The organism is Cyclobacterium sediminis (genome assembly GCF_054781075.1).
On record NZ_BAAGVC010000010.1, the window covers coordinates 346,028 to 396,314 of the forward strand.

At 36.2% G+C, this 50,287-nt stretch carries 42 protein-coding genes (1 of these 42 only partly in view); 14 read left to right on the top strand and 28 right to left on the bottom strand.

Features of this window, described 5'->3' with window-relative positions:
• Positions 1 to 827: the 5' portion of a glycosyltransferase family protein gene (locus tag ACYVHJ_RS12780; protein WP_460515351.1), read on the bottom strand. The gene continues 382 nt to the left of window position 1, outside the view; 827 of the gene's 1,209 nt are visible here — the first part of the coding sequence; the start codon lies at positions 825 to 827; its stop codon lies beyond the left edge, outside the window.
• A 192-nt stretch (positions 828 to 1,019) separates the two neighbouring features.
• On the opposite strand from ACYVHJ_RS12780, the gene ACYVHJ_RS12785 reads away from it, so the two are divergent.
• Together ACYVHJ_RS12785 and ACYVHJ_RS12790 are read left to right on the top strand one after the other, a co-directional pair.
• On the top strand, positions 1,020 to 1,553 hold the full coding sequence (locus tag ACYVHJ_RS12785) for a hypothetical protein (RefSeq protein WP_460515354.1): 534 nt from the start codon (positions 1,020 to 1,022) through the stop codon (positions 1,551 to 1,553).
• Positions 1,528 to 2,511 carry a hypothetical protein gene (locus ACYVHJ_RS12790; RefSeq protein ID WP_460515356.1) on the top strand — a complete coding sequence of 328 codons (984 nt, stop codon included), beginning with the start codon at positions 1,528 to 1,530 and terminating at the stop codon, positions 2,509 to 2,511. Before ACYVHJ_RS12785 ends, ACYVHJ_RS12790 begins: the two co-directional genes overlap by 26 nt.
• Positions 2,512 to 2,636: 125 nt before the next feature.
• On the opposite strand, the gene ACYVHJ_RS12795 is transcribed toward ACYVHJ_RS12790, so the two are convergent.
• The 21 genes from ACYVHJ_RS12795 to ACYVHJ_RS12895 form a co-directional block, all read right to left on the bottom strand.
• Positions 2,637 to 3,710 (bottom strand): glycosyltransferase family 4 protein, encoded by a 1,074-nt coding sequence (locus ACYVHJ_RS12795; protein ID WP_460515358.1) that lies wholly within the window; start codon positions 3,708 to 3,710, stop codon positions 2,637 to 2,639.
• Positions 3,711 to 3,729: 19 nt separating this feature from the next.
• The gene (locus tag ACYVHJ_RS12800) at positions 3,730 to 4,764 is read right to left on the bottom strand and encodes a hypothetical protein (protein WP_460515360.1); all 1,035 of its coding nucleotides are present in this window, start codon (positions 4,762 to 4,764) and stop codon (positions 3,730 to 3,732) included.
• Positions 4,765 to 4,958: 194 nt separating this feature from the next.
• A complete protein-coding gene (locus ACYVHJ_RS12805; RefSeq protein ID WP_460515362.1) occupies positions 4,959 to 6,098 on the bottom strand; it encodes a glycosyltransferase family protein in 1,140 nt (379 codons plus the stop codon).
• Between the two features lie 12 nt (positions 6,099 to 6,110).
• The gene (locus ACYVHJ_RS12810) at positions 6,111 to 7,229 is read right to left on the bottom strand and encodes a glycosyltransferase (protein WP_460515365.1); all 1,119 of its coding nucleotides are present in this window, start codon (positions 7,227 to 7,229) and stop codon (positions 6,111 to 6,113) included.
• Positions 7,226 to 8,338, bottom strand: coding sequence for a TDP-N-acetylfucosamine:lipid II N-acetylfucosaminyltransferase family protein (locus ACYVHJ_RS12815; RefSeq protein ID WP_460515367.1), 1,113 nt, complete (start codon positions 8,336 to 8,338; stop codon positions 7,226 to 7,228). The genes ACYVHJ_RS12810 and ACYVHJ_RS12815 overlap by 4 nt, the downstream gene beginning before the upstream one ends.
• Before the next feature lie 61 nt (positions 8,339 to 8,399).
• The gene (locus tag ACYVHJ_RS12820; RefSeq protein WP_460515369.1) at positions 8,400 to 9,284 is read right to left on the bottom strand and encodes a glycosyltransferase family A protein; all 885 of its coding nucleotides are present in this window, start codon (positions 9,282 to 9,284) and stop codon (positions 8,400 to 8,402) included.
• 66 nt (positions 9,285 to 9,350) lie between these two features.
• Complete coding sequence (locus ACYVHJ_RS12825; protein WP_460515371.1) at positions 9,351 to 10,223, bottom strand: glycosyltransferase; 873 nt, start codon at positions 10,221 to 10,223, stop codon at positions 9,351 to 9,353.
• Positions 10,224 to 11,315: a TDP-N-acetylfucosamine:lipid II N-acetylfucosaminyltransferase family protein gene (locus tag ACYVHJ_RS12830; protein WP_460515373.1), complete on the bottom strand. Its 1,092-nt coding sequence runs from the start codon at positions 11,313 to 11,315 to the stop codon at positions 10,224 to 10,226.
• 39 nt (positions 11,316 to 11,354) lie between these two features.
• Positions 11,355 to 12,242, bottom strand: a complete 888-nt coding sequence (locus ACYVHJ_RS12835) for a glycosyltransferase family 2 protein (RefSeq protein ID WP_460515375.1) — start codon at positions 12,240 to 12,242, stop codon at positions 11,355 to 11,357.
• Positions 12,239 to 12,859, bottom strand: a complete 621-nt coding sequence (locus tag ACYVHJ_RS12840) for an LbetaH domain-containing protein (RefSeq protein WP_460515378.1) — start codon at positions 12,857 to 12,859, stop codon at positions 12,239 to 12,241. The genes ACYVHJ_RS12835 and ACYVHJ_RS12840 overlap by 4 nt, the downstream gene beginning before the upstream one ends.
• A gap of 7 nt (positions 12,860 to 12,866) precedes the next feature.
• Positions 12,867 to 13,541, bottom strand: a complete 675-nt coding sequence (locus ACYVHJ_RS12845) for a sulfotransferase family protein (protein WP_460515380.1) — start codon at positions 13,539 to 13,541, stop codon at positions 12,867 to 12,869.
• 72 nt (positions 13,542 to 13,613) lie between these two features.
• Positions 13,614 to 15,410: an ABC transporter ATP-binding protein gene (locus ACYVHJ_RS12850; protein WP_460515382.1), complete on the bottom strand. Its 1,797-nt coding sequence runs from the start codon at positions 15,408 to 15,410 to the stop codon at positions 13,614 to 13,616.
• A gap of 278 nt (positions 15,411 to 15,688) precedes the next feature.
• Positions 15,689 to 16,333, bottom strand: coding sequence for a class I SAM-dependent methyltransferase (locus tag ACYVHJ_RS12855; protein WP_460515385.1), 645 nt, complete (start codon positions 16,331 to 16,333; stop codon positions 15,689 to 15,691).
• Between the two features lie 172 nt (positions 16,334 to 16,505).
• The gene (locus ACYVHJ_RS12860) at positions 16,506 to 17,429 is read right to left on the bottom strand and encodes a hypothetical protein (protein ID WP_460515387.1); all 924 of its coding nucleotides are present in this window, start codon (positions 17,427 to 17,429) and stop codon (positions 16,506 to 16,508) included.
• A 2-nt stretch (positions 17,430 to 17,431) separates the two neighbouring features.
• Positions 17,432 to 18,469: an MBOAT family O-acyltransferase gene (locus ACYVHJ_RS12865; RefSeq protein ID WP_460515389.1), complete on the bottom strand. Its 1,038-nt coding sequence runs from the start codon at positions 18,467 to 18,469 to the stop codon at positions 17,432 to 17,434.
• 528 nt (positions 18,470 to 18,997) lie between these two features.
• A complete protein-coding gene (locus ACYVHJ_RS12870; protein WP_460515391.1) occupies positions 18,998 to 20,230 on the bottom strand; it encodes a hypothetical protein in 1,233 nt (410 codons plus the stop codon).
• 3 nt (positions 20,231 to 20,233) lie between these two features.
• On the bottom strand, positions 20,234 to 21,154 hold the full coding sequence (locus ACYVHJ_RS12875) for an O-fucosyltransferase family protein (protein WP_460515393.1): 921 nt from the start codon (positions 21,152 to 21,154) through the stop codon (positions 20,234 to 20,236).
• A gap of 4 nt (positions 21,155 to 21,158) precedes the next feature.
• Entirely contained in the window at positions 21,159 to 22,124 is a 966-nt protein-coding gene (locus ACYVHJ_RS12880; RefSeq protein ID WP_460515395.1) for a hypothetical protein, read from the bottom strand.
• 27 nt (positions 22,125 to 22,151) lie between these two features.
• Complete coding sequence (locus tag ACYVHJ_RS12885; RefSeq protein ID WP_460515397.1) at positions 22,152 to 22,883, bottom strand: GNAT family N-acetyltransferase; 732 nt, start codon at positions 22,881 to 22,883, stop codon at positions 22,152 to 22,154.
• A gap of 1 nt (position 22,884) precedes the next feature.
• Entirely contained in the window at positions 22,885 to 23,820 is a 936-nt protein-coding gene (locus tag ACYVHJ_RS12890) for a glycosyltransferase family 2 protein (protein ID WP_460515399.1), read from the bottom strand.
• Positions 23,807 to 24,334 carry an ArsR family transcriptional regulator gene (locus ACYVHJ_RS12895; protein WP_339903540.1) on the bottom strand — a complete coding sequence of 176 codons (528 nt, stop codon included), beginning with the start codon at positions 24,332 to 24,334 and terminating at the stop codon, positions 23,807 to 23,809. The genes ACYVHJ_RS12890 and ACYVHJ_RS12895 overlap by 14 nt, the downstream gene beginning before the upstream one ends.
• A gap of 342 nt (positions 24,335 to 24,676) precedes the next feature.
• Here ACYVHJ_RS12895 and ACYVHJ_RS12900 point away from each other — a divergent pair, with 342 nt between their 5' ends.
• From ACYVHJ_RS12900 to ACYVHJ_RS12915, 4 genes are all read left to right on the top strand, one after another.
• The gene (locus ACYVHJ_RS12900) at positions 24,677 to 25,822 is read left to right on the top strand and encodes a Gfo/Idh/MocA family protein (RefSeq protein ID WP_339903541.1); all 1,146 of its coding nucleotides are present in this window, start codon (positions 24,677 to 24,679) and stop codon (positions 25,820 to 25,822) included.
• A gap of 210 nt (positions 25,823 to 26,032) precedes the next feature.
• Positions 26,033 to 26,542, top strand: a complete 510-nt coding sequence (locus tag ACYVHJ_RS12905; RefSeq protein WP_460515402.1) for a DUF2911 domain-containing protein — start codon at positions 26,033 to 26,035, stop codon at positions 26,540 to 26,542.
• Between the two features lie 157 nt (positions 26,543 to 26,699).
• Entirely contained in the window at positions 26,700 to 29,168 is a 2,469-nt protein-coding gene (gene hrpB / locus ACYVHJ_RS12910; protein WP_460515404.1) for an ATP-dependent RNA helicase, read from the top strand.
• A 230-nt stretch (positions 29,169 to 29,398) separates the two neighbouring features.
• Positions 29,399 to 30,961 (top strand): purple acid phosphatase family protein, encoded by a 1,563-nt coding sequence (locus tag ACYVHJ_RS12915; RefSeq protein ID WP_460515406.1) that lies wholly within the window; start codon positions 29,399 to 29,401, stop codon positions 30,959 to 30,961.
• Positions 30,962 to 31,042: 81 nt separating this feature from the next.
• Here the strand turns inward: ACYVHJ_RS12915 and ACYVHJ_RS12920 are convergent, their stop codons facing one another.
• From ACYVHJ_RS12920 to ACYVHJ_RS12930, 3 genes are read right to left on the bottom strand one after another with little or no spacing between them, the layout of a single operon-like run.
• Complete coding sequence (locus ACYVHJ_RS12920) at positions 31,043 to 33,187, bottom strand: c-type cytochrome (protein ID WP_460515408.1); 2,145 nt, start codon at positions 33,185 to 33,187, stop codon at positions 31,043 to 31,045.
• On the bottom strand, positions 33,171 to 34,685 hold the full coding sequence (locus tag ACYVHJ_RS12925; RefSeq protein WP_339905624.1) for an arylsulfatase: 1,515 nt from the start codon (positions 34,683 to 34,685) through the stop codon (positions 33,171 to 33,173). The genes ACYVHJ_RS12920 and ACYVHJ_RS12925 overlap by 17 nt, the downstream gene beginning before the upstream one ends.
• Before the next feature lie 13 nt (positions 34,686 to 34,698).
• The gene (locus ACYVHJ_RS12930; RefSeq protein WP_460515411.1) at positions 34,699 to 36,195 is read right to left on the bottom strand and encodes a sulfatase; all 1,497 of its coding nucleotides are present in this window, start codon (positions 36,193 to 36,195) and stop codon (positions 34,699 to 34,701) included.
• A gap of 266 nt (positions 36,196 to 36,461) precedes the next feature.
• Here ACYVHJ_RS12930 and ACYVHJ_RS12935 point away from each other — a divergent pair, with 266 nt between their 5' ends.
• Positions 36,462 to 38,729, top strand: coding sequence for an FdhF/YdeP family oxidoreductase (locus ACYVHJ_RS12935; RefSeq protein WP_460515413.1), 2,268 nt, complete (start codon positions 36,462 to 36,464; stop codon positions 38,727 to 38,729).
• Position 38,730: 1 nt separating this feature from the next.
• Entirely contained in the window at positions 38,731 to 39,600 is an 870-nt protein-coding gene (gene fdhD, locus ACYVHJ_RS12940) for a formate dehydrogenase accessory sulfurtransferase FdhD (RefSeq protein ID WP_460515415.1), read from the top strand.
• Between the two features lie 452 nt (positions 39,601 to 40,052).
• Here the strand turns inward: fdhD and ACYVHJ_RS12945 are convergent, their stop codons facing one another.
• On the bottom strand, positions 40,053 to 40,238 hold the full coding sequence (locus ACYVHJ_RS12945) for a hypothetical protein (RefSeq protein WP_339904989.1): 186 nt from the start codon (positions 40,236 to 40,238) through the stop codon (positions 40,053 to 40,055).
• 375 nt (positions 40,239 to 40,613) lie between these two features.
• Here ACYVHJ_RS12945 and ACYVHJ_RS12950 point away from each other — a divergent pair, with 375 nt between their 5' ends.
• Positions 40,614 to 43,016, top strand: coding sequence for a hybrid sensor histidine kinase/response regulator (locus ACYVHJ_RS12950; protein WP_460515418.1), 2,403 nt, complete (start codon positions 40,614 to 40,616; stop codon positions 43,014 to 43,016).
• A 95-nt stretch (positions 43,017 to 43,111) separates the two neighbouring features.
• Here the strand turns inward: ACYVHJ_RS12950 and ACYVHJ_RS12955 are convergent, their stop codons facing one another.
• A complete protein-coding gene (locus ACYVHJ_RS12955; protein ID WP_460515420.1) occupies positions 43,112 to 43,927 on the bottom strand; it encodes an ROK family protein in 816 nt (271 codons plus the stop codon).
• A gap of 107 nt (positions 43,928 to 44,034) precedes the next feature.
• On the bottom strand, positions 44,035 to 44,943 hold the full coding sequence (locus ACYVHJ_RS12960) for an NAD(P)/FAD-dependent oxidoreductase (RefSeq protein WP_460515422.1): 909 nt from the start codon (positions 44,941 to 44,943) through the stop codon (positions 44,035 to 44,037).
• Positions 44,944 to 45,544: 601 nt separating this feature from the next.
• Here ACYVHJ_RS12960 and ACYVHJ_RS12965 point away from each other — a divergent pair.
• The 5 genes from ACYVHJ_RS12965 to ACYVHJ_RS12985 all read left to right on the top strand — a co-directional run bounded on the left by ACYVHJ_RS12965 (position 45,545) and on the right by ACYVHJ_RS12985 (position 50,090).
• Complete coding sequence (locus ACYVHJ_RS12965) at positions 45,545 to 46,075, top strand: hypothetical protein (RefSeq protein ID WP_339902544.1); 531 nt, start codon at positions 45,545 to 45,547, stop codon at positions 46,073 to 46,075.
• A 50-nt stretch (positions 46,076 to 46,125) separates the two neighbouring features.
• The gene (locus ACYVHJ_RS12970; RefSeq protein WP_460515424.1) at positions 46,126 to 46,563 is read left to right on the top strand and encodes a phosphoribosyltransferase; all 438 of its coding nucleotides are present in this window, start codon (positions 46,126 to 46,128) and stop codon (positions 46,561 to 46,563) included.
• The gene (locus tag ACYVHJ_RS12975) at positions 46,553 to 48,400 is read left to right on the top strand and encodes a TonB-dependent receptor plug domain-containing protein (RefSeq protein ID WP_460515426.1); all 1,848 of its coding nucleotides are present in this window, start codon (positions 46,553 to 46,555) and stop codon (positions 48,398 to 48,400) included. Before ACYVHJ_RS12970 ends, ACYVHJ_RS12975 begins: the two co-directional genes overlap by 11 nt.
• Positions 48,401 to 48,411: 11 nt before the next feature.
• Positions 48,412 to 49,434: an aldo/keto reductase gene (locus tag ACYVHJ_RS12980; RefSeq protein ID WP_460515429.1), complete on the top strand. Its 1,023-nt coding sequence runs from the start codon at positions 48,412 to 48,414 to the stop codon at positions 49,432 to 49,434.
• 443 nt (positions 49,435 to 49,877) lie between these two features.
• Entirely contained in the window at positions 49,878 to 50,090 is a 213-nt protein-coding gene (locus tag ACYVHJ_RS12985) for a hypothetical protein (RefSeq protein ID WP_460515431.1), read from the top strand.
• Positions 50,091 to 50,287: the final 197 nt, after the last annotated feature.

Genomic DNA, 50,287 nt, shown 5'->3' on the forward strand with positions numbered 1-50,287 from the left:
GGGATAGCTTCAGCTAGAGAAGTAGCGTTTCTAATTAGAAAAAGAAACTTACTTTCAGGATGATGAATATGGTAAGTCTCAAACAATTGCAACATCTCTCCTACAAGATACTGTGGACCGATACTTCCCGAATACAACCACAATATTGATTCAGGCATAATATTAAGGTCTTCTCTAATTTTTTCCCTAATCACCGGATTGGGCTTAAACCGGTTTATAATTCTTCCATTGCTTACTTTAAAAAACTTGGGTTTATGGGTTTGCCCAATATTTTTTAAGTGTTCATGTATGGCCAAAGTTGAGCGTACCAATACAATATCAGATAGTTTAAGCAACTTCGTTTCAGTTTTTTTTAGCCATTGGTATTGTAAACTACTTTCTTTTAACCCGGCATAATCAACCCTTTCTTGAATAGGTAACCCGTCAGCATCAAAAACAATTTTAATCCCCCTGTTTTTCGCCCATTTAAAAATTGAATTAACCATCATGGCCGGCATGGTAGACCGAGGCATAAGATGGGTAATGCCGTATTTAATAACCATACGTTTAATTGCAATTTGGCCAAGTTGCGTAGTGAGCAGGGTACCTAAAATTGGATGTGGCTTTCGCCTTACCTGCTGCTGTTGATAATTGATCTTTAGTCCCTCGGCAATATTTGCAATTCTATTCACCTCTGCCGCATCAGCCCAAGAAAATTGAAGCACAAAAAATTGGCAGTCCATTTCTTTTTGCAGCCCATCAAATATTGGAAAAAACAGATTTTCCATGTAATTCGTTTGATCAGAATCCCAAGAAATGAAAAGCACTTTGATGGTTGGGGTATTCATTATAAAAGGTTATTTGACCTATTAGAAGAAGTTATTTATCCAATTCACCTCGATATACCAATTGGAAAATGATTTTTTAGGCTTAAAAAAATATATCAGAATTATAAATCCTACTAAAGTTTAATTTTCTTTGAAATAGATAGTTTCAAGTGTCTAAAATCATTATAATACAGTCTATTTAAACTTAAAGAAATGAATTCTATTCAACCAAAATCAAAATTTCAAAATACAAAACAAGCAATAATAATTTTTCTGATCCTATTTATTCCATTTACAATCAAATCTTTAGAACCAGGGTTAGAAATATATCCGGCTATTATTTTTCCAACTGGGGCTTCAACTTTAAATGTTCAAAACGAATTTAGAACTTTTGAAAAGTACGAGCTATTTGCATTGAAAGATTCTTTAGTTGCACTAAATTCTCAAATCTTACTTAAAAACATTCCATCCCAATATTTTCATTCGATTATTAAAGGTAATTTTGGTTTGGAGCCATATCAAAATTTCTTCCAATTTCCTTTCTCATCTTGGAAAATAATTGAGGGAAACGATTTAAATCAGGAAAAAAAGAAAGCTACGAAATCTTGGTTACGTACAAATTTAAATGAAGCAGGGTACTCTGATTCAATATTTGTATTAAGAAAAATTCAAATAAAATACAACCTATATCAAAAGCAAATAGCATCTGATACCATTATTTATGAAAAAACTTATTATCTTAATTGAAGCATTTTTCAGAGGATTTTTCCTTAGAATAACTAAAATTACCGCTATTAATGAAAAGCATTTAAGTTTTTATAGAGTGTTTTTTGGTATTGTTACCCTCGTTTATTTTAGACCAAAATTCTCATGGATATCTTCCGTTCCTGACAGCTTGTTTTTACCGAAGCCTTTTAATATTGCTAATTTATTTGGAGGTTTTCCTCCACCTATTTATTTTGAAATCACAGATTACCTCATTATTATCTTTTTAGTAGCTACAATAATAGGTTTTTGCTCTAGAGTTGCACTGCTAGGTTTATTTTTATTGACAATTATAAATAATGGATTTGGTTATAGTCTTGGAAAAATTGATCATTACATATTTGAATCAATAATATTTCTAGTTTTTGCTTTTACCAATTCATCTGCATATTATTCAATTAGACCTGATAAGAAAATAAAAGTTCATTCTAAAACGCTAATGTTATTTGGTATTTCTGTAATATTCGGATATTTCACAGCAGGTTTGCAAAAAGCTTACCATTGGATTGATTTTGACCTAACTACTAGTGGATTTTTAAGATGGGTATATGATCTATATTTCCCTGCCACGCAAAAACCTTTACTAGCGGAGTTCTTTTTAAGTGCCAATCCTTTTTTAACAGAAATAATTGATTATTCAGGAGTATTATTTGAGTTATCAGGAATCCTATTCTTGCTTTATTCAAAACTATCATGGAGAATTTATCTCATTTTTGCGTCATTTTTTCATCTAGCTAATGCTCTAATCCTCAATATTCCTTTCACCATTCATTTCCTGATTTTTGGAATTTGGTTATTAAGTTCATTTTTATTTAAATACAAAAAGGCAACATTCCTATTTGGATTAGCATACTTTTTTAAAGGAATATATATTGATGTGTATCTATGGATTTTATCTATTTCAATGACTCTAGTAGGAATATTTGATAGAAATAGGTAATAGATTATTGCAACAGAGTGCTAAAAAATTAATTTAACTCGATCGTTTTGTTTAAAATATCATTATATATACAATTTTTAGTGAGATGGTGTTCATATACACTAACACCATCACTTTTAAAAAAATTACTTGCTCAATTCTTGTTCAACCAATTCCTTATACCTCATAAAATTTCCCCGCAAGGTATATTCCCTCAACACTTTTTCTCTACCTTTTTTTCCAAACTCCATTCTCAATTGAGGGGCAAGTATTAGTTTTTCCAAGGCGTTTATCCACTCTTCTGAAGTACAGGCTAAAAACCCATTCTCCCCATGATTGACCACCTCTTTGTTCATTCCTATAGGAGAAGCCACCACAGGTAAGCCACAGCCCATATATTGAATTAATTTATAGGCACACTTCCCATTTTCCCAAGGGCTATCCGGCAAAGGCATGATGCCAATGTCCATTTTATGGATGGCATCCACCTCCCCTTCTTCTGTCCAAATAATTGACTCCAATTCCCCTTCAAACTTGATATTGCTCAAACCATTAACCAATATAAATTTTATGGAGTAATGTTGATGAAGCCAATTAAGAACCGGCACCATGGGTTTCAGGTATTTTATGGTGCTTGGGGAGCCAATCCAGCCAATGGATATGGTTTTACTTATTGGATCACAAACTTTTTCTTTATACCTATTTGCATTTATCACCGTAGGAAATATCGAAACATTAGATGCGCCGGCCCTAGTAGCTCTATTCTTTAAGTACTCATTTCCTACCACCACTCTACATGCCAACTTCATCACCTGGTCAATTTTTTTAGGCATAAGTAGACCAACCATTCGGTTATTACTTAGGTCATAATTATGAAAAACAGCATCGTCATAATCCACCCAATACCCTTTAATTTTGGAAAGAAGCCATTCAGCAATTGCCGGCAAATAAGGAAATATCTCTTTTTCAATAATGATCAAATCGTACTTATGAACTGTGAACAACAAGAAAAATCTACGAAAATAACATTTCAAAACATGCCAAATCCCAGGTGAATGATGGCTATAAATATTATCAAGGTATTGCTCAGTAAAAAAAGAATGTACCGCAACCGAATAGCCCATTTTTCTCCATAAAGGCAAAAACTGGTAAGTCCTTAATCTGCTACTCGCTCCTTTTCTGGGGTATTTGGGCAGAAATAATAATTTTCTTTTTTTCAACTAGAATTAAAAATAAAGTTCAAATAGCATTTCTCTTTTTAGCATCAATAATGGCCTGCCTGCGTTGAAAGAATTTTTTACGGTCCAAGCTCCTCAGGTAAAGGGTATATTTTCTATGCGTGATCAAGTAAAAACAAAAAAGCAAAAAATAAATCATCAGCATATTTTTCATGCGCATGGCAATACCAAGATTACTTAATGCATTCATAAAGGCAAAAGTTACAGGAATAAAAGTTACCATACCTGTTTTCAAAAAAAGTGGCATGTCTCGAAGGGCTTCCGGGGACCAGTTTTTGTAAATAAAAAAGCTTAGCCACAAGTAAAGCAGGTTTTCAAAGGAACTAATAAAACTTACAATATTATGGGAATCAAAAAAAAGTGGTCTAAATAAATAGGTGAATAACTTCATGGGCCAGGAATAAGAAGAAATATTTACTCCTGAGCCTACATTTCTAGTATTTAAATTACCAGACTTGCTTGCAGAAAAAGCTTCTAAAGTTTCTAAATCAAAACTTTCTAATTTCAACACATCCAAAGTATAAGTGCTCATATAAATGGAACCAATTAATGCCAATGCAGCCAAACCGAACTTATAAGTGTTTTTTATATCTGTCCCCAAAAGTATGGCAACCGTTGCGCCTCCAATTATCGCTTGCCCCATATGAGGTCTACACATATAAATAAAAAAAAAGGCTATAGTAGCCTGCCACCATTTTTCTTTGTATTGTTGAATAGAAAATAAAAACCAAGCAATGGCCCAAAATGAAAGGGAATCTTTCCCAACCCCAGCTGTCCAAAAGTGTAAATTGGTTATATAGAAAACTGTTGGAAATAAAGGGACTCCTAAAATTTTATGATTGGTCGGAAAATATTTATAAACCAGCAAAAAAATATATCGAAGGCCAATAAAGCCCAAAAAACCAAATAAAAGATTTCCTGTATGATAGGATAAGCCCAAAACTTTACTTGGAATAAAAGTTAACCAAAGTATAAATGTGGTTCCTTCTCCAAAATATTTCATCCAAGTAGGGTCAGATATTTTAACTTGCTCCATAGTAAACAACCAATACCCACGTGAATCTCCACCAAAATTAATTATATACCAGCCATAAAAAAGACTAAAAAAGGCATGATATATTAGAAGATAGTGTAAATGATATAAATACTTTTTAGGTAGTTTATAATTCAAACTAAAAGTGATATTAGACTTATATATCAGAGTGAGCAAAAACAATATGATAAAAACGTCTAACAATTTTTGAAGTTAGTTAGTTGATTATCCTTGGCCATGAGAGAAAGGTAAAGCTTTTCCAACGCGTTGGTATAAGCTTCAATACCATACAGATTAGAGGCTCTCAAAAATCCTTCTTTGCCCATTTTAAGACTGATCTCAGGGTTATTAATTAGATGATTTATACACTTCGCTAAGCTTTGAGGATCTGAATGGGGTACCAAGAGTCCAGTTACCTCATTCTGTACGACATCTTTTAAACCGCCAACAGCTGTAGCTACAACTGGAAGATGATGAAACATAGCTTCAACTGCTACTAGTCCAAAACCTTCTTGAAGGCTAGGAACACAAAAGCAATCCATCAATTGATAGTAATTAGAGGTATTTTCCTTAAATCCCAAAGGGAAAAATTGATTTTCAACACCTAGCTCTTTGGCAAGAACCTTTAATTTATCCAAATCTGGCCCATCACCAATAAGCAAAAATTTAATCTTAGGGTCATTTAGGATTTTTAATGCCTTTAAAATATCAGAATATCTTTTAACATTGTCATGAACCCGGCCAACTGATCCCAAAACGTAATCGAAAGATTTTAGAAAGATATCCTTTCTCTGTAAGTCATTATTGCTAGAAAGAAGATGTAAATTATCCACTCCATTATTAAGAAGAAGTACCTTTTTTGAAGGGATTTTTGCTTTTTCTGTGAGGTATTGAGCAACAGAAGGTGAAATACCTATCACCACATCCGCTACTTTTGCTAATAGCCTTTGAAGCCATATAGCCTTAATTGACCTTTTTTGAGGATCTGAAGTTTCTTCTAAAATAATAATAGGGACTCTTCCAATAACCCCACAAATACTAGCCATACACATCCCTTCGAACACAGCTCCATGTATTATATGTGGTGAAAATTTCTTAATAACTGCTAATACTTGTCTATATTTTGAAAATTCAAATGGTGACTTAAAAGACCCAACTTGAATTATTTGTATTCCTTCTTTCTCCAAAGCTTCTTTGATTGGCCCCTTAGCATTGGTACAAACAATCCGCATGTCAAAACGTTCTTTGTCATAATTTCTGCCAAAACCAAGCCTCAAGACCTCCACTCCACCTGAAGAGATGGTTTCTATACAATGTAAAACTTTAATTTTTTTCAATTACTTTACAAATTAACGTTCTCCAAAATTAGTGTAATAAAGGGTAAGCAAATTCTTACCATAATTCTCAACTGAAAATTCTGAACCTTTTTCAATTGCATTTAATTTAATAATACCTAGTTCACTTTCAGTAAGGTTATTTACCTTGCACATTAATTCCAACAATTGAGACCTATCCTGTGGGTCAAATAAATAACCATTATCCTCATGAGAAATAATTTCAGAAGGCCCACCAACATTGGTAGATAGAACAGGTAAACCACACAACATGGCTTCAACTAATGAAATAGAAAAACCTTCTGAAATAGAAGGCAAAATAAAAAAGTTAGATTTTTTTAATAGAGGAATAACATTTGGAACAAATCCAAAAAACAAAACTTTTTCCGAAATTTGATATTCACATGTTAATAGTATCAATTTCTCCTTTTCAGGACCTTCTCCAATAATCCAGAGAATAGAATTTTCATTACCACGTATTTGGAGATATTCATGGAAAACACCAATTAAAAATTTAAGATTTTTAATTGGTACTAACCTACAGGTAGTTACAAATATTTTAGATTTATTTGATTTGAAAACTAAATCTTGGATTGACACTCCGCATTCACAATCTTCTTCACTTTTTAGAACTGCTACTGGATTATAAATTACTGAAATCTTATCTTTATTAATTTCTTTTAAATCAATGAGACATTTTTCTACAGCTTTCGAAATGGCTATTACATGATGAGATAAAAAGTATACAAATTTAAAGAGAGTTCTAAAAATAAATCCATGATTGGGAAACCCAATTTCCTCGCCTATTCTAACTGGTACCCGAGCTAAAAACCCAGCAATTAATCCATGAAAATTGGCCTCTGCACCGGAAGTATGAATCACATCTGGTTTATGAAATCGTAAAAATTTATAGGTGTTAAATATTAACAAAGGATTTGGAATTCTAACCTTTTTGTTAAATACCACCACAAAGAATCCAAAATCCATTATTTCACTGCAAACTTTTCCACCACTCCCTAAAACAAGAATTATTAATTCATTTTCAGAATGATCTTTAAAAAATTTTGAAGTAAGTTTTAATCTTTTTTCAACCCCTCCAAAATCTAATTGGCTAACAATTCTACATATTTTCAAAGTATAATGATTTTTGCCACCCTATCTAACGATTTTTCTTTTGAATAATAATTATTAATGATTCTTCGGTTATTCTCTACCTCAACCGATCCTAAAGGTATAGCTATAAGTTGAGGATTAGTAATTAACTCTTCTATCGAGTAAAAACACACACCTAATTTATTTAAAAATTCATATACAGGATTTTCTTTAAAAAGAAACAATTTAGTCCCAGAATACAACAAGGAATAAATATTTCCCATCCCCTGTTGACGTAATTGAGGCATAATAGCAAAAGCACACTTAGCTAGAACTTGATTGTACCTTTTCAATGGTAAAAAATCATTTAACAATTCTATATTTAAATTAGAAAAATCTTTACAAATATTTTCATTTAAAAATTCTTTATATTTAAGGTTTCCATAACTTAAAGGTATAATAATAGAATTAGATATTTTTAACTTATCAAGTATATCCAAAACATCAATATGATTACAAGTAAAGGTAGCACTATTTCCTAATAGAATACTAGTTCCACAAATTTCTTTTTGTGTGGAACCAAGAAAACTAATATCACCAAAGGTGAATTCTAGATATTTAAAATTTAAAAAAGGAAACTTATTTCTAATTATCGAAAACTCATTGGGAAGAATAGGTGCAAAATGGGTCAAAGTTTTAAGAGCTGGCAAAACTTTTATATAGAGAAAAAGTTGTTGGTATAAAGCCAGAACCATACGCTTAAAAAAATGGTGTCTATTTATAAAATTAAAGTATTTTTGAGTCTTTTTAAGATAAAAGGAATGAAAGGATCTGGGATTAAGTAAATAATAATAATAATCAGCTCCATAACCAATCCAAATTTTTTTACATTTAATGTGCTTTATTTTAAGTAGGAAAGAGATAGTATGTAAATGTAAAAAATAAAATATCAACAAATCATTATTATTAGGCTTAAAATCATTTATATAATATTCTTTTGAAATTATTTTAACGGATTTGTCACAAAAGTAATTTGAATATTTTTTACTAGAAACAAGTATAAACTTTTGTTTATCAGAAACTTCAAACTTATTAAAGGATTCTATAACCCAATCGGTGAATTTTTCATCATTTAATATATGATAAATCATTTATTAAATTTTTATTTTATAATAATTTAAAAAGACAATATTAAAACCCAACCTAGGTTTTTCACCTTTTAGTTGGATTTCCTTTAATGATACTCATATATTCTAAAATAACTCCTATGTTTATAAAATGACATACTTTAATAATTTTGATTGAATCATTAATATTTACAGTAAAAAGTTTTTTAATGGCAAATCGATATCTTTTAAAAATAAATTTTACAAGATACCCAAAAAAAGGAATGTTTCTACCTTGATAATTTCTGGTATAAGTACCACCTAATAGTCTTTTAAATTTGCAGGTTAACTCTTTGATTAAATATCTTGATGGATGATACACAATAACATCTTCTTGAAAACTGATTGAGTATTTAGAAGAAATTTGTCCAGATAGTTTAGAATCACCATTGGATTTAAGAGTAGGGTCGAACCCACCAAATTCATCAATGACTGATGCATACGAAAACCAATTTGCTGTAATTGCCTTTCCGTCTAAGGCATAAACCTTAGTAGTAAAACCAGTATATTTTTCGTAAGTCTCTGCTGCAGACAAATTCGATCGGTCTCTAAAAAATAAAGGAACTGGGCCAGTTAGAACACCAATATTATTTTCATTATCCTTATTAAAGTGAGTAAAGGCATTCTTTAACCAGTATTTATCTGGTAAACAATCAGAGTCGGTAAATGCTAATAAATCACCTTTGGCCTCTTTAATACCTTTATTTCTAGCTGAATAAGAACCAGGTATCGATTCCTCTATAATCTTTAGTCTATAAGAAACTGAAAACCAATCAGGAAGCTCCAAAGGAAATTTAAAATCATTATTAACAACAATTACCTCCCACATGGCATTCGAAAGAACTTGATAATCAAGTTCTTTAAGTAAATTTAAAAGTCGGATTTTATCATTAAAATGAGGAATGATAATAGAAATAAACTTAATTGACATTAATTAAGAAATTAAGGAAATAATTCAAAATGAACACTAATAATAAAATGAATACCTAGATATATCCTATTTTCCACTTTTAGAATATTTAAATAGATTAAAAATATATGATTTTACAATTAATTCGAATTTATAAACTTTAAAAAACAAAATATTCATATAATGGGGATAAGAAAAATTATTCTCTTCACAAAATACACCAACTGCTCCAGATAAATAATACTTCGAAGGTAAAGTATAACTATTTGTACTTTTAAGGTAAAATAAAATTTCTTCTCTTAAATGAAGCCAATTTTGAATCCTATCATATTTACTTTCAAATTTTGTACTAATGGAATTCTTTTCTTTATGAATTAATGTAAGATATCTTTTATCAAAAGATACATTTGGATTCAAGACAAGAATTCTAAACATTAAATCATATTCTTGACTACTACTTAAGTTTTCGTTCCAACCATTAACCAAGTTAAGAAACTTTTTATTCCAAAGTATAGAACTAGTTCTTCCTAATTTACTTCTGATTAAACCTATCCAAATATCAGTATTGGAATTAATTAAATGTTTTTTTCCATTTCCTAAAATATGAATACAGTTACCTACAATAAATGCAACATCAGGTTTTATCAATTTAAACTGACCAGAAAGTTTTCCTTTTAATAGTTCATCATCCGCATCCAAAAACTGAATCCAATCAGATTTCGCATTTGCCAATCCAAGATTTCTTGAGGCACAGGCACCTTTTTTCTCTCCATTAGGATGGTTAAGTACTCTAATTAGAGGGTAATTTTTAGAAAGCTTGTGTGAAATTTCTAAAGAATTATCAGTAGACCCATCGTCTATAATTAGAATATCTGAAACAATTGGATCATTAAGAACGGATAAAACAGCTCGTTCAAGTGTATTTTGACAATTAAAAACGGGGATTACAATACTTATCAATTATTTATGGATTAAATTATCAATAATTTTTACGGTTCTTTTTTTAAGAACTTCCTCATTGAAAAGCAATTCTAAATTCTTTCTATTTTCAGAGGCATCAAATTTAAAGCCCAGATTTAATTGTGCTTCTTGAATAGAAAACACCTTAATTCCATTGGATAAGAAATAATGATAAAGGGGATTTTTATTATTTAAAATAACAACAGAACCTAAATAAATAGAAAATAGTAGGTTCCCCAAACCTATTTGCCGTTTGGAGTTAAAAAACACGAATGGACAAGACAGCAAGATTTGCAGGTAATCATTATAATTCAAAAATTTGGTTATAGGTTGGAATTTTCCTTTAAATATTTTGTTAAAACTTTTTACAACATAATTCACATATTCCTTTGATCCAGAATAACTTAAAGGACAAATAATATCTTCAAAATCAAATTTAAAAGATTTTATTAACTCAATACTATCTAAATGATTATTCCACAGGGAAGCATTGTTACCTAAAAGTAAATTTTTCCCTGTAAAACACAATTGTTTGTTTTTAATACCATTTAACACGTCATTTTCCAGATCAAAATAACTAAACCATGTGAATTTATATCTAGATTTGGGGAAAATATTTTCCAGAATTTCATTTTCAGTAGGAACAACCGTAGAAACAAAATCAATTCTATAATTAATGAAATCTATAAATCTCCTCTGTCCAAATAATTTAGAAAAACCATTATTTTTATCCATCATTTTTCTAGTTTCAGCCATAAGAAATTTTTCCTTTGATTCATTAATAGAATAAAGATCAAAACCCCAAAATATCCCTAAAATATTAATATTTTCGTGTAATTTTTCAAAATTAATATTAAAAAACGATTTACTAAAACCATGTATAACTAATCCATGAATAAAAACATGAATAAATGGAATTAAATAATTTATTATAGAAGTAGGCAAGCTCACCATAATTGCAGAACCTACTTTAGTATATTTGAATTTCCCTATTAAAATATAAATATTAATGACATAAGGATTCAAGGAAAACTTATTAATAGTTGCCTTCAAAAACTTTTTATCCTCAATTATATGAAGAATGAATTTCATATATAATCATTAAATATAACTTTCAATAATAATATTAAATTAAATATTTTTTAACCAATATTTAAAACGCTTAATTACTAATCCAAACTTAACCCTCCTTCGAAGCTTATTAAAATAACTATTATTAGAATTTACACTGTTTAATTCTATAATTACTTTTATAAACTTCTCATCGTATTTAAATTCATGAAATTGGTTAAGCTTTTCTAAAATTGAAGTCTTCAAAATCTTATTCTTTCTATTATAATCTCTTGAATTAGTAACCCCTTGTTCATGAACTCTATAAACACTCATTACTTCGTTAATTCTCTTAAAGGCACCTTTCTTAGAAAGTATAGACGTCAATGCAAAATCTCCACTTAACATAGTCGAATACCAATCAGGGAAAATCAAAGCAGCTCTTTTAAAAAACAATGAAGAGGTATGGATTAAGGAACTAGGTGAAATTAAATCTTCTGTACCAATAACTTCGGGTACTTTAGGTTGAAATATATTGGATAAGTAAGGTTTACCTTCATATTCAACCTTAACAAAATGGAAACTACCAACAAAGGTATTATCATTTTCTAAGAGTTCAGTTTGTTTTGCCAATTTTTTATTGTCCAACCAATAATCATCTCCTTCACAAATTGCAATATATTTACCAGTACATTGATTTAGCGCAAAAACAAAATTTTCAATTATCCCTAAATTACTTTCCTGAGGGAAGTATTTTACGGTAATACTATTATTTTGACTAATTTTTCTTTCTATAATTTCCCTGGTATCGTCTGAAGAGCAATCATCAGATATAATAACTTCAAGATCGAATGGACCGATTTGCATAAATATTCCATCCAATGCCCGTTCTATATAAGCTGCATGATTGTAGCTTATCAGGCACACACTGACGGGGGGCATTCTTTTTTCAGTTACTTCAGTTTTCACTTTTTTACTGATTTAATTTTAGCAGGAACACCAATGCAGGTTGCTTCATCTGGTACATCAACTGTCACTACGGCTCCAGCAGCAACTTTTACATTATTACCGACTTTTACCCCCGGTAATAATATGGCGCCGGCTCCAATAAAACTTAAATCTCCTACACAGGCTTTTCCCAAAACCTGAACGCCCGGACTTATGGTAGAAAATCTTCCTACGGCAGCGCCATGATGAATAAAACTTCCGGTATTGATCAGAGTACCTAGGCCTAACTCCACATTTGCTCCAATAAAAGAATGGTGAAAAATATCAGAAGTATCAGAAGGTGAATAGGTGCTAATTATGGCCGAATCAGTGCGAATACCTACAAGTTCCCCCCCTAAAGAAACAAATAATTTATACATGAACTCCCTTACCTCACACTCCCCTACACCAAGCATAAACCTGGGATCCATTTTAAAAGCATCAGTCAATTCATCCTTAGACTTTAAAACGGGATATGAAGATTGAAAAACATTTTCTGATGATACATTGTCAAAAAATTTGACTCCTACATTCATCTTTTTAGAAATCAACACATCCAATACTTCCATTGCATGACTACCTGCACCTGCTATTACCATATTATTGCTATTTAGATTTATTTTCCCAAGGAAAACTTTCAATTTTGTGTTCAAACTGAAAAAATCGATTAAAATCACTTACGCCTGTTTCTTTTTGTAAATTGAGAACGAGCAATTTATTGTGCCTGTCTTTAAAATGGCGTTTTACTGACGCATTGTGATTTATATAAAGGTTGATGAGTTTTTCCTTATCATATAATATTCCATCCTCTTCGAAGTCATACACCTTGCATAGAAACTGCCAAATCCATCCATTGTATATATACTTACTTTCTTTTAATGATTTTATTGTAGGGAATTTCCCTTCATTAAATTGCTGAGAATGAAACCTGAGCAGTGAGTGGTACCATTCTTCAGGGGAATTCCTTTCGGTTAAGATAAACCTTGCATCAGGATAAAGCTGGTCAAGTACTTTAAACACACCGGGAGCACTAAATGGATAATCTTGGAAAAATTGAGCATTTTTTGTATAGTTTACCAGTCCCTTATACTCCCCATTTGGTAATTCATTTAATAGTAATTCGCCTATTCTTTGTTCACCTATAACAAAACCCAAGTCTGTAAAAAGTGATTTTAAAGAGGTTGTACCGGTTTTGTTAAAGCCAATACAGAATATTTTTGGTTTACCATAGACCTTGATTCTGTTGATAGCGGATGCTATTTTAATTTTATAATTTGCCATTCAGTTCTCCTTCCCTTCAATTGAAATATAATATTCTTATTGCAGACACCTTCTTTCTGGAAAAATAAACTTTCAAAATGCCTGCAAACCTACCATTTTACTAAAATCGATGGATTTTGACTCAAGTTCATTAAACGTTCCAGCTGAAGCTATTTGCCCTTGTTTCAATAGGAAAATCTGGTCCGCATTTTTGATGGTACTCAACCGGTGAGCGATAATTATAATAGTAACTTTCCCCCTTAACCTTTCAATATTTCCCTTTATATCCATTTCTGTTTCAGAATCAAGCGACGAGGTAGCTTCGTCCATAAACAGTATATTAATACCTTTATATAACTCCCTAGCAATCGAAATTCGTTGCTTTTGCCCTCCACTTATCATAATCCCATTGTTACCTAATCTACTATTTTCCTTTTTATCCAGAGTCTCTACAAACTCTAAAACAGCTGCCTTTTTTAATGCCTCCCTGCATTTTTTTCTGTTTTCTTCTGTGTCTTTGTCCCAAAAACTAACATTATTAAAAATAGTATCGTCAAAAACAACTGGCTCTTGAGTAATGTATCCAATTTTCCTTTGGTATGCATTTCTGTCAATCTCTCTAAAATTAACCTCATCAATTGTAATAGACCCACTATCGGGTAAGAAAAGACCTGCCAAAATATTCATTAAAGTAGATTTGCCGGAACCACTTTCTCCAACAATAGCTACTACTTGATTTTTCATTACTGAAAAAGAAATTTCTTTAAGTATTACTTTTTCACCATAACTAAAACTAACCTTTTTAAGCCTTATTTCCTTTTGAAAATTATCGATAACAATTTTACCCATTGAATCACGTCCTGTTTTCAAATCATTGGAAAATTCTTGTATATTTTTTAGAGATCCATAGGTAGCCATAACTGAATTCCAGTAACCCTGCAAAGCCATAAGGTAGGTTAATGAGCGATAAAAAAACAACAAGCTTAATATAATTCCAGAAATATTACCTCCAGAAAAATTGACTTCAAATAGTATAACCGAAACCATAACTAAAATAATAATTGGCTCTCTTATCGCTGTAATAGTTGAAGACAATAGCCCTAACTTTTTATGGTGAAATTCGATAGCGTCAATTTGATTTCTAAGTTTATTGCTATAGGATTTTAAAAGACCACTTGCTTTTAAATATTTAAAGTTGGCCACCTTTTGTATTAAAAGACTTTGAAAAAAATGATTGCCTTTTGACACATCAATTGAATGACTTTTTGTTCTTTTATAGATTGATGAATAAAGAAAGTTTGAAAGTAAGCCTCCAATCATCACAAATAGTGAAAATCGAACATTTACAGTAAAAGCCATTGATATATAAATAAAGATCATGGAGAAAGCCTGTAAAACGTGCATATAGCTATTGAATGCCGTTACAGTTCTGTCAATCTCACCGGTTACAGTATTTTGTATTCTTCCGGAATCCTGTTGATTAAAATATTTAAAGGAATAATTCTCAAATAAATCTATGAAAGACATTCTTATTTTCTTTATAAAAAATCGTCTCAATAAAACATTATAGTACTGTTCAAGAAATTTTAAAACACCTTTTATGATAAAAAAGAAAGTCATCATTAGCAAAACAACTGAGACGGTAATAGGAATTCCAAAACTTTTCAGACTATCTAGTAAAAAATCAAATTTCCCCATCCCTTCACCGTCAGGGTTACCCCCATCAGTCATTTCTAACAAAGGTAAAAACATTGTTAGTCCTAATCCATCCATCAAAGCCACCAACATACTTAGGCTAAATGCTATGAACAACCTACCTTTAACGATATTATAAAAATAGGAGAAATAATAAAAATACCTTTTTATATAAGATTTAATAATTGTTATCAAATTAACTATTCTTATTTATAAAACTATAAAATATATTATTTGAATTTAACAAAGCAATATATTACTAACTCAATATAGATACAAATTAAATAAATAGAGAAACAATTCAATGGTATAAAACTTAAAAAATAACAAAAATAAAACCAATAAATATTATCATCTCCGTTTTAAAAGTTAAGTTTACTATTATAAATAAAATTGTATTACATATATACCGAACTTATATTACAACGATAAGTTACTGAAGATAAAAATAATGATAAAATACTTCTTAAATTTCATGAATGAATTTTCTTTATTGCAAAACTAGGGTTATTACTCATTTCTATCGTCAAGTAAATCAACTCCCAACCTTCTTCGATGCAAAATTCATGTACTGCTTCCATTACCCCATAACGAAGAATTTTACTCCAATTTCCTTGAGAATAATCATGTCCTGCAATAAATCCTTCCGGTTTTATTTTATCTTTATAAGCCTGTAATTCATTTTTTGTATTTTGGTATGAATGATCTGTATCAATATATATCCAATCAAAATACTTATCATGAAAACTTGATTCCAAAACAGTCGAATATCCTTGATGAATTTTAATTTTCCCTTCCATAATTTGACTTTCAAAGGTCAATTCAACTTGGCTTTTCAATCCACCATGATACCTCTCTGAATCCCATGTATCCACGAGGTGAAGTATTTGTGGTTTGGAAATACTTAGAATTTCTTGGCTAAATTTCCCTTCATTCACCCCAAGCTCTGCAACAATTCCATTTTTTGGAAGCCGTTCCAACAATACCTCCCTATTGGTAAGCACTTTGAGGTTTGCAATATGTTTTTCTTGAAGATCATACTTTGGCAATAAAGCATCTATTTTTGTTTGAACACTAGATACTTTGTGATGAATAAATTTGTATACTTGGTTTTTCAATTTATTTACATTTATAGAATAGGAGAGATTAAAACAGATAAAATAAAAAATAATTATCTAAATTTAACAACTAATCAATTGACTTACAAACAATTATTATTCAACTAAAATAAATAGTTTAAAACACACAAAAATCAACAACAAATATAATTATCAAAATATAAAAATACTTTTAATTCTCATATGTTAATATATTTTTAGAAAGTAAATTTGAAAAATCTTTTGCTGATTTTATGGTCAAATGTAAGCCATCTTTGAATTTCAAATTTATTGAGCATTTATTGTAGTCAAAATAGGGTACTTCATATTTTTTCTCTAAAAACCTCATTTTCGAATTAAATTCTGGATCTAATTTATTTTCAATTTCAAAGATATCTTGATGTAAAGGCATCCTGACTAAGAACACAGAACCTTTTGATTTTAAATAAGATATCGTTTCTTGAAGATATTCATATCTTTTGCTTGAATAACTATATTTTGTTAAATAGTCTTTATAAAAAGTCACCATATAATTTCTATTCTTATTAACAGTACTTTCCCTAATTACCCCTTTAGTTTCAAACCACCCATCCCTGTGCAATTTCCATAATTTATTTTTGAATCTCATCACAATTATTTCATAGTTAGATTTTGAAAACCAATCTTTAAGATATTGATAATTAGGTGATACATTAACATTTTTTACATCGGAAATAAACCTTTCATTTTCCGCAAACTTATCTGGATTATTTGGATCTTTAATGTCACTTGAAATACTCCAAGGGTCAACAGTTATAATAAAGCATCTATTCCCTTCAAAATCTGCCAATTTATTTTTGATACTTTCCAGATAGGCAGGACCATAGGGAGAATTATAAACAGTAAACGAGTAATTGTAAAGTTTAGCTGGATAAATTTCACCTAATTCATCATTTAAAATTGAAGGTATTATGCCTTGTGCAGCTTTAGAATTGCCCAATATTAATGCATTTTGTTTGGGAGTAGTAAACCTTTGATAAAATGGATCAGCAGTACCATTCTCTAATAAAAACACAGCATAAAGTGTTCCTATAGGGAATATGGAAAAAATGAAAAGTTTAATAATAAATCGATTCATACCTAAAACTGAAAATAAATAAATTGTTGTTCCTTTCTAGCAAAGAGAAATACTGCCATTACCAAACCATAATACAAACCATATCGCAACAATGAAGGTTGAGCGAAAAACATTCGTTGTATGGCAAATTCTTGCTTTCTTCCAAACCACTCCATAAGTAGGAAAACCATAGATATAGCAATAAAAAAATAGACTCTAATATTCACTTGGGGCTTGGTGATTATAGAACCGGTAAATAAATGGCTTAGAAAAACCCAAGCCTCTGATATGCTAGATGCCCGAAATATAATCCACGCAAGGGTAACCAATGTAAAAGTCACTATCATTTGACTCAACTCTCGAAAACTAGGACAATTATTACTTTCTGCAACAACAGTTATATTTTTTCGGTTTTTACCCAATAAAAAAAGTGGAATAAATAAAATGGCATGTACTCCCCCCCAAGCGATAAAAGTCCAATTGGCACCATGCCAAAATCCAGATACTAGGAAAATGATAAATATGTTTCTGAGACTTAGATATTTTGATCCTTTTGACCCTCCCAATGGAATATAAACATAATCTCTAAACCATGTCGATAAGGAAATATGCCAACGCCTCCAAAATTCTGCAATATCTCTGGAAAAATAAGGGAAAGCAAAGTTTTGCATTAAATTGAACCCTAGCAATTTACCAACACCAATCGCAATATTAGAATATCCACCAAAATCACCATAAATTTGAAAACTAAAAAATACCGCTCCTATCAATAAATTCGATGAAGGTTGGTTTTCTGGAGTTTTAAAGGCCTGATCCACAAACACAGCACAGTTGTCTGCAATGACCACTTTCATAAACAAACCCCAAAGGATTTGTCGCATACCATCCATGGCCAATCCATAATCAAAATCTCTGCGCTTTAAAAACTGAGGCAATAAATTGATGGCCCTTTCTATTGGACCAGCCATAAGTTGAGGAAAGAAACTCACAAAGGCAAAAAATGCTACGGGATCATTACTGGCCTTAATTTTTCCTCTATAAACATCAATGGTATAACTCATGGTCTGAAAAGTATAAAAGCTTATACCAACAGGAAGAATCAATTGTAAAGAGTAGGGGTTGGCCTGAAAACCAATTATGTTAATTAATTGTACCGTCGATTCTAGAAAGAAATCAAAATACTTAAAAAGGCCTAATAAACCCAAGTTGACAGCCAAACTAATACCAAGGAGAGTCTTTCTATTAAATGAATCTTGAGCCTTATTGATTTTTAAACCACAAATATAATCTACGAAAGAACTAAAAAATATTAAAGCCAAAAATCTCCAATCCCACCAACCATAAAAAAAATAGCTAGAAACTAAGAGAAAGATATTTTGTGCTTCCAGGTTCTTTTGAAAAACCAACCAGTAAAGCAGAAATACTCCCGAAAAAAAGAAAAGAAATTCGTAAGAATTAAATAACACTTAAGCGTAATATTAATATAAACAAAATCATTTCTTTTTTATACTCCTATATTTTAACAAAAGTATTTTTAATTCGAATGCCTGAATAATGTTCAATAAATTCAATCCTAGAGGCTTTTAAGCTTAAACTGATTCCAAATTACTTTTGACAAACTTAAATCGCTGAATCATGCTTGTAATATGTAATGCCACCAATTTCGGACCGGCACTTTCGTCTACCATCCTTCCCAAAAAATGACCCAACCTTCCGGGCTCTGTCCGGCAAATATCTTCTGTGATATGGTCTATTTTATGCTTTGGTAAGATTTCTACAAAGCCTGCAGCCAATGCGGAGGGTATTAGCATATGGGAGCCATGCACAGCGATGACCACCTGACTTTTACTGAAAATCTTATTCCATCTTTTCTCTACTTCCCAATTGATCGAAGTAACTCTCTCATCCTTTATTTGACCCTGAAAAGTAGTAGTTTTACCTAACCCGGTTACAGTAAAATTTACTTCAGAAAACCTTTTATTAACAACCTTGACCAGACGGTTAATTAATGTCTTTTGTCTCCATAAAAACAATGGCTTAAAAATTTTCTCCTGCTTGAATTTTTTTGAAAACATATATAGCCAGTTCAGGAGTCGATTGGCCAACCAGAACCTGTCTTCTCTCCAAATAAATGTTATTTGTGGCACAGCTTGATCAAATTCCTCCAAATCAAAAGGTTTCACTCCCAGGATTTTCTCAAAATCCATCTGCTGATGGTCTAAATGTATAAATGCAGGGTGAAGCAAAACCTTTTTATATCTCCGAAATTGATTTCTCACCCAAGTATCCAAACCCCCAACCCTATCCGAAAATTGTTTCAAGGGTAAGTCAATCGACCATATCTCCACCTCATTTTTTGGCAATAACCATCTGCATTGCTCAGGAATCATTACTGCAATGGTTCTACTTGGGTTCCTTTCTATCTCCTTATAAACATTCCAAACTTTGGTGAATACATGTCCAAAACAACTGTCCAGGCAATTAATCAATAGCAATTCTTCTCCTGATTTTTTATTAAAAACATTCAAAGCTACTTCTTCACCCGGCTTTTCTTTCATGGAATCAATCAAAGGTTCGGCCAACCATGCGGCTTTTTTTTGATCAAATAATTGATGTCGACCATTGCTAGAAAATGAAACCGGAAAATGGGCCAGATGTCCTGAAGGCAAACCAGCGTAGTAGTCTAAATGACAGCCCTCACAAGCGTATTTTCCCAAAACATGCATACCCTGAAAATATAGGACAGACTCGGACTTGTTTCCATTCTTGCAACGGGGACATAAGCCATTAGCATCCTCGAGCTTAGGGTAAATTTCAATCATCCCCTACCATTTTCTTAGGCCTAATTTATCTAAATGATAGCTTATAAGGGTCTTTATTCGGCTTCTTTTGGCTGCTCCACTCTCTACAATACTGTATTTAAGCTCAGGGTTGAACACCAAAGCGGCATAGGACAGGTTAGAAGGTGATAAGATAAGCTCATTACAGCAAGATAGGCTTATGCAGTCCAGCAAAGCCTCTTTAGCTAGCCTAGGACCATCCTTTAATGTCTCATTGTTATGAATGGAAATTGCTCCTTGAGACCTGACAAAATCATGGGCCATTATTTTAGGTGAAAATTCTTTTTTCAATTTTTCCAAAAGCTGCTGATCATCCGTAGCTACAAAGATCTTGTCATAGGTCGAAAATTTCTTTTTAATTTTTCTAAAAAACTTAGCATTGCCAGCTGGAGGGAACTCTCGAAAATGATCCGTTTTTCTAATGTGAACACCTAGAGTTTTAACCTCGGACATTCTATTTTTTATTTCATTAATTTCCTTTGTCAAAACCTCGTTAAAATCTAAGCCCTTTTTCATTATCTCATTTAAAAAGCGATAGTGATTTCTATCCCAAATTCGCAGGGGGAATACTTCTATTTGCTGATTTAAAATAAGTTTATCAGAACTTTTTAACAAAGGTTGATTAAATAAGCTTTCCCAAAAATTATTTCTCTTTCTTGAATCTTGAGGGCTTGAATATGCGTACACGTAGTTGCTTAAGTCAACATAGTATGGCGTTTCATACTTTTGAGCAAAACCTATCCCATAAAGAACCTGAAGAAATAAAGAAAAAAATCCACGCCTACATTTTTGATTGGGATGGTCTTTACAGCCAAAATCGTTTTGATTGCAGGAGATTATATACCTGGCATTTTTTTGGGTCAATTGGCTTAACCTCTCCGCTGTGACCGAAGATCTTTTAGGCATATAGCTAACTAGATTGTTTATAGACCTTATTCAATTTTTTCCATCCATCCACCGGAACCATATAATGTCTATGAACAAAGGAGTTGGCTCCAAAGCTTTCTTTCCACCTAAAAAGCCCCTTATTGATATTTAAGCCTAGATTTTCATTGGAATGACCAAAATCCAAGAATTTGTATTTTTCAGCAAAAGTATTCCCTAGGTAATTTACTAAGGCATCCAGTGCATTTAGTTTTCTGCCTTGGCTATTGCTTGCCAGGTATTGGGTATGGATGCAATTTTTGGAAAAATACACCGTGGCACCTGCTACCATCAAGCCATCCTTAAAAACATTGAATTGTCGAATTTTTCCCGGAAACTTTTCCATCAAAAATGACATTTCTTCATGACTGTGGGTAGGTGCTGTTTGGTATCTGTTTTGAAGGTTGGGAAGAAGCAAGGCTTCCCAAAAACTTTTCACCTCATTGGATTCAATTATTATTAGATCCTGCCGACCAGCCTGTTTGATATTGGCTTTCCTTCCTTTATTCTTTACCGCTAATGGCAGGTTTATCGTCAAGGACAATTCCATTTGAATAATTTCGGCATTCGACAGATGCATGATATAAACCATGGCTTCTTCCTGAGTAGAATTGTAGAATGCCGGTGTTGCTTTAATTTGCAGATGACTTAACCCCAAGGACTCAAAATATTTCATTAAGGCTTTGAACTGTTCAATTTTCTGATCAAAAGAGCAGGGTACCTGTATTAGGCCGGCGTAACTCAGGCCTTGATGGGAATAGACTGTTTTACCCTCCCTATGTGCTGCAAATACAGCTACCGGCTTACCATTCCCATACAGAATTACCGAGCAATCCTGAAATTTACCTGATGGATGATACGCTAAAAAATCTCTCTCATGCATTAGGGTGGCATTGGTAGCCTTTTGAAGTACCCTCCCCCAGTCCTTTTTAAGATCAGGAGAATAATGCATTACTTCATAATTTTTGACAGGCAAAAGCTAGTGTATATTTTGGGGTTTTAATCCCGGTCGCCAGTGGGCGATCAATGTTTCTTTAATCGGCTGAAAACCAAATTTTTTATAAAAATCCATGGCTCTTTTATTGGCTTTCTGGGTAGAGAGTCCCAATAACCTAAAACCACAGCCATCAAGCATTACCAAAGCCTCATGCATTAATTTCCTTCCTACCCCTCTTCCCTGCTCACTTCCTTTGACAGCAAATAACCCAACATGACCTCTACCTCTAAGCAATTTGAATGTAATAAATCCCACTAATTTTCCGGAAATTCGGGCAACTATAACTTTATGTTTTTCGGCTTTGATGGTTTCCCACCATGTACTGTATAATTTCTCGTATTCCTGATTGGCCAATAATAAATCCTGCTTGAACCTGGACCATTGGCCACTTGAAAAGATCAATTCCCTTAAGGCTTTCTGATCTGATTGAGAAAGGTTTCCGGAAACAATCATTTCCGAAACTTCAATTTCCTCATCTACATTTGGGCTTTGGACCAAGTCCGTTTTTATGATATTTTTTACCAAATCAACTCTGGTACTAATTGGAGACCACCCCCCCATTTTTACCAGGCCGGGTTTCCCCATGACATAAATTAAATCGAAGTTTTTGGCTTGATTGTTTACTTTTTCTAAATCAGGAAGGCATCTCCCCAACTGTAGCTGTCCTACCCTGTATCCAAACAAAGAAGTGTCAAAAGGTAAAAGCTTTATCATTTTAAGTCTTTTGGTCTACAATATAGCGTGGACGATTTTTCACCCCCTCAAAAGTTTTCCCAACATATAGCCCTACTATACCAATGGTTGTTAATAAAAGCCCAAAGAGTATCCATAAGGAAACGATTATACTTGCATACCCCGGCACTACAATGGCTCCTGAAAAATAACGTATCAAGGTGACCAAAGCAAATAAAAATCCGATTAATGCAACAATCAAACCTGATTTAATCGTCAAACGAAGGGGCTTGTCAGAAAAAGCAAGGAGGGTGTTTAATCCCAGATTGAATTTAGATTTAATAAAATAGTTGGAACGTGGATTGGTTGAAACACCATGTTTTACGTTTAAGGTACTTTGATTAAACCCCACCCAATGAACCATTGTTGGAAAATACCAATTGTATTCTTTCATTTGTAGCACCTGATGAATCATCCTCTTATTGTATACGCCGAAATTTCCAATACTGGGATCCTGCTTAATCCCAGACATAAAATAGAAAACCTGATAATATACGATGGTCAGGACTTGTGAAAACCAAGTAGCTTTTTTATCCATTCTTCTGGCCAATACGGCGTCATAACCCAGTTGAGCTTTGGTCAACATCATGGGGATCTCTTCCGGGAGATCCTGCATATCCGCATCCATCACCACTACCCATTCTCCTTGAGCCAATTCCAAACCGGCAAAAATGGCTTGGTGTTGACCGAAATTTCTACTGAACCTTAAGCCCCTAATAAAATCTTCTTTTTCTGCTACCTTACTAATAATATCCCAACTTCCATCCTTACTTCCATCATCCACCAATATTAACTCGACCTCTGTACTAATAGCAAACAAAGCTTGCTTTAAGCGCTCAATCAATTCTTCTAAACCTGCTTCAGATTGATAAACGGGGATGACTATAGAAAGAAAGGTTTGGGATTTAGGTGTCTTCATTTGCATGTTCGTAGACCAACAAGCCCGGTAGGCCTTCTACAGGTTCGTTTTCCAAAATACTGACTTTTAACTTCCTATTGATTTTTTCTTCGGTCTTATTTATGAGGAATTCCAAATATTCTTTATTGATTGCCTCAGCAATTATTGTCAATTCTATGGTCCCAGTATCTTTTCCCTCTGCATAATCACCACAAATAATCGCTTTTTCAACACTTCCTAACCCCTGTACCACTTGATCGATAAGGGTGTCAAAACCCAAATATTTACGTACAATATTTCTTATGTCTAAATACAGGGGATGATTCTCATTGGCTTGATAGCTTTTGGTCTTACCCTCAGTTTTCCAATTGAGTAAACCGGCATTGGAAAGCCTGTTTAGTTCTATTCTTACAGAGTTGGTAGATTCACCAAATTCTTCCGCTAAACCTCTTAAGTAGCCACGATTTCTAGCGTTAGAAAAAAATTTTACAAGTAATTTAATACGAGTCTTGGATGTAATCAGAGATTCTATCAAGATAAAAATATAAAGTTGAAGGCTTTGAAGGACACCAAATACTATTTATTGAATATAAAAAACATAAAAATTAGCACTTTAATAAAGTACCTCAAATTGGTTTCACAGCTTCGCCCCGTAACACACAAGGTAGGAGTAACAAAATTACTCGATCATTGCAAAATCACAAGTTTTGGTTAAAAAATTATTGTTACTACTGCAATATAAGCCATGGGCTTAGCACAAATGAATTTGTAATAAAAACCTATACATGAAATGTAAAAGTCAGCAAGCATTGAAAAATACAAATGTACCTTCTATCTTTAGGGCTAACCTTTTAAATAAACCGAACATAATTACCTTATGGAAAAAATCAAAGTAGCGGTTGTTGGAACGGGGTTTATTGGCCCTGCCCATATTGAAGCCCTAAGAAGAAACCCAAATATTGAAGTGGCCACCCTTTGTGAAGTCAATGAAGAGCTTGCCAAAGAAAAGGCTGTTTTACTAGGCATTGATAAGGCCATGGTTTTCGAAGATATGCTGAAAGACGAGGAAATCAAAGTGGTACACATTTGTACACCAAACTTCCTTCACTACAGCCAATCTAAAGCCGTATTGGAAGCCGGGAAACACGTAGTTTGTGAAAAACCATTGGCCACAAAAATTGAAGAGGCTGAAGAGCTCGTAGCCCTTGCGGATAAAACAGGTTTGGTCAATGCTGTCCACTTTAACTTAAGGTATTATCCGATGGTAAGGCAAATGAAAACCATGAGAGAAAGTGGTGAACTAGGTGATATTTACTCCATCATGGGTTCTTATTTGCAAGATTGGTTGTTTTTACAAACAGATTACAACTGGAGATTGGAACCGGATAAATCTGGAGATTCCAGGGCCATTGCAGACATAGGCTCCCATTTATTGGACTTAACCGAATATGTTACCGGATTGAAAATCACTGAAGTGATGGCGGATTTTTCTACGGTACACAAAACAAGGTTAAAGCCACTTAAAGCAATAGAAACCTATAGTGGCAAAAGCCTTGCTCCTTCAGACTATGAAGAAGTACCTATCAATACCGAAGACCATGCTACGGTAATGCTGAGGTTTGACAATGGCAACAAAGGTTCAGTAACCGTTAGCCAGGTGAATGCAGGTAGGAAAAACAGGTTGAACATTGAAATCGCCGGGTCAAAAGCGAATTTTGAATGGTGCAGTGAAAAACCCAATGAGATGTGGATAGGCAAAAGAGAAACTGCCAATCAGCACTTGATGAAAGACCCATCTTTATTCAATGCTGAGGCAGGCAAACTCATTGGCTTCCCGGGTGGACACAATGAAGGTTTCCCTGATACTTCCAAACAAATGTTCAAGGAAGTATATGCCGCAGTAGTGGAAGGAAAACAACCTGAAAAACCAAGTTATCCAACTTTTGCAGACGGACATCGTGAGTTATTAATCTGTGAAAGAATAATTGAAAGTCATAAAAAGCAGGCCTGGGTTAAAATTTAATTATTTTTCATCAGTCCCTATTAATTTCTTCCCGGCTTTTCTCAAGAAAGGCCGGGACCATAAGGCATCACTAAAAATTACAACAGACTATTGGATTTCAAGAAAATAAACTAGCTACTGTTTGCTTCTAGTCATCCGTTGCTTAACAATTTTTAGTTTTGTCCGTTTATTATAGTCATTCAAATAATTTAACCTAAATAAAACCAAAACATGAAATCATCAACCATGAAAATGCTAAGCTTTTCTGCTTTCCTAATGCTTTCAGTAGTATTTATGTCGAATGCCCAGAAAAGAGCAAGTCCTGCAAAAACAGCTAAAGGAACCATAAATGGAGCAGAGATCACTGTAAATTATAGCAGCCCATCTGTAAAAGGAAGAACTATTTTTGGAGACCTTGTACCTCTGGGAAAAGTTTGGAGAGCAGGTGCCAATGAAGCTACAATATTTGAAACCAGTAAAGACATTACTGTTGAAGGAGAAAAACTACCAGCCGGGAAATACAGCTTTTTCATTATTCCGGGAGAAAGTTCCAGTACCTTTATTTTCAACAAACAGACCGGACAGTGGGGAACAAAATACGATGAAAGCAAAGATGCTTTAAGAGTAACCGTTAATTCCGGTCAAACCAGTAGCCTTACAGAAAGCCTTACTTATACCGTAATGGATGATGGCTTGGAAGTGAAATGGGAATATGGACGTGCCAAGGCATCGATTAAATAAATTATATAAAGGCTGTTTTAAATCAAAACAGCCTTTTTTATTACACAATTATCCTATCCTCATAAATTATATTTTTTCTTATCTCTAAATTTTTTCCTACGCATAATAATTATTGAGTCCGCTATGTTTTTTTACCTTTGTATCAAAACAAACACTTTTGAAGGAATTCCCCAATCTCCCTATTCTAGAGGTAATCCCTCAATTAAAAGAAAAACTGAGCGTATCCCCAATAGTATTGCTTCATGCACCTCCGGGAGCCGGTAAAAGCACATTGGCCCCTTTGACATTATTGAAAGAAGATTGGCTCAATGGAAAAAAAATTATAATCCTTGAACCTAGGAAACTCGCCGCCATAAGTATTGCACAAAGAATGGCTCAAATTCTAGGTGAGTCGGCAGGAGAAAGCATAGGTTACCGAGTCAGGTTCAATACCTGTGTGAGCAAAAATACCAGAGTAGAAGTAATTACAGAGGGGATTCTGACCAGAATGATGCAACAGGACAATGCCCTTGAAGATATTGGCCTAATCATTTTCGATGAATTTCATGAACGTAGCATACATGCGGACTTGGGGCTTGCCATTGCCAGAGAAATCCAGGAAGTACTTAGACCGGATCTTAAGCTATTGGTCATGTCTGCTACCCTTGATAGCAAAGACTTGTCAATTAACCTTCAAGCACCACTGGTAGAAAGTTCAGGTCGATCATTTCCGGTAAGCATCCAATATGGATCCGGTTCTGATTTGTTCAATTTACCTCAAAACACGAGTCAAACCATTAGGGAAGCCATAGAAAATCACGAGGGGGACATTTTGGTATTTTTACCGGGCCAGGGAGAAATCAATAAAACAGCCACGTTAGTAGAAAATGGAAACCATGACCTCGCCATTTATAAACTCTATGGGCAATTGGCCTTCAAGCAACAACAAGCTGCACTTTTACCACATCCACAGGGAAAAAGAAAAGTAGTCTTGGCAACCGCAATTGCCGAAACCAGCCTTACCATAGAAGGAATAAAAATTGTTATTGATGGAGGCTATATGCGCAGCGGAAGATTTAACCCTAACTCAGGGCTGAATAAATTGGTTACAATTCCTGTGACTGCCGACACAGCCAATCAAAGGGCAGGTCGGGCAGGGAGATTAGGTCCGGGCATATGTTTTAGGTTATGGTCTAAGGCTAGCCAGGAAAACTTGCTTCCCTTTAGACAGCCGGAGATTCTCGTAGCTGACCTTAGCCCCTTGGCCTTGGAGCTTTATAAGTGGGGAGTAAATGATCCTTCACTGTTGAATTGGATTAGCCCTCCACCCCAAGGTAATTGGTCACAGGCAGTTGACACATTAAAAAATTTAGGTGCTGTAGCTAATAATAAAATCACCAAACACGGTGAAGCTTTACATGCCTTTCCTTGTCATCCCAGAATTGCACATTTGCTTGTTTACAGTCAATTGTTAGGCATTGAGGGTTTGGGTACAGACTTGGCGGCCATACTGGAAGAAAAAGACCCATTGGAACCAGAAATGGGATTAGACATCAACTTGAGAATAGAAGGGCTTCGCCGATATAGAACCGGAAACTCCTCCAATTTTAATTTCAAGAAAATTGAACAAGTTGCCAAGGCCTATCGACTAATCCTTGGCATAAAAGCGGAAAATTCAGCTGTCGATCCTTATGCAACAGGCTTATTAATTGCACAGGCCTTTCCAGAAAGAATCGCCAAAGTAGGCCATCAAGCTCAATTTAAATTGTCTAATGGCAAATTGGTCCGAATAGATAAAAACGACAATATGGCATCAGAAGATTGGATTGCTATAGCACAAATGGACGAAAGGAACGGTTTAGGGAAAATATTCCTGGCAGCTCCATTGGATCCAAAGGATATCCAATCTATGGCAAGGTCTGATGAAAGGATCTATTGGGATGAGGAGTCAGCCTCTATTCTGGCAGTTGAAGAACGAAGGGTAGGGCTAATTGTATTGGAAAAGAAACGACTAATAGCCCCGGATCCTCAACTGATCCAAGACACATTATTAAAAATGCTTTCCAGATCCGGAAAAAAATGGCTTACCTGGGACAACAAGGTCCGTCAACTTCAAGGTAGAATCATGAGTTTAAGACTGTGGAACGGCCCAGAATCATTTCCCAACTTCAGCACGGATCAATTATTAAAAACAGCACAGGAGTGGCTCTCTCCCTATTTAACGGGCGTCCAATCAGGCCCTGAATTAAAAAAATTACCGCTCTACAATATATTAAAAGACAGCCTTTCATTTGATCAACAAAAGGAACTTCAAAGTTTGGCTCCGGAAAAAATTACGTTGCCAAGTGGTTCTTCCCTCCCAGTGGTATACAGCTTTGAGGGTAATCCTCCCATTTTAGCCGCACGACTTCAGGAGCTTTTCGGTTGGAGTCAAACTCCAACCGTCAATGAGGGTAAAAATCCTATGCAGATCCATTTGCTATCTCCCGGCTTTAAACCGGTTCAGGTTACCCAAGATTTAAAAAGCTTTTGGGACAATACCTACCATGAGGTTAAGAAGGAGTTAAAGCGAAGGTATCCCAAACACCATTGGCCGGAAAACCCTTGGGAAGCCCAAGCTGTAAGCGGCGTAAAGCGAAAAAAATAAAATTGGGTAGAATATTTTAGTTCAGTAGTCCATATACTTTAGAAACAGTATTTTTTAATACCATTCTTCCCATGATAGCTAGTTAAAATACTGCAAGTTGGGAATTTATACAATAAATGAAACAATTGTTAATTCACTTATTGAATTAGTAATGATATAATAATTATTCGATTTGAAAAACGCTTAGTATTTAACTATTTTTACGAAGATATACTGAAAAACCATCTCAAATGAAACATTTATTTTTCTCTTTTTGCTTATTATTAGTAATAAATTTTGCAATTGCCCAAGAGTATAAAGTTTACAAAGCCCCTTCCTTTAGAGAAGAATGGAGCAAGCCTAGTTATTACCCTGACAGGGTGGTATTGAACTTTGGGTCAGACCCTGCCGCTGAAGCCAATGTAACCTGGAGGACAGACACCTCTATTCCAACGGGCTATGCTGAAATTGCGATAGCAGACGGTGCTCCAAAATTTTGGAGAAACGCGGAAACCATAACTGCCAAAACTGAAGTTTTTGATGGGTCCAAGGTAGAAGACGTGAAAATCAAAGCGCATTACCATTCAGTGCAATTTAAAAACCTAAAACCGGACACCATGTATGGATATCGTGTAGGAGATGGCGAATCATGGACGGAATGGACACAGTTCACCACCGCATCCAGAGACAATGACAAGCCTTTTTCTTTCCTATATGTGGGAGACGCACAGAATTATGTCCTTGAACTTTGGGCTAGATTAATCAGAGAAGGTTATCGCAAAGCACCGGACTCGAAATTCATTATCCATGCCGGAGACTTGATCAACAGAGCCCACAGAGACCAGGAATGGCATGAATGGTTTACGGCCGGAGGATTTATTCATAGTATGGTTCCATCTATGGTTACACCGGGAAACCATGAATACAGAGACATTCCTGAACTAGACGGAGAAGATGCAGAGAGAAGGCTTTCCTTACAATGGCGCCCTCAATTTACACTTCCCGAAAATGGACCAAAAGGGTTGGGACTAGAAGAAACTGTTTACTATATGGATTACCAGGATGCACGAATCATCTCTCTTAATAGTAATGTTGCACAAAAAGAGCAAATCCCATGGCTGGAAAAAGTACTCTCAGAAAATACTAAAAAATGGACCATTGTGACCTATCATCATCCTTTGTTTTCTGCATCAGCAGGAAGGGACAATGATGAATTAAGAAAAGCATGGAAACCTATTTTTGACAAATACAATGTTGATTTGGCACTGCAAGGACATGACCACAGCTATGCTAGAGGCCGTGTTTCCCCCGAAGACAATGTTTTGGACGGAATGAATGCAAGGGATAAAACAGGAACTGTGTATGTAGTATCTGTTAGTGGTGGAAAAATGTATAGTGTAAGTGAAGAAGGATGGAAAGGAAAAGGTGCAGAAAGGGATCGTAAAGCTGAAAACACCCAATTGTTTCAGGTGATTAATATAGATGGAGATAAACTAAGTTTTGAATCCTATACAGCCGTAGGTGAGTTATATGATGCCTTCGATTTGGTAAAACAAGAAAATGGAATCAATGAATTTATCGAAAGAAAAGCTGAAGCAGGAGATGAAAGAAGGTTCTCAAACACCATCCCTTATGAAGACCCTTTACCGGAAAATCTTCAGACCATATTGCTTTCTAAATATCCGGGCAATGAAATAACAAGAGTAAGTGCTTCTAAAAAGAAAAATGGGGCCTTGGTTTTTAATGTTAGGTTAGAAAAAGATGGGGAAAGGACTAACGTAGCCATTGATGCCAAAGGCAATATTTTAGATTAACTCATTGTGGGTTGATAAACCAAAAAATCACAAAAAAAGGCCAATTCTGCTTAGGATTGGCTTTTTTTTTATTGGATAAATTTACATTTCCGGTAAAGCAAAAGCTACATAAGCATCACCAGCCGGGGTTCCTAACCTGTTTGCTCCTCCGGCAGCAATCACCACATATTGCTTTCCGTTTACTTCATAGATAGCAGGCACAGCATAGCCCCCAAAAGGGAGCTTGAATTCCCATAAAATTTCGCCTGTAGCCACATCAAAAGCCCTGAACATTTCATCAGGTGTTCCCCCCATAAACACCAAACCTCCGGCAGTAGCTACACAGCCACCAAAATTCTGTGTACCCGTGGCAGGCACTCCTCTATCTTTCAGCTTTGGATATTCTCCTAAGGGAACTTTCCATTTAATGGTTTTGGTTTTTAGGTCTATGGCATTTAATGTTCCCCAAGGAGGCTTGTTTCCGGGAAAACCTTCCTCATCTGTGAAAATCCTAAATCCCTGCAATACATAGCGGTCACGGGGTCCCTTCTCCTCTTTAATTTCATGAACAGGGTCTGACACAGGTGTTATTTCCAATAGGTAATCGATTAAGGCATTTAATTTCTTTTCTTCAAATCCTTGAAATGCGGGCATCAAACCATTACCATGGGTTATGATTTTGGTTAATGATGCACGGTCATGCCTTTCTTTTATCCCCTTGAGAGAAGGAAAAGCCTCACCCAAGCCCTCTTGATCTGCCCCATGACAATTGGAGCAATTGGACAGATAGGTATTTTTTCCGGGAAAATTGGACTGCTTTCCACCTTGACCATCCTTTTCTGCAATGTTTCGAACTTGCAGGATCATAGGGATTTCATTGGCATTGACATAGAGCATATGGTTGTTTGGGTCATAAGAAGCTCCGCCCCAAATCATACCTCCCCTTGTAGCCGGGAAGGTGAGCGTCCCTTCTAAACTCGGAGGTGTATACAAACCTTCATTCCTGTACTTTTTATACGCCTCTTTTACATAGGCATTGGCTTCTTTGGAAATATTGGTGAGCATCGTACTATCCAAACCTTGTCTGGTAACAGTGATCCCCTGATTAAACTTTTGGGTGGGATGGGCAACTTCACCCGGCACATAGGAAGGTGGAACATTTCTTTCTTTCATCTCCATTAAAGGTTTTCCGGTCAACCTGTCAAGAAGGATCAATTCTCCCATTTTAGTAGGTTGTACCAGGGCTTTCACCACACCATTTGTCGAAGGTATATCTACTAATGTAGCGGCACATGGCAGATCATAATCCCAAATATCATGGGTGACCGCCTGATAATGCCATTTTCTTTCTCCTGTTTTTGCGTCCAAGGCAAGAATAGAATTCCCAAATAGGTTTTCCCCAAGTCTATTCCCTCCATAAAAATCATATGCAGGAGAACCTGTGGATACATAAACCCATCCTTGCTCTTCATCCAAACTTAAGCCGCCCCAATTATTGGCCCCACCATAATTTTCTTCCTCTTGCCAGTTCCATGTATCATGGCCCAATTCACCTTCCTTAGGTATGGTATGAAATATCCATTCAAAAGCACCTGTTTTGGCATTATAAGCCCTAATATGTCCCGGTGAAGCATCGTAACCTTCTCCCGTAGCCGAACCAATAATAATCAGGTCTTCAAAAACAACCCCCGGAGTACTCAAAGAGATGGATAAAGCTTCGGGGTCGACCCCCAGATTTTTACGCAAATCAAGTTTCCCCTCTTCGGCAAATTCCGTTAGCAATTCGCCCGATTGGGCATCTATAGCAAAAAGGTAGTAACCGACTGCCATAAAAATGCGAATCTTATCCCCTTCTCTGTAATGGAAAAAACCCCTATTCACTCCCCCTGATTGACCATATTCTTCCGGATCGAAGCGCCAAAGCTCGGTTCCTTTTTCAGCATCCAATGCAATCAAATCAAGCTGAGGAGAGCTAACATACATCACATTTCCAAGAATCATAGGATTGCACTCCATGGGTGTTCTTTCTTTAGAGTCTCCCGTGTGATAAGTCCATGCAGGCTGAAGTAGGTGAACATTTTCCTTATTTATTTGATCCAGACCTGAAAACTGTGCAGCTGTCTTCGTTGAACGGTAATGTTCCCAGGTTTGGTAATCTTTGGCTTCAGAAGCATCGTTCCTCTGCGAACATGCAAAGCTCACCAAAAGGCAAACTAAAGCGATAACACTATCAATGGTCCTTATCATCTCCTTTAATTTTCCCCTCAAATGGCCACTCAGCATCCTCCGTCCTAGAACTTTGCATTAAGCCTTTTATTTGTGCTACTACTTCAGGGTATTCGCTTGCCAGGTCATTCGTTTCCCCCGGGTCTTGCTCTAGATCATATAGCTGAATCGTTTCATTTCCTTTAAATACGTTTAATTTGATCCCTTTCCATTTGCCTTTTCTTATGGCCTGTTTTCCTCCTTTTTCATGGAACTCCCAATAAAGGTGAGCATGCGCCGGCTGTTCTCCCTCACCCAAGAGGGTCGGAAGAAAGGATATACCATCAACTGGCCCTTCTAATTCCTCCCCTACCAAAGCAGAAAAAGTGGGTAAAATATCCCAAAATGCGCTGATATGATCTGTCTGACTTCCTTTTTTAACTTTGGTCGGCCAGCTCAAAATCATCGGAACATGAATTCCTCCCTCCAACAAGTCTCTTTTATATCCTTGAAATGGGCCATTGCTGTTAAAAAAATCAGGATCTGCCCCTCCCTCTAGATGTGGACCGTTGTCTGAAGTAAAAATGATGACCGTATTGTCCAAAATTTCCAATTCCTCCAACTTGGCCACAATTTGTCCAACATGATCATCAAGGAGTGTGACCATAGCGGCAAAGGCAGCGTGTGGATAAGCTTGAGAACCGTAGCCTCCAACCTTATATCGAGGGTGCTCAGGATCATCCACCCCTTTATATGGAGTTTCAGGGCCCAATTTACTTTCGTACTGATAAGGTGGTTCGGGATTGGTTTTGGTTAGAAATTTTTCCATATACTCCTCCGGAGCAAAAAGTTCTGCATGAGGAATAATTGATGGAACATACATAAAAAAATGGGTGTCCTTATTTGCCTCAATAAATTCCAATCGCTTTTCTTGAATAAGGTTGGGAGCATATTCCCCTTGCGCTGTTCCTTGATTTCCTTCCAGACTGATAATTTTATCATTGTCCCATAATTCTCTGGGGTAATAATTATGGGCGATGGTCTGGCTGTTGAATCCAAAGAAAACATCAAACCCCTGGTTGAGAGGAGCACCGGAAGATCCCGGATAGCCTAATCCCCATTTACCAAATGCTCCGGTGGTATACCCTGCTTTTTTCAATACTCCTGCCAAGGTCTGTGTGCCCTCAGCTAATGGAAATTGTCCACCATTCAACCCCCTATTCCCTCTTACTTGTGTATGCCCTGTATGCTTTCCGGTCATCAAAGCAGACCTTGATGGGGCACAAACGGTTGCACCCGAATAATGCTGTGTAAATACCATCCCATTCGCAGCCAATTTGTCAATATTTGGAGTACTGAACTTGGTCTGGCCTAGAAAACTTAAATCTCCATATCCCAGGTCATCAGCAAGAATATAAATGATGTTGGGCTTTTCAGTAGGTTTTTCTTTGTCTGTATTATTGCTACAGGAAGACATTCCAATCACGAATACTGCTGAAATGGCAGCCAAAATAGGGAGCCTATACGTTTTTAATTTCATCTCGATTGTTAGGTTATTTGTTTTCCTTGTTATATAAACCTGTGTCACCTTTATCCAGCTGAACGAGCAATTGCTTCACCAATTCGGGTTGCTCATCTGCTATATTTTTGGTTTCCATAGGATCATTGATGTGATCATATAATTCAATCTTAGGAGTTTCCTCCCTAAAATACTTCATTATTCTGTACTTGTCTGTTCGCATTGAAATACCATTCCTGAAATAACTAAAAGCCATGGCTTCCCTATCCTGATCTTTACCATTTTCCAGCAAAGGGACCAAGCTTTGACCATCCAAAGGAAAATTGGTCGGGATATTTGTCAACTCCATTAAAGTAGGGTACAAATCAATGCTACTAACCGGCATATCAGAAGAGATTCTTTGGGGCTTCAAACCCGGAACTTTAATAATCAAAGGGCTTCTTACGGCTGTTTCGAAAATGGTATGCTTGCCCCATACCCTGTGATCTCCCAAATGCCAACCATGATCTCCCCACACCACCACGATGGTATTGTCAGCCAGTCCCAAGGTCTCCAGTTCATCCATCACTTTTCCCACCAACGCATCGCTATAACTCACTGCTGCAAAATAAGCATGCCTAAGCTTTTGGGCATATTCATCCGACAATTGATGATCCAATCCTGCTTTTTCTTCTCCCAAAGCATATTGATTGAATTCTCCACTGGACTGCAAACTACTCATTGAAACATTTTCCGGAAGGCCGGGTGCAGTAGACAGAGGAATGTCCTCCCTATTGTATAAATCCCAATACTTCTTTGGGGAGGTAAAAGGTAAATGAGGTTTAAACAATCCTAAGCCCATAAAGAAAGGTTCATCTTTAGCCGCCAATTCTTTGAGTTTTTTGATGGCCAATTGAGTGGAAAGCCCATCCGGATAGCCCTCATCGGGAACATTAGCTGCTTCATAGGGTTTTACTTGTTTCTTTTCTCCTTGCCTATTTGATCCATCAGCATATCCAAAAAATGCATTCCAGCCCGTGCCCCATTTACCGGGGTTGAAAAGCATTTCATCCCAACTGAAAGGCATTTCTGACTTGGCTCCTTCAGGACTTTCTTCGTAGCCATAAACCAGACCATCCACTGAATGACTAATTTTTCCTATGCCCACCGTATAGTACCCGTTTCTTTTTAAATGATGAACGAAGCTCTCCGGTTTTTCTCCCTCCGGAGCATCTGCCATTATTTTTGCAATGGCGGAATTGCTTAAAAGTTCGCGGCTACTGGGCAACATTCCTGTCAATATACTACAGCGAGAGGCACCACAGGTAGGCACTTGCACATAGTGATTTTCAAAGACGGTACCACTCTCCCCAATGGCATCTAAGTTAGGCGTTTTGATAATGTCGTTACCATATACCCCCAGTTCAGGGCGGAGATCATCTATGGCTAAAAATAAAATATTGTAAGGTTTCTTTTCCTGGGCCTCAAGTGCACAGGATTGCAGAAAACAAATTAAAACACAGCAGATTGCCGAAAACAGTTTTGGTGTCATTGGGTATATTTAAATGATATATTTTTTGAATAAAGCAATCTAAATATAAAGGTTAATCATGTAAATAAAAACATACTTTTATTTAACGGTAAAAGCTTGCTATAATCAATGGATCGATTGGAAAACTACCCTAAACGGTTATCGAATGAAATCATTAAAAAGAGAAAAATTCATCAGTGTTGTGAACAAAATCCTCCGTTTTAGCTTAGAATTATAATTCTTTTTACCTTGTAATCGCATCAAATCCAAAAAACTTCCGTACAGCAATGCAGCCAAAAAGAAAAGTGAAAATCAGTCCACCTGCAGAAACATCTGCAGGTTTAAAATCGATTCAGACCGTTGCCTACCGCATTTGGGAAGAAACCCATGTAGGCAAGGGAGTTAAAACTTTGTTTAAATTAAATCAGCCTGAGGGCTTGGACTGCCCTAGTTGTGCTTGGCCGGATCCAGATGCCAAAGAAGTATCAAAAATTGCTGAATATTGTGAAAATGGAGCCAAAGCCATCGCTTGGGAAAGCAGTAGTAATCAACTTGATGCTTCCTTCTTCGAGCAATACAGCATCAATGATTTATTGGAAAAATCTGATCATTGGTTGGAAAAGCAAGGCAGACTGACAGCACCTATGGTCCTCAAAGAAGGTAAGCATCACTATTCTCCAATTTCCTGGGAAAAGGCCTTCACATTAATAACCGAGAAACTGCAAGCATTAAACCATCCGGATCAAGCCATTTTCTATACTTCTGGGCGCACCAGCAATGAAGCTGCCTTTTTGTACCAGTGCTTTGTCCGGCAATTTGGCACCAATAACTTACCTGATTGTTCCAATATGTGTCATGAAGCGTCAGGAAAGGCATTGTCTGAAACTGTTGGTATTGGTAAAGCCTCTGTGGTTTTAAACGATATCCCCAAAGCAGAATTACTGATAGTTATGGGGCAAAATCCCGGAACCAATGCACCTAGGATGCTTACTGCGATGGAAAAACTAAAGCAAAATGGAGGGAAAATTGTTTCAGTAAATCCGCTGCCTGAAACGGGTCTGCTTCAATTCCGCAATCCGCAAAAACCTTGGGAATGGATAGGAAAACCTACAGCTATCCATGACTTACACTTACAAGTAAAAGTAAATGGGGATTTACCCTTATTAAAGGCTGTATTGAAATTAATGCTAGCGGCAGAGCAGGTACAACCGGAAAAAGTTTTTGACCAAGCCTTTATTCGTCAAAAAACAAATGGGTATCAAGCCCTTGCCTCACACCTTGAAAAAACAGACTTAGAGGAATTGATTCAAGAGACCGGTGTTCCGGAATCACAGATTAGAGAGCTGGCAAACCTACTTATAACGAAGAAAAACATCATTATCGCTTGGGCTATGGGCATCACCCAACATAGAAATGCTGAAAATACCATCAGGGAAATTGTCAATATCCTGTTACTTAAGGGATCTATTGGTAAAGCCGGAGCAGGTACATTACCGGTAAGAGGACATAGCAATGTACAAGGCGACCGTACCATGGGCATCTGGGAAAAGATGCCAAAAAGTTTTATGCAGCGATTGGGAAAGGTATTTGATTTTCAGCCACCCGAGAAGGAAGGCGTCCATGCTGTAGGGGCAATTCATGCCATGGCTGAAGGCAAAGCAAAGGTCTTTATGGGGATGGGAGGTAATTTCGCTTTGGCTGCTCCCGATACGGATAAAGTTTTTGAAGGTCTAAAACAATGTACCCTCACCCTACATGTCTCTACCAAGCTCAATAGAAGCCACTTGATTCATGGTAAAAACGCCTTGATCTTGCCTTGTCTAGGGAGAACAGAAAAGGACATCAGTAGTCATGGTCCTCAGTTTGTAAGTACAGAAGACACGGCTGGAAGAGTAAGGATGTCACATGGTGATCTTGAACCCATTTCTCCATTGTTAAAAAGTGAAGTAGGTATTATTTGCGACATGGCCAGAGCTGTACTGGGCCCCTCCAATACTACCGACTGGGAAGGAATGAAAGAAAATTACGACCTGATAAGAGAAAAGATAGCGGCCGTAATCCCTGGCTTTGATAAATACAATGAAAAAGTGAGGAAAGCAGGTGGGTTTTATTTGCCCAATGGAGCCAGAGAAAGGAATTTTAATACTCCTGATAAAAAAGCTCAATTGACAGTTAATCCACTTAATCCGACTCGAAAACCTGAAACACCTTTCATTCTGATGACCGTTAGAAGTCACGACCAGTTCAATACCTCCATTTACGGCTATGATGATCGTTATAGAGGGATTAGCAATAGCAGGGAGGTAGTGATGATGAATGTGGAAGACATGAAAAATTATGATTGCAAAGCCGGAGACTTAGTGAAACTAACCAGTCTTTTTGCAGGAGAAAAACGTATACTAGAAGGTTTTCAAGTCGTTCCCTACGACATCAGCCCGGGTTGTCTTTCCGTTTATTTTCCTGAGGGAAATGTTTTGGTGGCCTTGGACAATAATTCAGCCGAAAGTCACTGTCCGGCCTCAAAATATATAGAAGTATTTCTAGAAAAATTATAAGATGGAAGCGACAAATAGTCTGGTTAGCTTTAGCAAAATTTACAAATACAGCAAGCCTGAATCAAGCCACTTTCAGGACCTATTGGCAGTAGAAGCTCCTTTGCAAATCCGTCTGGAATTTGAGAAAAATAAGGAATGGCATAAAAAAGATTTATTGGTAACCATGAGAAGTCCCGGAAATGATTTTGATTTGGCTCTGGGTTTTTTATTTGCAGAAGGGATAATAGAAAGCGACCGAGATATTCTTCTGATGCGGTATTGTCAGCAGGTTAAACCGGAAGAAAAAGGCAATGTCTTAATTGTGAAATTTGTGGAAGGTTTCGAGATAGACCTAAAAAAGCTAGGACGAAATTTTTATACCAATTCAAGCTGTGGGGTTTGTGGCAAGACTGCCATTGAAGCGGTAAAATGCAAAAATCATGTTTTGCCTATAAATCCAGAATGGCAATTAAGCCCGGAAACCATATTGAGACTCCCTGAAGGCTTGCTCTCCTCTCAAACAGCATTTAAATATACTGGTGGCTTGCATGCAGCTGCCTTATATGACCAATATGGAGACCTCTTGCTACTTAGAGAAGATATAGGTAGGCACAATGCTTTAGATAAACTAATTGGAGCTTGCCTAAAAGCTAATATTGATTTAAGCAATGAGAAAATTGTTTTGCTAAGTGGCCGTGTTAGCTACGAAATGGCGCAAAAGGCTATCAATGCGGGCATACCGGTATTATTAGCCTTTGGTCCTCCTACGCAACTGTCGGTGGATCTTGCAAAGGAAAAACAGATGACTTTAATTGGATTCTTAAAAGAAGAAAGTTTTAATGTCTACAGTGGGGAAAAAAGAATAAAAATAGTGGGTAAAAAAATAGTTTAACGATTACCCACTATTTACAATGGATTAAATCCATTTTTGAAAAGTTTATTTATCACCTGATTCAAAGGTACAAAGGCCATTCAGTTTAAAAAATACCGTGATCAGGGTATTTTTTCTGCATTTTTGACCCCAGAAAAATAAACTAACCCCTAATATAGTTGGAATAAATAATATTTAACTGATTAATATTCAGTTAATTAACTAGGTTAATATTTATCAACACCCTATTATATATGAATTAACTTATTATAGAATGTTATCGTTATGATTGGGTTAATGAAACAGAAATGGGGGTAAATATCACTCAAAATTGATCGCAAAAAAAATAATACATGGCGTTTGTGTCATTTTTGGATGAGGCTTATTTATAGCTATCGAAAATGCAGGTACCAGTCAAAAACACATTTTTAGTTGTAGATTAAATTTAAAGGTTAAAAAATAAACGAAATGCCTTAGAAAGCATTTCCCCTCAACTTTTCTGAATAAAGTCCATTTCGAAGCATCCATTTCTTCAAACTTGTCCTTTCTTCAACTGTTAGAATTTGATTTGCTTTGTTAAGTTCGTTTTTCAACCTGCCTAAATCAAAGCTTACGCTTTTGAGTATCCTCTTGTAGTAATCCAAATAAGAAGTTTCCATAACAATTAATATTAAACCCTATCATTAAAATTTTAAGAATCAAATCTTGGCCACTCCAAGGTTGACTTTTAATCGGTGAGTAACAATACGCTAGCTACTTATAAATGTTAGCTTTCCGAATCTTAATTTTCCTTAAATGTGCCTTTTCAAAACTTATGCCAAAGACCTAAGCTAATGTGAAAAGGAATACCAAGAATATATCAATGACATTATGTCTGTTTAGCATTGTATTTTTATTTAAAAAAAGACTTTATGACTCAAATCAATCCCAAAATCTGTCAAGTTATTGAGACGATTACTACAAGAATTAAAGCCATATGCTAGGATTTTAGTCATAAATCATTTTTCTTTACTTTGAATTTATTTTGTTTTTTTATGATTTACTTATTTAAAAATTGTTTTTTAACACTAATTGCATTTTTTTATTCTACTACAGCATTTTCTTATGGATCAAAACCATTTGAAACTCAAGAGCCGCATTTGACCGATGCAGTATCGATATATGAATTTGCAGAGATTTCGAATGTAGGAGACAAACATTTAACATTTGAAGAATTTTTAGCTATTGAAAACAAATTGAAATTTGAAGCAATAACAGGCCCTTCAACCAACCTGGGTTTTACTAAAGAAAAGTATTGGTTGCGCTTTGCCATTAAGAATACAACTGAGCACCCTTTACAATATTTCTTAGAAACAGGAAGACCTATTACAGACCATGTAGACCTATATATTTTAAAAGAAGGGTCCCATACAAAATTGAATAATGGGGACCTTATCCCTTTTTCTGAAAAAAGTTTCGCTCATAGAAAAATAATATTCCCTATGGATCTAGAGCCTGGCAAAACTTATAAGGTCTATATACATTACCAAAGTGATGGAGAAGTAATCAATCTCCCCTTGGATCTACATACCCCTTCAAGTTTGGTCTTAAGTTCCTATCTAAATCAGTTGTTTCATGGAATATTTTACGGCATTTTAACCCTAGCCACTTGTATTTACCTGTTTTTTTATTTTGGTATAGGAGAGAAAAGTTTTCTTTTATATAGTATATATGTGTTGTCGGTAGCCCTATTGCACATGTCATTAGATGGTTATTTTTTCCAATACATTAACCCTTCCTCCGGTTGGCTCAATACAAATGCAATCTTGATTACTGCCACCCTTTCAGCAATGGCATTTGGTAGGTATGCGCAAATCTACACCAATTTGAAAGCATGGGACAAATTACTGAACATGGGACTAAATGTTATGCTGAGCAATTTGGGGATCCTCTTGATCTTGGTAATTGTCTATCCTGATGGAAAAGAATTCTACTATCCTGCTGTAAACTTGCTAAGTTTCCTCCTTATGTTACTATTAATTCTAACAGTGGTGAAAAGTTACGTTAAGGGTATAAAGCTTGATTACTTTTATGCATTAGCAATTTTAAGCTTTACCATAGGTTTCTTTATTTTAATATTTAACAATTTTAGTTTGATTCCAAATTCTTTTTTTACAGAAAATGGTTCTAAAATAGGTACTGGATTTGAAATAATTTTCCTCTCCTTGGCCATGTCTAATCGAATCAAGCTTTTGAAATCGGAAAAGGAAAAACACCAAGAGATAGCATTGCAGAAATCTGAGGAATCTAATGAAATTAAATCCTATTTTCTTTCCAATATCAGTCATGAATTGAGGACACCTTTAAACGCGATTATCGGTCTCACGCAATCCATAAGGGAAACAAGTAAAGAAAATGCGATTTATTCAGACCTTGATGTAATTCATTATTCTTCATTGGGTTTACTTGGTGCCATTGATGATGTACTGGATTATTCTAAAATTGAGAAAGGTCAATTAAAACTGGAGAAGGCAGCTTTTGACCTGAGAAAAATGGTTAGCCAAATCGCTCATTCCTATGCCACCCAAGCAAAAGACAAGGGGCTTGATTTTAACTTTAAAGAAATTGGTTTAATACCTCAACTTATCATTGGAGACCAAAGAAAAACAGAACAGCTGATCGGAAACCTTTTGAAAAACGCTATCAAGTTTACTCAACATGGTGAAATAACGCTACAGGTGGAAGCCATATCACAAGTTGAAAATCAGTGTTTATTAAAAATACAGGTGAAGGACAGTGGAGTGGGAATAAAAAAACAAAAATTGGAAAGTATTTTCGTCTCCTTTAGCCAAGGACAGAATAATGACAAGCGAAAATTTGGTGGCTTAGGATTAGGACTTTGTATTGTCAAAGCCCTGGTAGATTTACATCAGGGAAAAATTGATATTCAAAGTGAGGAAGGAAAAGGTACTTCAGTTACTTTAGAATTAAACTATACCCTACCTGAAACAGGGGAACTTAAAGATCCTTATGATTATGCCAATGATGGAATATTCGATTTAGAAAATAAAAATATTTTAATTGTAGAAGACAATGCACTTAATCAAATGGTTTTAAAAGTAATCCTAGGGAATTGGGCTAACACAAGTTTTAAAATTGCAAACAATGGGTTAGAAGGTGTTGAATTATTAAAAACACAAGTTTTTGATTTGATTTTGATGGATTTACAAATGCCTGTAATGGATGGTTATGAAGCTACTCAAGCCATTCGTGCTGGGGAAAGTGGAACAAAGAATAGGAATATACCCATCATTGCCGTAACGGCTGATGTGACCCAAAAAGCCAGAAACAGGGTGTTTGAAATTGGCATGGACGACTATGTGACCAAGCCCGTTAAAAAAGAGGAAATTTATAATAAAATCAAAAAAGTGCTCTACTTAAAAAGTCATTCAATGTAAGAAAAACCTATTTTAAAGAAACGATATATAAATTGTTTTAGCAGGTTGAAAATAACAATACCTAAGAAATAGCAAAGTCAATTACTTTCGCATACCTAGAGCAAAGTCATGGCCCCTAATGCTGCCACTTTATTCCCTCCCTTTGCCTGACATAATAGACCTTCATTCCATAACGCTGGAATAATATTTTCTTTTGCCCCTCTTTCAATGCCTTGCCAATATCCAGGCAAACAGGCAGTACCTCCACCTATCGCAAGTTTGTTAGGGTTAAAAAGATTGACCAATCCGGCAATACCTACCCCCAAAAAATACCCTGCCTTTTCAATGGCATTTAGAACAAATTCATCACCTTGAATTGCTAAACCAGCCATTTCTTTGGCGGAAATACCCAACTTCTGCGCTAAAAAACTTCCTCCACATAGCGTATCTATTCGCTTTATCTCTCCATCCACTACCAAAGGGAAATAGCCAAACTCCCCTGCCCATCCTGAATCACCGGTAAGCAATTTTCCATTCACTATAAAAGCAGCACCTACAGCAGTTCCAACCATTACAATTCCACTTGTTAGGTTCTCGTCAATCGCACTAAATTGATGAATAAGTGCAGCCCTTATGTCATTGATGGACCTTATCCTTGTGCTCAAATTGGCTAAAGCTTTGTTTGCATTCCAACCATTAAAGCTAGGTAAAACATCGCAAAACAGCACATCCCCGGCTTTATTTAAAAGTCCGGGGATAGCTATGGCAATCCCTACCGGGTTCAACTTATACTTCTCAATAAAGCTCTTGATGACCTCCTCCAGTTGGGATGGCGTAAATCCAAGACCTGTAGGATATTTTTCTTCATAGGATCCCGCAATAATTAATACTTTGGTTCCACCTAAATCTATTCCGACTTTCACAGCATTCATTTTGATCTTCTTTTTAGCCTGCCCATGCAGGTAAACATTTCCGGCTAAGTAGATTTACTAAGATAGAAACTTCACTTCATATTTTGCCAATAAATGCATCAATCCAACTAGAAACTTTCCTGGGTCAGCTCATGGTTGATAAAAACACCTGCAATATTTCCCTTAAAGACTGCTGTGGCCACTGAGCGCATCATGGTACTGCAATCTCCACAAGCAAAAACTCCTTCCACAGTAGTTTTCCCCATTTCGTCCACCTCAATGTATCCTTGCTCTGTAATTTCGCAACCCAACTCACTTGGAATAGAGGTATTTTGTTCAAAAGAAATAGAAGCATAAGCAGCATCAAATGCTTCCACAGGACCGTCTTTAAAGCGGATACTTTTTAGATTTCCGACCTCATGGTCAATTGCTAAAATCTCTTTTTCAATGATTTTGATGCCGTTCCTTAATAACTTATCAAGCTGTTCCTCATCAAATGATGTTTTCCCATCAGTAAGAATGGTTAGGTCTTTAGTAAGATTGTTTACCAAAGAGGCAAGGTGAATTGCCGTGTCCCCATTGGCCATAATTGCCGTTTTTTGATTTCTGATTTCATAGCCATGACAATAAGGGCAATGTACTACGGATATTCCCCAACATTCTGAAAATCCACTTATCTTCGGCATAAGATCCTTGATGCCTGTTGCAAATATTAGTTTATCTGTGTAAAAAGTATCTCCTCGGCTTGTGGTTATTTCAAATCCATTGTCAACCTTCTTACTACCGACTGCCAATCCTTCGTAAAATTTCACGGTATCATATTTCGCAACCTGATCCTTGGCTATTTCCGTGATTTCCTGAGGTGTGCTTCCGTCTTGCGTTAAAAAATTATGAGAATGTGGAGTTTGCCGATTGCAAGGTTTGCCATCATCTATTATTAAAACCTTTCGTAAAGAGCGTCCCAAGGCCATTCCTGCCGAAAGCCCTGCATAACTTCCACCAATAATTATTACTTCAAATTGTTCAATTTGTGTCATAAGATTATATTTTATAAATGCCCGTTGTAATATAATAAAAGACTGAAATCCATCAACTTATCACACAGTATTTTAGACTTATTCACTGTCCCTATTTGCTATATATTTTGAACAAAGGTAGAAAAAATAACCATTAATGCAACACTGTTGCTTTAATGGTTATTAATATTTCTTCCCTGATTGTAAAGAAAAAATTAAAGCAAAGGAAAGGTATATCAGGATCAGTAATACATAAAAACCTACCTAACCATTCGAACCATCCAATATTGATGAACTGGTCTTGGACAAGCTCAGACAGCAGGTTTGGTCAAGCTCAGAAACTGACCTTTGGCAGAATCAGGCAGAAGACTTCGACGGTCTCATACTGCGGCTCTATACCGGCTTAGGTATCTGTCTCACTAAGAGGGGCTCTTGATACCCAACCATTATTTTTTACAGGTAAGTTTGTAATTATACAGTAAAATATTCTTGGGAATTGGAGGATTGAAAAGAATTCATTAAATTAAAACATATAAATCAAGTACTTATAGAAGCTCTCATTCCTTTGCTTCATTTTCTAAGATTGCTTAAATAATCCCCGGTAATTAAACCTTGATGAATCATGCAACTTTCCCTAAACTCAAACTACAGTTCCACTTTAAAAACAACCGCCTGGGTATTGCCTATAGCCATTGCCCTGCCAATCGTGGTTCACCTTGCTCCTCCCTTCAATGGGATTCCGATGGGTGCTTATTTATTGCCCATGTTTTACATGCCCATTGTGGCATTAATCGCTTATCGATTACCTGTGGCCTTAATCGTGGCCGTATTGGCTCCCCCCATTAACTTCCTTATATCCGGTAATCCAAATTGGGGATTAATGGGTATACTTACCTTTGAACTTGTACTCTTTACTTTTCTAGCCTATGTATTCCTGCTCCAAGGGATAATTAAATGGATTGCTGCACCCCTGGCCTATTTAGGCGCCAAAACAATCTCCTCAGCAGTATTGATTTTTATTCCCCTAATCGAGGCCAGCCCGGTACAGTTTTTCAGCACTTCACTGAGCAATGCTTTTGTAGGTATTGGGATATTATTTGTCATCAATGTCTTGTGCTTAAAGTACCTTCCCAATCAGAGAAAAGAGCCTTAATTTATTTCTGTAAAGGTTTTTAATTAAGCTCATCTTAAAAACAAATATACATGGATTCAAAAGTCTCTTTACCTTTTACTAAGATAAGCAAGGCCTTGTCCTGCTTTTCCTTCCCTCCGGCAGACATTGTTGTAGGAATTGGCAGAGGTGGAATTGTACCTGCAGGTCTGGTGGCCCATCAACTTGGGCTTCCGCTAAATATTGCATCGGTAAATTATAGAAATGACAAGAATCAACCCATTCGGGAATCCCCGGAATTTTTAGACCTATTCCCAACATCATTTCCACCAAGTAGCCGAATCCTATTGATAGATGATGTAGCCGTTTCGGGAAAAACCTTAGGCCTGGTAAAGGAAACATTAAAGGATTATTCAGTACATACTTTTGTACTCAAAGGGAAAGCAGATTTTGTTCTTTTCCCAGACATCAAGACCTGTGTCCAATGGCCTTGGAATCCAGCCCCTAAATCTCTTACTTATGAAAGCTAGCGTCATCTTAGGCTTGATATTTACTTTTTACGCCAGCTCTTTATTGGCCCAGGTAAAGGATAGCCTTACCGTAGCCCTGGATGAAGCCGTGGTCACGGGAACGAGAATAGAGCGGCAGAAAAATAAAATAGCTGCCTCCATCTCCACCATTTCCAGGAACACCATTGATCGTTCGGGAGAGCTAAATGTCCTGCCGATACTGGCTTATCAAGTACCGGGCTTTTTACTCAATGACCGTAGCATTTCAGGCTTTGGAGTAGGTCCTGCCTCAGGAGGCAATATCAGCATTCGAGGGATTAGTGGCACTCCCAATAACAGGGTCTTGGTATTGATCGATGGACAGCCTCAGTACATGGGCATTTTTGCTCACCCTATAGCCGATGCCTATAGTGCCTCGGACATAGAGCGAGTAGAGGTACAGCGAGGGGCTGCCGCTGTCCTTTATGGCTCTAACGCCATGGGGGGAGCCATCAATCTAATTACCCGAAAGGCGGGCAAAGAGGGCTGGAAGGGGTCAGCAAATTTAGGCTATGGATCCTATAGGACTTTTATGGGAAATGCCCATGCATCTTATAAACAGGGTAAATTCCATTCCATGATAGCTATCAATAGGAACAGTACGGCAGGTTTTAGAACCGATGCGGCAGACAGCTTTAAAAACAGTACCGGCTACCTCAAAATGGGCTACGACTTCAGTCCCGGCCTTTCTCTTTCCGGAGATATGCAATTGGCTGATGCCACTTATTATCAGCCAGGACCTACCGCTGCCCCAATGGAGACAGACAAACGCGAATACTTAAGAGGCAGGGCTGCACTTTCCCTTCGCAACGACTGGGGAAATGTTTCCGGGGCACTGTTGTTCTTTCATAATTTTGGCGAGCATACATTTCAAACCGGATTTTCATCTACAGACCAAAATCAAGGCATTACTTTTTACCAAAATCTGAGCCTTCTTCCAAAACAAATACTCACTGTTGGCATTGATTATAAACGCTATGGAGGAAAGGCATTCAATGAAACCCTTCCTCCCCCTGCCCGAGTCGGCTTGGGAACGCAATTCACCATTCATGAAACCGATCTTTATCTGCAGGCCCAACAAGACTTGGGAGAAAAAATCAGTTTCAATGCTGGACTTCGCCACGTTAGTAACTCCCAGTATGGCCAAAAACTACTTCCCGGCTTCGGTCTTGCTTATAGGCTAAGGCAAAATTTTACCCTCAAAGCATCCTCCTCCAAAGCCTTTAGAAGTCCCTCCATTGTAGACCTCTATTTGTTTCCCACATCCAATGAATCTTTGAGGCCTGAAGAACTGTGGAGTCATGAAGCAGGTTTTCAAACCCTTATTCTTGACAGCAAACTAAGTCTGGAACTCATGGCTTTTATGGCCAAAGGCAGCAATCTGATCCAAGTCAACCCCATGACCACGCCTTCCATTGGCAGTAATTCGGGAAGCTTCCTTAACAAAGGGCTTGAAAGTCAAATTCGTTTTCAAACCGCTGAATCATGGCAAGTCATACTCAATTATGCCTATGTGGATGTAGACAAGAACATTTTGTTTGCACCCCAACACAACCTGAGCCTGCAGGCGGATCTACAAGTAAATAAATTTTCTATTATTCCGTCAATTCGCCACATCGGTGGACTCCGAAACAGCCTTACAGAATCAGATGCAAATGAAAATTACACCTTATTAAACATTAGGAGCATGTATGCCATAAGCCCCAAAATTAGTGCCTATATCACGGGAAAAAACCTTTTGAACACAGCGTATCAGCTAGAAAAAGGATTTCCCATGCCGGGGATCAATGTAATGAGTGGCATTCAAGTTAAATTTTAACCCAATCAATCATGGATAATAACAATAATAATAACCAAAGAAGGGCATTCTTAAAATCCCTAGCCGGATTAACTGCCGGAATGATGTTGCCCCTTACCAGTATTAATGCAGAAGGAAAGGCCATTCCCAGTCCCTATATGCGGGATAGGTTGGGAGACTTGCTTCCCAAGCGGAAATTTGGGAAATCCGGTTTGTCTGTCACCATGCTGGGCCTGGGAGGAGCCCATATTGCCAGAATGAGCGAAAGTGAAGCCCAAAAGACAATTGAACGGGCGCTGGAAGGTGGAGTCCGATTTTTTGACAATGCAGAATCTTACGGTCGTGGAACAGGTGAAAGAAGGTATGGGCAATTTCTTACGCCCAAATATAGGGACCTTGCTTTTATTCAAAGCAAGTCCACAGCTAGAGATGGCAAAACCGCTCAGGAACATTTGGAAGGCACCCTTAGTCGAATGAAAACAGACTATATCGATCTTTGGTTAATTCATGCAGTGACTAGTCCAGGGGATGTAGACAGCAGGTTAAAAAATGGGGTTTTGGACTATGTTTTGAAGGCAAAAGAAAGCGGGAAAGTAAAACATATCGGTTTTTCAGGTCATTCCGATTACAATGCTCACTTGAGAATGTTGGAAAGCACCGATCAGTTGGAAGCCTGCCAGATGCCCATCAATGCTTTTGACCCGAATTACAAGAGTTTTATCACCAATGTGATGCCAAAACTAATCGAAAAGGGAATGGCACCCTGTGCCATGAAAACCTTGGCAAATGGTGGCTTTTTTGGAGGCACCACCCATTTCAACAGTGGTGACAAACCGCGAATTGTTCCCAATGCATTGACAGTAGAGGAAGCCATCTATTTTTCATGGTCCCTTCCAATAAGTGTATTGGTAACCGGAGCAGACAATGCAGACATGCTCACCGAAAAGATTGATTTAGCCAAAAACTTTAAAGCCTTTGACGAGAAAAAACGACAGGAATTGATAAGCCGTGTATCCGGTTTTGACGGGAAATTGGTGGAGTATTATAAGGTTTAATTCTTATCGTTTTTCATTGTCTCGTCCTAAAAAAGTTTACAGATTATTTTTCAAATATTGGTACAGGTTTACAATCCCGTAAAAATCCCTCCCGACTTTGCCGAGATAGCAATGCGACCCTTTGAAGGGGGAGTTGCGGAAACGAGAATTTTTTAATGATTTTGTATTATTGTAATGGGCTGAGGAAATGGAAAATCAAGTTCGCATAGGTAAATCGTAAAAACTCGCCCCTCCTCTTCTTCAAAGGGGGACCAAGGGGGATTTATGATTAGACACATATATGATTTGACAGGCTTCGACAGGCTCATCTTATTTTATTAACTTCTACCTGAAACATAACCAGAGCATTATGGTTCCTTTTAACATAGACCAGAAACCAACGAAGGATTTTTGTATTCTAAAAAATTCAAGTGGATTTGTATCCAAGTGAATACATCAACTAAATGTATTTTCTTGAAAAATCGATAGAATTTGACAAGTGGTTAAAGAGATTAAAGGATTTAAGGGCTAAAGCGAACATCCTGTTCAGAATCCAAAAACTTGAAAATGACGACCATTTTGGAGACTGTAAACCTGTGGGTAATGGTATTAATGAAATGAAAATAATTACGCAAAGGGGTACAGAATTTATTTCAAGGAAATGGATGGAAAGATAATAATTCTGCTGAATGGCGGAGACAAATCAACCCAACAAAAAGACATCGAGAAGGCCAAAGACATTTGGAATAATTGTATTCAACCCACAAAGTGCATGTTTTATCCAAATAGGGAGTCCTTTATTTTTGTAGCAAAAACATAAGTTATGAAAATAAGAGAAGAAATGGTAGAGTTGGTCCATGAGTTTGAAACTAGC

Coding starts and splice junctions, on each gene's coding strand:
- ACYVHJ_RS12875 (WP_460515393.1), bottom strand. CDS start 21,154: ATGCCTAAAAGATCTTCGGTCACAGCGGAGAGGTTAAGCCAATTGACC.
- ACYVHJ_RS12840 (WP_460515378.1), bottom strand. CDS start 12,859: ATGGTAATAGCAGGTGCAGGTAGTCATGCAATGGAAGTATTGGATGTG.
- ACYVHJ_RS12960 (WP_460515422.1), bottom strand. CDS start 44,943: ATGACACAAATTGAACAATTTGAAGTAATAATTATTGGTGGAAGTTAT.
- ACYVHJ_RS12985 (WP_460515431.1), top strand. CDS start 49,878: ATGTATTTTCTTGAAAAATCGATAGAATTTGACAAGTGGTTAAAGAGA.
- ACYVHJ_RS12930 (WP_460515411.1), bottom strand. CDS start 36,195: ATGACACCAAAACTGTTTTCGGCAATCTGCTGTGTTTTAATTTGTTTT.
- ACYVHJ_RS12925 (WP_339905624.1), bottom strand. CDS start 34,685: ATGAAATTAAAAACGTATAGGCTCCCTATTTTGGCTGCCATTTCAGCA.
- ACYVHJ_RS12860 (WP_460515387.1), bottom strand. CDS start 17,429: ATGAATCGATTTATTATTAAACTTTTCATTTTTTCCATATTCCCTATA.
- ACYVHJ_RS12915 (WP_460515406.1), top strand. CDS start 29,399: ATGAAACATTTATTTTTCTCTTTTTGCTTATTATTAGTAATAAATTTT.
- ACYVHJ_RS12790 (WP_460515356.1), top strand. CDS start 1,528: ATGAAAAAACTTATTATCTTAATTGAAGCATTTTTCAGAGGATTTTTC.
- ACYVHJ_RS12975 (WP_460515426.1), top strand. CDS start 46,553: ATGAAAGCTAGCGTCATCTTAGGCTTGATATTTACTTTTTACGCCAGC.
- ACYVHJ_RS12920 (WP_460515408.1), bottom strand. CDS start 33,187: ATGATAAGGACCATTGATAGTGTTATCGCTTTAGTTTGCCTTTTGGTG.
- fdhD (WP_460515415.1), top strand. CDS start 38,731: ATGGAAGCGACAAATAGTCTGGTTAGCTTTAGCAAAATTTACAAATAC.
- ACYVHJ_RS12945 (WP_339904989.1), bottom strand. CDS start 40,238: ATGGAAACTTCTTATTTGGATTACTACAAGAGGATACTCAAAAGCGTA.
- ACYVHJ_RS12980 (WP_460515429.1), top strand. CDS start 48,412: ATGGATAATAACAATAATAATAACCAAAGAAGGGCATTCTTAAAATCC.
- ACYVHJ_RS12815 (WP_460515367.1), bottom strand. CDS start 8,338: ATGATTTATCATATATTAAATGATGAAAAATTCACCGATTGGGTTATA.
- ACYVHJ_RS12935 (WP_460515413.1), top strand. CDS start 36,462: ATGCAGCCAAAAAGAAAAGTGAAAATCAGTCCACCTGCAGAAACATCT.
- ACYVHJ_RS12965 (WP_339902544.1), top strand. CDS start 45,545: ATGCAACTTTCCCTAAACTCAAACTACAGTTCCACTTTAAAAACAACC.
- ACYVHJ_RS12865 (WP_460515389.1), bottom strand. CDS start 18,469: ATGAGTTATACCATTGATGTTTATAGAGGAAAAATTAAGGCCAGTAAT.
- ACYVHJ_RS12880 (WP_460515395.1), bottom strand. CDS start 22,124: ATGCATTATTCTCCTGATCTTAAAAAGGACTGGGGGAGGGTACTTCAA.
- ACYVHJ_RS12820 (WP_460515369.1), bottom strand. CDS start 9,284: ATGTCAATTAAGTTTATTTCTATTATCATTCCTCATTTTAATGATAAA.
- ACYVHJ_RS12885 (WP_460515397.1), bottom strand. CDS start 22,883: ATGATAAAGCTTTTACCTTTTGACACTTCTTTGTTTGGATACAGGGTA.
- ACYVHJ_RS12955 (WP_460515420.1), bottom strand. CDS start 43,927: ATGAATGCTGTGAAAGTCGGAATAGATTTAGGTGGAACCAAAGTATTA.
- ACYVHJ_RS12785 (WP_460515354.1), top strand. CDS start 1,020: ATGAATTCTATTCAACCAAAATCAAAATTTCAAAATACAAAACAAGCA.
- ACYVHJ_RS12970 (WP_460515424.1), top strand. CDS start 46,126: ATGGATTCAAAAGTCTCTTTACCTTTTACTAAGATAAGCAAGGCCTTG.
- ACYVHJ_RS12845 (WP_460515380.1), bottom strand. CDS start 13,541: ATGGCAAATTATAAAATTAAAATAGCATCCGCTATCAACAGAATCAAG.
- ACYVHJ_RS12800 (WP_460515360.1), bottom strand. CDS start 4,764: ATGGAGCAAGTTAAAATATCTGACCCTACTTGGATGAAATATTTTGGA.
- ACYVHJ_RS12870 (WP_460515391.1), bottom strand. CDS start 20,230: ATGATTGAAATTTACCCTAAGCTCGAGGATGCTAATGGCTTATGTCCC.
- ACYVHJ_RS12900 (WP_339903541.1), top strand. CDS start 24,677: ATGGAAAAAATCAAAGTAGCGGTTGTTGGAACGGGGTTTATTGGCCCT.
- ACYVHJ_RS12830 (WP_460515373.1), bottom strand. CDS start 11,315: ATGAAATTCATTCTTCATATAATTGAGGATAAAAAGTTTTTGAAGGCA.
- ACYVHJ_RS12890 (WP_460515399.1), bottom strand. CDS start 23,820: ATGAAGACACCTAAATCCCAAACCTTTCTTTCTATAGTCATCCCCGTT.
- ACYVHJ_RS12950 (WP_460515418.1), top strand. CDS start 40,614: ATGATTTACTTATTTAAAAATTGTTTTTTAACACTAATTGCATTTTTT.
- ACYVHJ_RS12905 (WP_460515402.1), top strand. CDS start 26,033: ATGAAATCATCAACCATGAAAATGCTAAGCTTTTCTGCTTTCCTAATG.